This window comes from Streptomyces sp. NPDC050856 (genome assembly GCF_040653855.1).
In the GTDB taxonomy this organism is placed as follows: domain Bacteria; phylum Actinomycetota; class Actinomycetes; order Streptomycetales; family Streptomycetaceae; genus Streptomyces.
Window position 1 is genome coordinate 54,546 of the sequence record NZ_JBFAGV010000020.1, and the last position, 55,484, is coordinate 110,029.

The following is a 55,484-nucleotide window of genomic DNA, read 5'->3' on the forward strand; positions in this document are numbered from 1 at the left end:
CAGCAACAAGAAGCTCATCGACAACCACATGCTGGACGAGGCGATCGACCGCGTGGTCGCGGGCCCGCAGAAGCGGACCCGGATCATGTCGGACAAGGAGAAGAAGATCACCGCGTACCACGAGGGCGGTCACGCCCTGGTCGCGGCGGCGTCCCCGAACTCCGACCCGGTCCACAAGATCACGATCCTGTCCCGCGGCCGGGCCCTGGGTTACACCATGGTGCTCCCGGACGAGGACAAGTACTCGACCACGCGCAACGAGATGCTCGACCAGCTGGCGTACATGCTGGGCGGGCGCGCCGCCGAGGAACTGGTCTTCCACGACCCGACCACGGGCGCGGCCAACGACATCGAGAAGGCCACGGCCACGGCCCGCGCGATGGTCACGCAGTACGGCATGACCGAGCGGCTCGGGGCGATCAAGTTCGGCGGCGACAACACCGAGCCCTTCCTGGGCCGGGAGATGGCGCACCAGCGGGACTACTCCGAAGAGGTCGCCGCGCTGGTCGACGAAGAGGTCAAGAAGCTCATCGAGACCGCGCACAACGAGGCCTGGGAGATCCTGGTCGAGAACCGGGACGTCCTGGACAACCTGGTCCTGCGGCTGCTGGAGAAGGAGACCCTGGGCAAGGAGGAGATCGCCGAGATCTTCGCCCCGATCGTGAAGCGCCCGCCCCGTCCGGCCTGGACCGGCTCCTCGCGGCGTACGCCCTCCACGCGTCCGCCGGTGCTCTCCCCCAAGGAGCTGGCGCTGACCAACGGCGCGGCGAACGGCGCGGCGGGGGTCCATGCCTCCCCCTCGGTGGAAGCAGCCCCGTCCGGCCCGGTCAAGGAGATCGCTCCCGAGGAGCGACCCGAGGCCTGAGGGCGCCCCACCGGCCCCCTCGCCCCCGGAATGAACGCCGCGCCCCCCAGGTTCTAGCCTGTGGGGGCGCGGCTTTCGCGTGCGCGGACACGCGCGTACTCAAGGGACACGGAACGAGGCACACATGACCGACCCGGTGACGCTGGACGGCGAGGGCAGGATCGGCGAGTTCGACGAGAAGCGCGCCGAGAACGCCGTACGCGAACTCCTCATCGCGGTCGGCGAGGACCCGGACCGCGAGGGCCTGCGCGAGACGCCGGCCCGGGTGGCACGGGCGTACCGGGAGATATTCGCGGGCCTGTGGCAGGAGCCCGAGGACGTGCTGACGACCACGTTCGACCTCGGTCACGACGAGATGGTCCTGGTCAAGGACATCGAGGTGTTCTCGACCTGTGAGCACCACCTGGTTCCGTTCCGGGGTGTGGCCCACGTCGGCTACATTCCGTCGACCAGCGGCAAGATAACCGGACTGTCGAAGCTGGCCCGGCTGGTGGACGTCTACGCCCGCCGCCCGCAGGTGCAGGAGCGGCTGACGACCCAGGTCGCCGACTCGCTGATGCACATCCTGGAGCCGCGCGGGGTGATCGTGGTGATCGAGTGCGAGCACATGTGCATGTCGATGCGGGGCATCCGCAAGCCGGGCGCGAAGACCATCACCTCCGCCGTGCGCGGCCAGCTCCGGGACGCGGCGACCCGCGCCGAGGCGATGAGCCTGATCATGGCGAATTAGGCCGGGGTTTCCTCAGCCGTCCCGGCGACGGCGAACGGAGCGGGCCGCCCGGGCACCTGGTCACAGGTGTCCGGGCGGCCCGCTTCCGGTACGGGGGCTAGGCCGCCGGCGCGGTGCCCTCGTCGTCGTCCTCCGGGAGCTTGCAGACCCGCTCCAGGAAGAAGGCCGCCGCGATCACCGCGATGCCGGCCGCCACCGAGAGGCCCGCGTAGATGGCCTGGTCGCGGCGGGCCGGGACGTCGAGGGAGCCGAGCAGGAAGACGCCGGTGCCGCCGTACATGCCGCTCACCAGAGCGGTGACCAGGGCACTCGCCTGGCCGAAGACCACCGCGCGGGCGGCCATCAGCGGCTCGACGCCCTTCGCGCCGGGCCGCCGCTCGCGCTGGGCGCGCAGCCGGGCCCGCAGCGAGAGCGCCGTCGCGGTGAGCACGACGGCGATCACCGCGAGGACCACGGGCGCGGCCAGCGGCACGCTCGGCAGCGTGCCCAGGGACTCCCAGAGCCGGGCGCCGCCCCACGAGAGGATCGCGGCCACGGCGAACAGACCGGCCAGTACCTTGACCCGCAGTTGCTTCACCGGGTGCCCTTCGTGTCGTCGTACGGTTGCCGCGGGAACAACGCCTACTCGGGCAGCCGCAGTTCCAGGTCGGCGCGGGGCGCTACGCCCTCACGGCCGACGGAGCCCAGCAGCTCGGCGACCGGGCCGAGCCCGGGCAGCCGGGCCTCGGGGTCCACGTCGTGCCACGGGACCAGGACGAAGGCCCGCTGGTGCGCGCGGGGGTGGGGCAGGGTGAGGACGGGGTCGTCGGAGACCACGTCCGCGTACGACACGATGTCGACGTCGATGGTGCGCGAGCCCCAGCGCTCGTCGCGGACCCGGTGGAAGGCCTCCTCGACGGCGTGCGCCCGCTCCAGCAGGGAGTCGGGCGGCAGGGTCGTCTTCACCAGGACGACCGCGTTGAAGTAGGCCGGCTGGGAAGCGGGGTCGACGCCCCAGGGCTCCGTCTCGTACACGGGGGAGACGGCCTTGACCCGGACGCCGGGGGTGTCCTCCAGGGCGTCGATGGCGCCCTGGAGGGTCTCCAGCCGGTTGCCCAGGTTGGCACCGAGGGAGATGACGGCCCATTTGGGGTTGGACAGGGTGATGTCGGCGGCGTCGACCTGCTCCGTCACGGAGGCGGGCACCGGCTGTACCGTCGGGTCGCTGGGCGTGCTGTTCATGCGCGGCTCCGGGTGATGGTGATGGTCACGTCGTCGAACGGGACGGTGATCGGGGCGTCGGGCTTGTGCACGACCACCTCGACCTCCTGGACGCCGGTGTGCTTCAGGCACTGCTGGGCGATGCGCTCGGCGAGGGTCTCGATCAGGTCGACCGGCTCTCCCTGCACCACGTCCACGACCTCTTCCGCCACGACCCCGTAGTGCACGGTCTTCGCCAGGTCGTCGTCGGCCGCCGCGGGGCGGGTGTCGAGGCCGAGCACCAGGTCCACGATGAAGGTCTGACCCTCCTCGCGCTCCCGGGGGAAGACGCCATGGTGCCCGCGGGCCTTGAGGCCGCGCAGCGCGACACGATCCACGCGAATCACTCCTGCTGTCGTTGGTCTTGCGGGCCCGCGGCCGGGTGCGGCCGGCGCGGTGCCACCAGTCGAATCTACCTGCGGGTACCGACAGTGCCGGCTCATGGTCCCGCCTACCCGCTCAGGCGGCGTTCTCGTCGTCCTCGTCGTCATCGGATTCGGCGAGTACGGGTGAACCGTGGTGCGACCAGATCCGCCAGCCGTCGACCGTGCGGCGGAACACGTTGGTGGCGACGACGAGCTGTCCCACGAGCGGGCCCAGCTCGGCGCCGTCCTCGGGCGGGCCGCCGCTGAGGATGTTCTCGGTGCAGGTCACCAGAGCGGTGTCGGCGGCGACGGACACCTTCACATCGGTCAGGAAGAACTGGATGTACTCGGTGTTCGCCATGATCAGGGCGTACGAGCGGAGCACCTCGCCGCGGCCGGAGAGCACCGGCCACCCCGGGTGGACGCAGGAGATCTCGCCGTGGGCGTCGTCCAGCCACAGGTCGGAGACGGCGTCGAAGTCGCCGCGTTCCATCGCCTCGTAGAAGGCGGTGTTGGCCAGCTCCACGGCCTCGGTGTCGGTGCGGGCGTCGCTCACGAGGCGGCGCCCTCGACGGCGCGAGCCACCCGGACGGCGTCGGCCGTGGCCCGTACCTCGTGCACCCGGACCGCCCAGGCGCCCTCGTACGCGGCGATCGCGGAGACGGCGGCGGTGGCGGCGTCCCGTTCCCTGGCGGGCGGCGGGGCGGCGCCCTCGCCGGCCAGGACGTGGCCCAGGAACCGCTTGCGCGAGGCGGCGACCAGCAGCGGGCGGCCCAGGGCGCGCAGGTCGGCCAGGTGGGCCACCAGGGCCAGGTCGTGCGCGGCCTGCTTGGCGAATCCCAGGCCGGGGTCGACGACGATCCGCTCCGGGTCGACGCCGCCCCCGACCACCGCGTCCACGCGTGCGCGCAGCTCGGTGGCGACCTCGCGGACCACGTCGTCGTAGACGGCGAGACTGTTCATGTTCTCGCTGAAGCCGCGCCAGTGCATGACGACGAAGGGCACCTCGGCGGCGGCGACCGAGGGGACCATCGCGGGATCGGCCAGGCCGCCGCTGACGTCGTTGACCAGGACCGCGCCGGCCTCCACCGCCCGGCGGGCGACCGAGGCGCGCATGGTGTCCACGGAGACGGTGACCCCTTCGGCGGCGAGGCTGCGCACGACGGGCACGACCCGCCGCAGCTCCTCGTCCTCGTCCACCCGGGTGGCGCCCGGGCGGGTGGACTCGCCGCCGACGTCCACCAGGTCGGCGCCCTGGGCGACCAGCTCGATGCCGTGTTTGACGGCGGCCGTGGTGTCGAACCAGCGGCCGCCGTCGGAGAAGGAGTCGGGCGTCACATTGACGACCCCCATGACCGCGCAGCGGTCGAACGTGGGCAGCCCCCGGGCCGTGCCCCGTCCGCGCAAGGTACTCATGCGTCCAGCCTAGGGGGTGCCTTACGGATCTTGCCGGGCCCGCACGCCATGGGCGGGCCCGGCGGGAAGGGCGCGGGCCCGGCGGTCCGGGTGCACCCGGCGATCCGCGCGGGCCCGGCGATCCGCGCGGGCCCGGCGGGCTCCGGTCCCTTCCGCCGCCGGTCCCGGCCCGGTCGCCGCCCGCCCGGCCCGGGGAACACCGGGGGCCCGCCGGGCGGCCGCCCGGGGCGGCGGTCCGGCGGGCCCGGTCGCGCGGTCAGGCCGCGCGCACCTCGCGCTCGCTGGAGGACGGGGTGATGTGCGCGCAGGGGCGGGCCTGGCGCTGCGCGCCCCGGCGGGCGAACGGACGGGGCAGCGAGACGTTCACGAAGCCCTCCGCCTGCATCGCGGCGAAACCGATGCGGGGCAGGTCCCGGGCGTTGCGGTAGACGACGAAACGCGGCTCCCAGCGGGGCTGGAACTTGGCGTTGAACTTGTACAGGGACTCGATCTGGAACCAGCGGGAGAGGAAGACCAGCAGACCGCGCCAGACCCGCAGGACCGGCCCGGCGCCCAGCTTCTCGCCGCGCGCCAGCGCCGAGCGGAACATGGCGAAGTTCAGCGACACCCGCTCGATGCCCAGCTTGGGCGAGGCCTGGAGCGCGGCGACGATGAGCAGCTCGTTCATGCCCGGGTCGGCGGAGCGGTCGCGGCGCATCAGCTCCAGCGACATGCCGTCCTTGCCCCACGGAACGAAGTGGATGATCGCCTTCAGGTCCCCGTACGGGGAGTCGGCGTCCTCCTTGTGGGCGGTGGCGATGACGGCGTCACCGTCCGCCGGGTCACCGATCCGGCCCAGGGCCATGGAGAAGCCCCGCTCGGTGTCGGTGCCGCGCCAGTCCGCCGCGGCCTGCCGTATCCGCTCCAGCTCGCCGGCCGAGAGGTCACGGGCGCGCCGCACCCGGGTCTCGTAGCCATTGCGTTCGATGCGCTTGACCATCTGGCGCACATTGCGCATGGCCCGCCCGGCCAGCGAGAAATCCGCGACGTCCACCACCGCCTCGTCGCCCAGTTCCAGCGCGTCCAGGCCGGTCTCCCGGGTCCACACCTCGCCGCCCGTCTCCGAGCAGCCCATCACGGCGGGGGTCCAGGAGTGCGCCTTGGCCTCGTCCATGAAGCGCTCGATGGCGCCGGGCCAGGCCTCGACGTCACCGATCGGGTCGCCGCTGGCCAGCATCACGCCGGAGACGACCCGGTAGCAGACGGCGGCCTTGCCGCTGGGCGAGAAGACGACGGCCTTGTCGCGGCGGAGCGCGAAGTGGCCGAGCGAGTCCCGCCCGCCGTGCTTGGCGAGCAGTGCCCGCAGCCGCTCCTCGTCGTCCTCGGTGAGCCGGGCCACCGGGTGTTCGGGACGGAAGGCGAGGTAGGCCGTGGTGATGGCGGTCAGCCAGCCGAGCGCGCCGAGCGAGTAGCCGACGGTCCAGTCGACGCCGCCGCCGTAGGCGACGGGGCCCTCGACGCCGAAGAGTCCGAGCAGGACGTGCGACAGCCGGTCGCTGAGGCTGGGGCTGCCGATCACCCGGCCCGGGTGGGCGCTGACGATGACCAGGCCGAGCGCGATCGAACCGGCGCCCATCAGGACGAAGTTGGCCAGCGCCTTCCAGCGGCTGCGCGGGTCGGGCAGTGCGGCGAATTCGGCCCGATGACGCAGCAGCAGCGCCAGCAGGACGAGTGACAGGATTACGCCGACGACGGAGTGCCGGTAGACGAACTGCGCCACCGCACCCACCGGCAGCAGTATCACCGCGGCCCGCCAGGCGCGCCGCTTGTGGCGCTTGAGGCCGTGGGCGAGGAGCAGCAGCAGGATGCCGACGCTCAGGGACAGGGCGGCGGAGAGCGGCCCGAGGGTGCCGGGCAGCACCTCGGCGACGGCGTGCACTCTGCTGGCCCGGAAGCGCGGGAAGACCCCGGCAGCGATGTCGATCAGGCCGATGAGCGTGCAGGCCGTACCGACCAGGGTGGGTACCTTCTCCGCGCGCGGGCCCCGCAGGACCCGTCGTACGCGACTCGGAACCGATTCCGACTTATCGCCATCTACCGTGACAGACATCGCTTCCCGTAGCTCTGCGAGAGATGTGGTGTGTCCCCGTCGGCCGGAAGTGACTCGGCCCGGACAAGGTGCGCCCTCTAGGACGGCGCTTGTGGGACGCCGGTTCACTCGCTCCGGGGAAATTCTCTACGAAGAAGGCTAAACGACTGATGGGTCTCACCAGCAACAAAGTCCTGGCGCTGGCCACCCTGGTGGCCGTGGCGCTGTTCGCGGCCACCGTCTGGCTGTGGCCGCGGCTGTCCCGCCGCGGCTGGCGGCCGGTGCTGGGCAGGATCGGCCTGCTGCTGGCGACCCAGGTGACGCTGTTCGCCTCGGTCGGCCTGGCGGCCAACAACTACTTCCTGTTCTACGGCTCCTGGGCCGACCTGTTCGGACAGGAGCAGGACATGGGCGTGGTCGTCGACCACTCGGCGGGGAGCAAGGACGTCAAGGTCGTCGGCAAGCAGAAGCTGGAGGGGGTGCCCGGCGGCAGACCGGCGGTGGGCGGCCAGATCCAGAAGGTGGTAGTCGCCGGCGAGAAGTCGCGGATCGACAGCCCGGCGTACGTGTACCTCCCTCCGGAGTACTTCCAGCCCCAGTACGCCGGGAAGACCTTCCCCGCCGCGGTGGTGCTGACCGGCTACCCGGGCACCGCGGAGAACCTGCTCAAGGGGCTGAAGTACCCGCGTACCGCCTATGAGCAGGCCAAGAACAAGAAGATGCAGCCGATGGTCCTGGTGATGCTGCGGCCGACCGTCGCGCCGCCCAGGGACACCGAGTGCGTCGACGTCCCGGGCGGCCCGCAGAGCGAGACGTTCTTCGCCGAGGACCTGCCCAAGGCGATCTCGGAGACCTACCGGGTCGGCAGGGCGCCCCGCAACTGGGGCTTCATCGGCAACTCGACCGGCGGCTACTGCGCGCTGAAGATCGCCATGCACCACCCGGAGCGGTTCGCGGCGGGCGCCGGCCTCTCGGCGTACTACAAGGCCGCCGAGGACGTGACGACCGGTGACCTCTTCCACGGCGACCAGCGGTTGCGGAACCGGGCCGATCTGCTGTGGAGCCTGGACCACCTGCCGCGGGGGGCCTCGTCCTTCCTGGTCACCACCTCCAGGCAGGGCGAGGGGAACCTCGGGGCGACGCTCGCCTTCATCAAGAAGGTGAAGGCGCCCGCGCGTGTCTCCTCGATCACCCTCGACAGCGGCGGGCACAACTTCACCACCTGGAACCGTGAGATCCCGCCCGCGCTGGTGTGGATGAGCGGGCGGCTCAGTGCCGCCTGACGGGCGTCGCTAGCCCACCGTCTCCACGTCGACCTGGGCACGGGGGACGTCCTGGGCGTCCGCGTCGATCGAACGGCGCAGCGCCTCGTGCAGCCGGGCCGGCGTCAGTACACCGAGGAAACGGCCCCGCTGGGCCCGGTCGATGACGGCGATCCAGCCCGCGTCGTGCTGGAGCATCGTGGCGAACGCCTGTTTGAGGTCGGCGCCCAGCGGCAGCCACGCGTCCATGCGGCGGGCGTGGTCGCGCACCGTGCCGCCGGCGCGGGCGGCGTGTTCGGCGGAGATCCAGCCGTGCAGGTTGTCCTCCCGGTCCAGCACCACGGCCCAGCGCGCGCCCAGCTCACGGGGGAGCGGGTCGTCCAGGTGGACCACCGGCGGCTGCTCCAGGTCACCCTCCTGGACGGGCGTGACCGACAGCCGCTTCAGGCCGCGGTCCGCGCCGACGAAGTCGGCGACGTACGGGGTGGCGGGGGCGCCCAGCACGGTGGCCGGGGCGTCCAGTTGTTCGATCCGGCCCTGCCCGTAGACGGCGATGCGGTCCCCGAGCCGGACCGCCTCCTCGAGGTCGTGGGTGACGAACAGCACGGTCTTGCGGACCTCGGCCTGGAGTTTGAGGAACTCGCTCTGCAGGCGCTCGCGCACCACCGGGTCGACCGCGCCGAACGGTTCGTCCATCAGCAGCACCGGCGGGTCGGCGGCCAGGGCCCGGGCCACGCCGACGCGCTGGCGCTGGCCGCCGGAGAGCTGCTCGGGGTAGCGGTCGCCGTAGGTGGCCGGGTCGAGGCCGACCAGGTCCAGGAGTTCGGCGGCGCGCGCGCGGGCCCGGGCGCGTTTGACGCCCAGCAGGTGCGGGACGGTCGCGGTGTTCTCCAGCACCGTCCGGTGCGGGAAGAGGCCGACCTGCTGGATGACGTATCCGATGCGGCGGCGGAGCCGGACCGGGTCGACGGTGGAGACGTCCTGGCCGTCCACGAGGACCCGGCCCCCGGTGGGTTCGACGAGCCGGTTGACCATCTTCATGGTGGTGGTCTTGCCGCAGCCGGACGGCCCGACGAGCGTGACCAGCTCCCCCCGCGCCACCTCGAACGACAGGTCGTCGACGGCCGTGGTGCCGTCCGGGTACCGCTTCGTGACGTGCTCGAATCGGATCATGGTTCCCCATTGTGGCCGGAGGCGTGTGAAGGCCATGTTGCCGTGGTGTGGCCGTCCTCGGCGATCGTCGGTGGCGGGGGTTAGGGTCGTTCCCGAGCTCGAACGCGTAACCGGACAGGGGTTCGGCCGCGGCGCCGGAGACGGGAACGGGGGTGGCGGGTGAGCGCTCAAGGCTGTCTGGCGGCCAACGACTGGATCTGCGCGGAGTACGTCGCCTCCCGTGCCCGGGAACTGACGGACGCCACGGTCCAGCACGTCTGGATCACCACCGTCTCGGTCCTGCTCGGACTGGCCGTGGCCCTCCCGCTGGCGCTGCTGGTGCGTGCCCGGCCACGGCTGGCGGGCCCGGTCCTCGGGCTGACGACCGTGCTCTACGCGATTCCCTCGCTGGCGATGTTCTCGCTGCTGCTGCCGCTGTTCGGGCTGTCGGCCGCCCTGGTGGTGACCGGTCTGGTGCTGTACTCGCTGACCGTTCTGGTACGGAACATCCTGGCCGGACTGGCCGCGGTGCCCGCCGAGGCGCGGGAGGCGGCGCGCGGCATGGGGTACGGGCGGGGACGGCTGCTGTGGGAGGTCGAACTGCCGCTCGCGCTGCCCGCCGTGCTGGCCGGCGTGCGGATGGCCACGGTGTCCACGATCGCGCTGACGACCGTGGGCGCCCTGGTGGACCACGGCGGCCTGGGCACACTCATCACCTCCGGGCTCAAGAGCTTCTTCAAGGCGCAGGTGCTCACCGCCTCGGTGCTGTGCGTGCTGCTGGCGGTCGTCGCCGACGTGCTGCTGCTCGGGCTGCAGCGGCTGCTGACGCCCTGGACCCGCGCGGGCGCGGTGCGCGCGGGCGGGAAGGGGTGAGCGGTGGGTGAGGTGACCGGGGCGTGGACGTGGCTGACCACCGGGGCCAACTGGCAGGGCGAGAGCGGGGTGTGGGCCCGGCTCGGTGAGCACCTGTGGCTCAGCGGGGTGTGCCTGGTGCTGTCGTGCCTGATCGCACTGCCCCTGGCGCTGTGGCTCGGGCACATCGGCAGAGGCGGCGCGCTGGCCGTCAACATCTCCAACGCCGGGCGGGCCGTGCCCACGCTCGCGGTCCTGGTGCTGCTGACGCTCACACCCCTCGGCCGGCACGGTGACCTGCCGGCGATCGTGGCACTGGTGCTGTTCGCCGTACCGCCGCTGCTCACCAACGCGTACATCGGTATGCGCGGCGTGGACCGCGCGGTGGTGGAGGCGGCCCGGGGCATGGGCATGTCGGGCGGGCAGCTGTTCCTGCGGGTCGAACTGCCGCTCGCGCACCCGATGGTGATGGCCGGTCTGCGCACGGCCACCGTCCAGGTGATCGCCACGGCGACACTCGCCGCGATGGCCGGCCAGGGCGGCCTCGGCCGGATCATCACCGCCGGCTTCAACACGTACGACACCCCGCAGGTGGTCGCGGGGGCGCTGATCGTCGGAGCGCTGGCCCTGCTGGCCGAGGGCGCGCTGGCGCTGGCCGGCCGCGCCCTGGACCCGACGCGGCGACGGACCGAACCCTCTCTACCCGGACGGAGACCGTGATGAGCAGGACCTCGCGAATGGCGGGTGCGGCACTGGGCGCGCTGGTGCTGACCGGTGCTCTCGCCGCGTGCGGTGGTGAGAGCCTGGAGGAGCGCAGCGGCGACGGCGGCCGGACGCCGGCCGGCGGCAAGGGCGCGCTGGTCGTCGGCTCGGCCGGCTTCACCGAGGCCAATGTGCTGGCGGAGCTGTACGCGCAGGTGCTGAGGGACGCCGGACACACCACCTCCGTCAAGACGGTGGAGAACCGCGAACTGTACGCACCCTCCCTGGAGAAGGGCGAGATCGACGTCGTACCGGAATACGCGGCTACGCTTGCGGAATTCCTCAACGCGAAGGTGAACGGCGCCGAGCGCGCCGCCCGGCGGCCGGTCGCCTCCAGCGATGTCACGGCCACCGTCGCCGCCCTGGAGAAGCTCGCCGGACCGCGCGGACTGAAGGTGTTGCCGGCCGGTGCGGCGGTCGATCAGAACGCCTTCGCCGTGACCGCGGAATTCGCCGCGAAGAACAAGCTCAAGACGCTTTCCGATCTCGGTGCCGCGAAGCTGAGGGTACGGATCGCGGCGGGTGACGAGTGCGAGATCCGACCGTTCTGCGCGCCGGGTCTGAAGAAGACGTACGGGATCGATGTGGCGGGCATCGACCCCAAGGGAGTCGGTACGCCGCAGGCCAAGCAGGCCGTCAAGGACGGCGTCGACCAGCTCGTGCTGACCACGACGACCGACGCCACTCTCGGCAACTTCGGGCTGGTCCTGCTGGAGGACGACAAGAAGCTGCAGAACGCCGACAATGTGCTGCCGGTGGTCAATGCGAAGGACGCCGGTTCGGCGGAGATCGCCGCCGCGCTCGGCAAGGTCACCCGGGCCCTGACCACCGCCGATCTCGTCGAGTTGAACAGGAAGGTCGACGCCGAACGCGCAAAGCCGGCGGACGCGGCGAGGGCTTACCTGTTGAGCAAGGGCCTGATCGGGAAGTAACCGGCGAAGAGGCGGAGTTCGGCGCGGTTCGGCCCGGCCTTCCATCACAGGCGCAAAACATTGCCGGGCGGACACCCCATAACGTGTCCACGCACGGTAAATTTCAGGCCATGCCACGTGGACGCCACCGCCATTCCCCGCCCCTGCACAGGCTGCTGCCGCCCTCAGCGGTCGCCGGAGCGGCCGTGCTCTGTGCCGGAGGCGCCTGGCTCCTCGCGGACCCGCTGGTCCTGCGCCTCCTGGCCGCCGCCGCGGCGGCCTCGGCCGTCACCGGCGCGGTGCTGATGCGGAGTTGGGACCGCGCGGCCGGCCGGCGCGTCGCCGAGCTGACCCGTGCCCGGGCCGGCGACCAGTGGCGCACCGAGGAACGGATCGCCGAACTGGAGACCGACCTGGAGGAGTCCCGGGAGCTGCGCGCCAAGCTGGACGCCAAGCTGCGCGCCAAGCGGGTCGAACTGGCCGGGCTGCGCGGTGAACACGCGGCGCTCCTGCGGCGGTACGCCACTGCCGAGACCGAGCGCGCCAGCGCCCTGGAGGGCCGCCGGCAGCTCGCCCTGGAGGCGGCCCCGGCGGGGAGGCCCGGCCGCGCCGGCTCCGCGCCCACCCCGGCCGCCTACCTCGGGGCCGCCCGGGCGCTGGAGGAGCTGGCCCGCAACGCCGCCGCGCAGGAGGCTCGCCGCACCGCCGGGGCGGCGGCGCGACACGCCGGCGCGCCCGAGCCGGCCCGGGAGGCGGAGCAGCCGCGGGGGAAGCACGCGGCGGACGCCGGCCGTCCCCGGGAGAAGCCCGCGTCCGCCGCCTCCGCGATGCGGCACGTGCCGGCCGCCGCCGCGACCGGGCCGGCCACCGCCCGGCGCCGTCCGGTACGGCGCCAGGAGGGCGGCTTCGACTTCTTCGGCACGCAGCGCAGGAAGGCGGCGGCCGCCATCGAAGCCGTGCAGAACGAGGACCTGGCGGACGTCGTCGGCGAAGAGGCCCTGGCCGCGCACGACACCACCCGGCCGGCCGACGAGCGGCGAGGGGCGGTCGGCAAGGTCATCGACCTCACAGCGCACGACGAGACGGAGCGGCTCGACGTGGTGGAACTGCGCGACGCGGCCTCCTGACGCGAGCCGCGCCCCGGCCGGGCCACCGGTCTACTTGTCGATGTCCCCGACGACGAAGAAGAGCGAGCCCAGGATCGCCACCATGTCCGCGACCAGGGTGCCCGGCAGCAGCTCGATCAGGGCCTGGATGTTGTTGTACGACGCCGAGCGGAGCTTGAGCCGGTAGGGCGTCTTGTCGCCCTTGGAGACCAGGTAGTAACCGTTGATGCCGAGCGGGTTCTCGGTCCAGGCGTAGGTGTGCCCCTCCGGCGCCTTGAGCACCTTCGGCAGCCGCTGGTTGATCGGGCCGGGCGGCAGCTCCGCGAGCCGGTCCAGACAGGCGTCGGCGAGCTCCAGCGCGTTGTGCGTCTGCTCCAGCAGCACCTCGAAGCGGGCCAGGCAGTCACCCTCCTCGCGGGTCACCACCCGCAGGGTGTCCCCGAGCTCCCCGTACGCCAGGTACGGCTCGTCGCGGCGCAGGTCGAAGTCGACCCCCGAGGCGCGGGCGACCGGGCCGCTGACCCCGTACGCGTGGACCGTCTCGGGCGCCAGGACGCCGACGCCGCGCGTCCGGCCGCGGAAGATCTCGTTGCCGAGGACCAGCCGGTCGTACACGTCCATCCGGGAGCGGACCTCGGACACGGCGTGCCGGGCCCGGCCGGGCCAGCCGGCCGGCAGGTCCTCCTTGAGGCCGCCCACCCGGTTGAACATGTAGTGGATCCGGCCGCCGGAGACCTCCTCCATCACGGCCTGGAGCTCCTCGCGCTCCCGGAAGGCGTGGAAGACGGGGGTGATGCCGCCCAGCTCCAGCGGGTACGAGCCGAGGAACATCAGGTGGTTGAGGACCCGGTTCAGCTCGGCGAGCAGCGTGCGGGTCCACACCGCGCGCTGGGGGACCTCCATGCCGAGCATCCGCTCGACGGCCATGACGACGCCCAGCTCGTTGGAGAAGGCGGACAGCCAGTCGTGGCGGTTGGCCAGCATGATGATCTGGCGGTAGTCACGGGCCTCGAACAGCTTCTCGGCGCCCCGGTGCATGTAGCCGATGACCGGTTCGGCGTGCTGGATGACCTCGCCGTCCAGCACCAGGCGGAGACGGAGCACACCGTGCGTGGACGGGTGCTGGGGGCCGATGTTCAGCACCATGTCGGTGCTCTCCGCGGCCCCGCCGACGCCGACCGTGGTCTCCATGGGCTGCCTCGTCTCCGTCATGCCGGACAGTATCCCCCGGTGGGGACCCGCTGGAGCAGCCAGGTGAAGTCCCCCAGGCCGCCCCGCGCGGTCAGCTCGGCGGCCTCTCCGGCGGCGGCGAGCGCCCGGAGGTACCCGGCGGCGTCCCGGGACGCCAGCGAGAGCGGGGGCCGCTGCCCGGACACCCCGAGCCGGCGCAGCGCCTCCCGCTGCGCGACCAGCTCCGCCCCGGCCGGCCCATCGGCCGGCGAGCACCCGGCACCCGTACCCCCGCCGGCCGCGCCGCCGCCCACCCCGCCGGGCCCTGGCACGGGCCCGCCCGTACCCGTCCCCGCCCCGGCCGCCGCGGCGCCCGACCGGGCACAGGCGTCCAGGGCCACGTGCGCCGTGATGTCGCAGGTCCCGTCCGGCACCGGGGGCACCTCGCGCCCCGCCCGGAAGCCGGTCAGCGTGCCGAACGGCGGCCGGGCGCCCGCCAGGTGGGCGTAGTCCACCGCCACCGCCAGGCCGGCCGACAGGGTGCCGACCGCCCGAGCCCACGCCTCGTCCCGGGGGCGCCCGATCTCACCCCGCTCACCCGGCTCCCGCAGCGGCCACCAGCGGGCCAGCCACCGGGCGTCGGCCCCGGTCACCGGGGCGCCCAGCCGCTCCGTGCCGTCCGGCGCCACCTCCACGTACCGGGCGGTGCCCGACTCGTCGGCCTCGGCGACGTCCACCGGGACGTTGTCCAGCCACTCGTTGGCGAACAGCAGCCCGCGCACCCCGGCCGGGGGCCGCCCGGTCCACACCACGCGCGGGTCTTGGCCGGCGGGCCGGGGGGCGCGCTCGACGGCGTACGCCCGTACCCGGAGCCCGGCGGGCGCCGCGTCCAGTACGCCGGTCACCAGTTCGCCCCGGCCCGCGCCCATGTCGACCAGGGTGACCTCGTCCGTCCCCAGTTCCTCCGCGACCCGCTCCAGCAGCCGGGCCACGGCGGAGGCGAAGAGCGGCGAGGCGTGCACGGACGTCCGGAAGTGCCCGGCCGGGCCCTCCGGCCGCAGGTAGAAGCCGTCCGGCCCGTACAGGGCGGCCTCGGTCGCCGCCCGCCAGCCCCGCCAGCCCCGCCGGTCCTCCATGGCCTCCCGGCCCCGGGGGTCCGGCGCGACCCATGAGTCCCGTGAGTCCGGCCAGCCCCGCTCGTCACCCGTGTCCGCGTCCGTCACGGGCACCAGTCTCCACCGTCTCTCCACCTTCGGGAGTAGGGCCGGGGCCACCGGATCGCACCTCCGGTTGACCCATGCACCTATCCGGTGTCCCTACGCTGGTTCACGTGCAGCGTCTCTACGACTTCATCCGCAGGCACCCCACGGGTGTCGACAGCTTCTGGGCACTGATGCTGCTCGGCTTCTCCCTGCTGTGGGTGGTGTCGCTCCCGAACAGCGGAGTGGGGCGTGCGCCGGCCGCCGCGATCGTCGTCCTGCTCTGCCTGGCGCTGGCGCTGCGCCGCCGCGCGCCGGAGAAGACGCTGCTGCTGGTCGCCGCCCTCGGGGTCGCCCAGCTCGTACTGGACGTCGAGCCCAACCCGGCGGACTTCACGATGCTCGTCGCCATCTACACCATCGCGGTCCACGACGGCTCCCGCTGGGCGTCCCGCTTCGCGCTGGCCGGCGGGGTGTGCGCGGCGCCGCTGGCCCAGCTGCGCTGGCCGGAGGAGTACGTCTCGGTGCCGGGCAGACTCTTCATCACCGTGGTGATGACCGTGCCGTTCGTCCTGGCGTGGGTCCTCGGCGACTCGATGCGCACCCGGCGCGCGTACTTCGCCCAGCTCGAGGAGCGCGCCTCCCGGCTGGAGCGGGAACGCGAGGCGCAGGCCAAGGTCGCCGTCGCCGCCGAACGCGCCCGGATCGCCCGTGAGCTGCACGACGTGGTGGCCCACAACGTCTCCGTCATGGTCGTGCAGGCCGACGGCGCGGCGTACGTGCTCGACAGCTCGCCCGAGCAGGCCCGGACGGCGCTGGAGACCATCTCCAGCACCGGCCGCCAGGCACTCGCCGAGATGCGCCGGCTGCTGGGCATCCTGCGGACCGGCGAACCGCAGGAGTCGGAGGACTACGTGCCGCAGCCCGACGTCCAGCAGATCGAGGACCTGGTCGAGCAGGTGCGCGCGGCCGGCCTGACCGTCGACTTCAGGATCGAGGGCACTCCCCGCCCGCTGCCCAGTGGCGTCGAGCTCACCGCGTACCGCATCGTCCAGGAGGCCCTGACCAACACCCGCAAGCACGGCGGCCCGGACGTCGGGGCGAGCGTGCGGCTGGTGTACTTCGACGACGGGCTCGGCCTGCTGGTCGAGGACGACGGCCGTGGCGCGGCGCACGAGCTGTACGAGGACGGCGGCGCCGACGGCCGGGGCCACGGACTCATCGGCATGCGGGAGCGGGTCGGAATGGTCGGTGGCACCCTGGACGCCGGCCCGCGGCCGGGCGGCGGATTCCGGATCAGCGCGCTGCTCCCGCTCAAGCCCGCTCACTAGCCTTCCAGACCGGACCCACGGACCCCCTCCTCTTAAGGACCCCGACACATGTCCATCCGCGTGATGCTCGTCGACGACCAGGCGCTGCTGCGCACCGGTTTCCGCATGGTGCTGGCCGCCCAGCCCGACATGGAGGTCGTGGCGGAGGCGGGCGACGGGGCCGAGGCCGTCGAGAGGCTGCGGTCCACCGCCGTGGACGTGGTGCTGATGGACGTACGGATGCCCAGGCTGGACGGTGTCGAGGCGACCCGGCGGATCTGTACCGGGCCCGACGCCCCCAAGGTGCTCATCCTGACCACGTTCGACCTGGACGAGTACGCGTTCTCGGGGCTGAAGGCGGGGGCGAGCGGCTTCATGCTCAAGGACGTGCCGCCCGGTGAGCTGCTCAGCGCCATCCGCTCGGTGCACAGCGGTGACGCGGTCGTCGCCCCCTCCACCACCCGCCGCCTGCTGGACCGCTTCTCCCCGATGCTGCCCGCCACCGGCGGCGAGCCGCGGCACAGGGAGCTGGAGCGGCTCACCGAACGCGAGCGCGAGGTGATGATGCTGGTCGCCCAGGGCCTGTCGAACGGCGAGATCGCCGCCCGCCTGGTCCTGTCCGAGGCCACGGTCAAGACCCATGTGGGCCGCATCCTGACCAAGCTCGGCCTGCGCGACCGGGTGCAGGTGGTCGTCCTGGCCTATGAGACGGGCCTGGTGCGGGCCGGGGGCGGCGGCGTCGGCGGTACGGCGGGCTGATCCGGTGCTGCTGTGGATCAACGGCCCGTTCGGGGGCGGCAAGACCCAGACCGCCTACGAGATCCGGCGGCGGCTGCCGGGCGCGGTGGTGTGCGATCCCGAACACGTCGGCTTCGGACTGCACCGGATGACACCGCGTGCGCTGCGGGGCGACTTCCAGGACCTGGCGGCCTGGCGGCAGGGCGTGTACGAGGTGCTGGACCTGGTGCTGCGGCGGTACCGGGGCGGTCCGGTCATCGCGCCGATGACGCTGACCGACCCCGGGTACTTCGCGGAGACCGTCGGCCGGCTGCGCGACGCGGGCCACGCCGTCCACCACGTGGCGCTGCTGGCCGAGCGGGAGACGGTCCTGCGGCGACTGGCCGAGCGGGGCCTCGGCCGGGGCCCGCGGCGGGAGAGCTTCGCGGTGCGCAGGCTGGACGAGTGCCTGGAACGGCTGGGCTCGCCGCTGTTCGCCGAGCACATCCGTACGGACGGCCTGACCGTCCCCGAGGTGGCCGACCGGGTCGCCGGGAGCGCCGGGCTGCGGCTCGCGCCGAACACGGACGGGCCGCTGCGCCACCGGCTGCGGCGGATCCGGATCGGCCTCGCCCACATCCGCCGCGACTGACCGGGCGCGGGCCGCCCGGCGGGCGCGGCATCCGCCGGGGCCCGCCGAGCGGGAGCCCGCCGGGACGCCGGCCGGCCAGGACCTAGCGCAGCACCGTCTCCAGGAAGTCGCTGCCGATCCGGGCGACCGCGGCCACGTCGAGCTGGTGCAGTACGTACCGGCCGCGGCGCCGGGTGGTGACCAGCTCGGCCTTCTTCAGCACCGACAGGTGCCGGGAGACCTCCGGCGAGGTGATGCCGTAGGTGTCGGCCAGCTCGCCCGTCGTGTACGCGGCCCGCGCCAGTTGCCGGCACAGCCGCATGCGCATCGGGTGCGCCAGCGCCTCCATGCGCAGGTGCAGCAGCTCGACCGAGGCCGGGCCGGGCAGCTCCGGGGCGCCTACCGGGTAGTGCACGACCGGGCGCCAGCCCGGGGCGTGCAGCACCATCAGGTGCGGCCAGCCGAAGCTGGACGGCACGAAGGACACCCCGGGGCCCACGGCCGGGTCGACCGCGGTGGTCCGGCCGTCCGCCAGCTTGTCCACCTCGATGCGCCGGGTACCGCCCTCCTCGGTGAGCGTCACCGCGGGCGAGACGGCGCGCAGCATCTCGGCCAGGCCCTTGTGGCGCAGTACCTCCGCCTTGTGCCGGGCGTCGGCGGCGAGCCGGGGCCGGACCCGGCGCCAGGTGTCGGCGAAGAACGCCGTGTCGCAGTCCTCCAGGAGCCGGCGCAGCCAGGCCCGTACGCCGGAGGGGTCGTCCAGCAGGCGGCGGGTGAAGTCGAGCTGCTGGGGGCCGCGGTTGGCGGCCAGTTCCAGTGCCCGCCCGGGGCGGACCGGGCCGCCGTTCGCGTACGACGCCGAACAGGTGAACTCCAGGGCGGCGGCCAGGAACCGCTCGTCGTCCAGCCGGTCCATCATGTCGAGCTCGTCGGCGAGGGTGGCACCGGTGCGGCCGTCGCCGCCGCGGATACCGGCGTACGGCAGGAACACGTCCGAGAAGGTCGTCGTCCACAGGAAGTTCGCCTCGTGCAGCCGGTCGGCGAGGTCCGGCTTGAGCCCGGCGGCGGTCGCCGTCGCCCAGCCGTGCAGCCCCGGGTGGTGCGCCGGCTCGGTCAGCGCGTGCAGCGCCACTCCCAGTTCGGCGAGGGGCGAGATGTCGAAGACGACGCGCTCGGGCGGCAGGCCGGTGATGTCAATGGTCACGCTCACGGGTCCCATGGTGGGGGCTGGCGGGGCGGGTCTCGCGCCGATTGACGCCCCTCGTCAATCGGCGTCCGCCCACCGGCCCCCCTGACGGAGCCTGAGGTCATGAACGCGATGCAGCAGCACATGATCGACACCTACCGCGCGGCCCAGCACGGTGAGCCGGCCCCGCCGCCGCCCGGGCGCGACGACTGGGCGGTGCTGCGGGCGGCCCGCGAGCGCCGCCGCTTCACCGCGGTGCTCGCCGGCCGGCCTGCGCGCCACGGACGGCTCCGGCGGCTGTGGTCGCACGGCCTGCTGGGCACCGCCCGCCGCTGACCGCGGCCGGGGCCGGTCGCGGAGCGTCGCGGGGGGTGGCGGACGGTCGGGAAACCTCCCGAAACGCTGGCGTAGCATGACGGGAAATCGTCCGGTACCCCCCGCGGACTGGAACGGGAAGGCCGTCGTCGCGTGAACGCATCAGAACCCCGCCCCGCCCGGCTCACCGTCGGCGTCGTCGGCGCCGGCCGGGTGGGTCCCGCCCTGGCCGCGGCCCTGGCACTGGCCGGGCACCGCCCGGTCGCCGTGTCGGGTGTGTCCGACGCGTCCCGCCGCCGGGCCGCCGAGCTGCTCCCCGACGTACCGCTGGTCGCGCCCGCCCAGGTCCTCGAACGGGCCGAGCTGGTCCTGCTGACCGTCCCCGACGACGCCCTGCCCGGCCTGGTCCAGGGCCTGGCCGGGACCGGAGCGGTACGCCCCGGCCAGCTCCTGGTCCACACCTCCGGCCGGTACGGCACGCAGGTGCTCGACCCGGCCCGCCGCGCCGGCGCGCTCCCGCTCGCCCTGCACCCCGCCATGACGTTCACCGGCACCGCCGTGGACGTCCAGCGGCTGGCCGGCTGCTCCTTCGGGGTCACCGCGCCCGACGAGCTGCGGCTGGCCGCCGAGGCGCTGGTCATCGAGATGGGCGGCGAGCCCGAGTGGATCGAGGAGGAGGCCCGCCCGCTCTACCACGCGGCCCTGGCCCTCGGCGCGAACCACCTGGTCACCCTGGTGGCCCAGTCGATGGAGCTGCTGCGCGCGGCGGGCGTGGCCGCCCCCGACCGGATGCTCGGCCCGCTGCTCGGGGCCGCCCTGGACAACGCGCTCCGCTCGGGTGACGCCGCCCTCACCGGCCCGGTGGCGCGCGGGGACGCCGGCACGGTCGCCGCGCACGTCGCCGAGCTGCGCAAGCACTCCCCGGGCACCGTCGCCGGGTACCTGGCCATGGCCCGGACGACCGCCGACCGGGCCCTCGCGCACGGCCTGCTCAAGCCGGAGCTGGCCGAGGAGCTGCTCGGCGTCCTCGCGGAGGGCGCGCAGAGCGGCCCCAGGGAGCCGGGCGGGCCCGGCACGCCCGCACCGCCGGACGGCACCCCCGCACCGCCGGACAGCACCCCCGGACCGCCGGACGGCACCCCCGGACCGCCCGACGCACCCGGCGGGCCGGGCCCGGAAGGAGACAGCAGCCGATGAGCCGCGACTTCGCCCTGGTCCACACCCGCCAGGAGCTGCGCCGGGCGCTCGGCCGAGCCCCCGGCCGCACCGCCGTCGTCATGACCATGGGCGCCCTCCACGACGGGCACGCCACCCTGGTCCGCACCGCCCGCGAGCAGGTGGGCCGGGACGGCTTCGTCGTGGTCACCGTCTTCGTCAACCCCCTCCAGTTCGGTGCGGGCGAGGACCTCGACCGCTACCCGCGCACCCTGGAGGCCGACCTGACGACCGCCCGGCGGGCGGGCGCCGACGCGGTGTTCGCCCCGTCCGTCGACGAGGTGTACCCGGGCGGCGAGCCGCAGGTCCGGATCAGCGCGGGCCCCATGGGGGAGCGCCTGGAAGGGGCGTCCCGCCCCGGCCACTTCGACGGCATGCTCACCGTGGTCGCCAAGCTGCTCCACCTGACCGGCCCGGACCTGGCGTTCTTCGGGCAGAAGGACGCCCAGCAGCTCGCCCTGATCCGCCGGATGGCCCGCGACCTGAACTTCCCGGCCGAGATCGTCGGCGTACCGACCGTGCGGGAGCCCGACGGGCTGGCGCTCTCCAGCCGCAACCGCTACCTGTCGCCGCCCGAGCGCCGTACCGCCCTGGCGCTGTCCGCCGCGCTGTTCGCCGCCCGGGACCGGCTCGCCGCCCAGCAGGCGCTGCGCGCGCGTGCCCGTACGCTGCCCGCCTCCGAGAGCCGCGCCGAGGCCCTGTCCAAGCTGGGCGAGGCCCGCGCGGCGGCCGACGCGCACGCCGTCGCCCGGGCCGCCGCCCGCCCGGGGCCGGGCGGCGCGGACGCGGTTCGCGCCGCCGCCCGCGCGGTACTCGACGAGGCGGCGAATGCCCGTCCGCCGCTCGTGCTGGACTACCTGGCCCTGGTCGACCCGGCCGACTTCACCGAGGTCCCCGACGACCACACCGGCGAGGCGGTCCTGGCCGTCGCCGCCAAGGTCGGCACGACCCGCCTGATCGACAACCTCCCTCTCACCTTCGGAGCCCCCGCATGACCGGCATACGACTCCAGGCGCCCGCCCCCGGCTGGGCCATCGACGCCGACGTGGTCGTGGTGGGTTCGGGGGTCGCGGGCCTGACCGCCGCCCTGCGCTGCACCGCCGCCGGGCTGCGCACGGTCGTCGTCACCAAGGCCAGGCTGGACGACGGCTCGACCCGCTGGGCCCAGGGCGGTATCGCCGCCGCGCTCGGCGACGGCGACACACCGGAGCAGCACGAGGACGACACGCTCGTCGCGGGCGCCGGCCTGTGCGACGAGGAGGCGGTGCGCACCCTGGTCACCGAGGGCCCCGACGCGGTACGCCGCCTGATCGAGACCGGCGCCCGGTTCGACACCGACGACGCCGGCACCATCGAGCTCACCCGCGAGGGCGGCCACCACCGCCGCCGGATCGCGCACGCCGGCGGCGACGCCACGGGCGCCGAGATCTCCCGGGCGCTGGTCGACGCGGTCCGTGGGCGCGCGGTGCGCACCATCGAGAACGCCCTGGTGCTGGACCTCCTCACGGACGCCGACGGCCGTACCGCGGGCGTCACCCTGCATGTGATGGGCGAGGGCCAGCACGACGGCGTCGGCGCGGTGCACGCCCCGGCGGTGGTCCTGGCCACCGGCGGCATGGGCCAGGTCTTCTCCGCCACCACCAACCCGGCGGTCTCCACCGGTGACGGGGTCGCCCTGGCGCTGCGGGCCGGCGCCGAGGTCAGCGACCTGGAGTTCGTCCAGTTCCACCCGACGGTGCTCTTCCTGGGCCCCGACGCGGAGGGCCAGCAGCCGCTGGTCTCCGAGGCGGTACGCGGCGAGGGCGCCCACCTGGTCGACGCCGCCGGCACCCGTTTCATGGTCGGGCAGCACGAGCTGGCCGAGCTCGCCCCCCGCGACATCGTCGCCAAGGGCATCATGCGCCGGATGCGGGAGCAGGGCGCCCGGCACATGTACCTGGACGCCCGGCACTTCGGCGCCGAGATGTGGGCGGCCCGCTTCCCGACGATCCTGGCCGCCTGCCGCGCGCACGGCATCGACCCGGTGACCGAGCCGATCCCGGTCGCCCCCGCGGCGCACTACGCCTCCGGCGGCGTCCGCACCGACCTGCACGGCCGGACCACCGTCCCGGGCCTGTACGCCTGCGGGGAGGTCGCCTGCACGGGCGTGCACGGCGCCAACCGGCTGGCGTCCAACTCCCTCCTGGAGGGCCTGGTCTTCGCCGAGCGCATCGCCGACGACATCGCGGCCTCCGCCGCGCGGGCCGGCGCCCCCGTACCGCACCCCGCCCCCAGCGACCTGCCGCTGATGGACCCGGCCGCCCGCGCCCGCATCCAGCACGTCATGACCACCGGAGCCGGGGTGCTGCGCTCCGCCGCCAGTCTGGCGGAGGCCGCCGGGCGGCTGGAGGAGGTGCACGCCGAGGCGCTGAACGACGGCAGCAAGGCCGCCGAGCCCGGCGTCGAGTCGTGGGAGACCACCAACCTGCTGTGCGTCGCCCGTGTCCTGGTCGCCGCCGCCCGCCGCCGCGAGGAGACCCGCGGCTGCCACTGGCGCGAGGACCACCCCGACCGCGACGACGCCGCCTGGCGCCGCCACCTGGTGGTGCGCCTCGGCCCCGGTCGGGCCCTGGACGTGCGCCCCACCGACACCCAAGACTTCCCCCCGACCACCGCCGACGCCCCCAGGGAGCCGTAACCGTGAGCACGCCCGAAGAACGTCCGCAGCCCGTGGACGTACCCCTGATCAGCATCGGCGCCCCGTCCGACCCGGCGGGCGGCTGCGGTGACGCCTGCGGATGCGGGGCCGGCGAAGGCGAGGAGCTGTACGAGTGCGGGCTCGACCCCGCGCTCGCCGCGCTCCTGGTCAACGCGGGCCTGGACCCGGTCCTCGTCGAGGACGTGGCCTACCGCGCCATCGAGGAGGACCTGGACGGCGGCGTGGACGTCACCACCGCCGCCACCGTCCCGGCCGACGCCGTCGCCACCGGAGACTTCACCGCGCGCGAGGCGGGCGTGGTGGCCGGCCTGCACATCGCCGAGGCGGTGCTCTCCATCGTGTGCACCGAGGAGTTCCAGGTCGAGCGGCACGCCGAGGACGGCGACCGGGTCGCCGCGGGGCAGAAGCTGCTGTCGGTCACCACCCGCACCCGCGACCTGCTCACCGCCGAGCGCAGCGCCCTGAACATCATGTGCCGGCTCTCCGGCATCGCCACCGCCACGCGTGCCTGGGCGGACGCGCTGGAGGGCTACAAGGCCGAGGTCCGCGACACCCGCAAGACCACGCCGGGCCTGCGGGCCCTGGAGAAGTACGCGGTGCGCTGCGGCGGCGGCGTCAACCACCGGATGTCCCTGTCCGACGCCGCCCTGGTCAAGGACAACCACGTGGTCGCCGCGGGTGGCGTGGCGCAGGCGTTCCAGGCGGTACGGGAGGCCTTCCCCGAGCTGCCGATCGAGGTGGAGGTGGACACCCTGCACCAGGTCCGCGAGGTGCTGGACGCGGGCGCCGACCTGATCCTGCTGGACAACTTCACCCCGGCCGAGACCGCCGAGGCCGTCACGCTCACCGCCGGGCGCGCGGCCCTGGAGTCGTCGGGCCGGCTGACCCTGGAGAACGCCGCCGCGTACGCCGCCACCGGCGTCGACTACCTCGCGGTGGGCGCCCTCACCCACTCCTCGCCGATCCTGGACATCGGCCTGGACCTGCGCGAGGCCGGCTGACCATGCTGCTCACCATCGACGTCGGCAACACCCACACGGTCCTCGGCCTGTTCGACGGCGAGGACATCGTCGAGCACTGGCGGATCTCGACCGATCCCCGCCGCACCGCCGACGAGCTCGCCGTGCTCCTCCAGGGCCTGATGGGCATGCACCCGCTGCTCGGTGACGACCTGGGCGACGGCATCGAGGGGATCGCGATCTGCTCGACCGTCCCCTCGGTCCTGCACGAGCTGCGCGAGGTGACCCGCCGCTACTACGGCGACGTCCCCGCCGTCCTGGTCGAACCGGGCATCAAGACCGGCGTGCCCATCCTGATGGACAACCCCAAGGAGGTCGGCGCCGACCGCATCATCAACGCGGTGGCGGCGGTCGAGCTCTACGGCGGCCCGGCGATCGTCGTGGACTTCGGCACGGCGACGACCTTCGACGCGGTCAGCGCGCGCGGCGAGTACGCGGGCGGGGTCATCGCACCGGGCATCGAGATCTCGGTGGAGGCACTGGGGGTGCGCGGCGCCCAGCTCCGCAAGATCGAGCTGGCCCGGCCGCGCAGTGTGATCGGCAAGAACACGGTGGAGGCCATGCAGGCGGGCATCGTGTACGGGTTCGCGGGCCAGGTCGACGGTGTCGTGCGGCGGATGAGGCACGAACTGGTCGGCCCGGGCGGCGACCCCGCCGATGTGACGGTCATCGCCACCGGCGGCCTGGCCCCCATGGTGCTGGGCGAGGCGTCGGTGATCGACGAGCACGAGCCCTGGCTGACCCTGATCGGCCTGCGCCTGGTGTACGAGCGCAACGTCTCGCGCATGTAGCCGCCGGGTGCCGTCCGGTGCTCCCGGGAGCCGTCGCGCCCCGGGGCCGGACCACCGCCGGGCAACGCGCCCGGACGGCACCCGGTGAACGAAATTTGTCCGATTAGCGCGTATTGTCGGCCCATGCCCACGCCCTACGGATCCCGCGGCGGCCTGGCGTTCGGAGCGGACGAGCTGCGTGTGCTCCGACGCGCCCTTGGCCATGCCCTCCACCCGACCCCGCTCGAAGACGAGGACATCCGCGACTGCCTGCGCCTGGCCGACTCGGTGGACGAGGCGGTGCGCGAGGCCGGTCGCCTCCGGGCGTTCCTCCTCGCCGACCTCGCCCGCTACCGCGACGCGCTGCCCGGATCCGCCCCGGGCTACCTGGAACTGCTCCAGGACGCCCTGGCCGGCGGCTACGACCCGCGCCCGGAGGACCTGGCCGCGCTGCGCGCGCTGCGGGCCCGGCCCGTCGCCGCCGCCCTCCTGGAGCGCTGCCGGGTCCTCGCGGAGCGCTCCGTCCGGGCCCGCCTGGCCGGCCGCCGCCCCGTGGCGGCCTCGTTCCCGCCGGCCCCGCGCACCCGGCTGCTCGCCCTGCCCGGTGGCCGGGGCGGCGAGGGCGACCGGGCCGACGAGCCCAGGCCGAGGCCCCGGCCGGCGCCCACGCCTGCGGGCCCGCCCCCGGCCGAGCGCCCGGTGCCCAAGCCCTCCGAGGTCTTCCCACCCCGCCGCCGCCCCGCCGTGCCCCCGCCCGACGAGCGGGCGGCCGGCTAGCTACTCTGGAGCCATGGAATACGTATCCGCGCTCCTGCCCCCCGTGGTGATGGCCGCCTTCTTCATCGGCCTCGTGGTGACGATCGTCAAGAGCCAGGGCGGGCCGAACAAGGCCAAGGAGGACGCGGCCGTGGACGCCGCGCTCGCCGAGGCGGCCCGCCCGGCGGACCGCTCCGCCACCCCCGGCCGGGCCTGAGGCCCGCTGCCGGGGGGCGGCACCGAGGACGTACGACGACTCGCGCGTCGTACGTCCTTTTTGTTGGTAAATAGCCGGTACTCCTGACATCTCCCACTATGGTGGCAATGTGCCCCGTCAATTGGGAGAGCTCGAAGACGCCGTCATGACGCGCGTCTGGCAATGGAACCGCCCGGTCACGGTCCGTGAAGTCCTCGAAGACCTTCAGCGGGAACGCTCCATCGCCTACACGACCGTCATGACGGTAATGGACAATCTCCATCAGAAGGGCTGGGTGCGCAGGGAAGTCTCCGGCCGCGCCTATCGCTATACCGCGGTCTCCACCCGTGCCGCCTACTCGGCCGCACTGATGAACGAGGCCTGGTCGAAGAGCGACAACCCCGCCGCCGCCCTTGTGGCCTTCTTCGGCATGATGTCGCAGGAGCAGCGCGAGGCGCTCCAGGACGCCATCCGCGTCGTACAACGGGACACCCCCGAAGAGGTTCCGGCGCAGGCCCCCGAAGTGCTTCCGGAAGGCGGCGCGGAACGTGCCCGGGGTGCCGGTGGCGGAGCCGACGCGGGGCGATAGCGTCCAGGCATGTCCTCCACCAATGCCGCCGCAAAAGCCGTGACCGTACGGCGGGCCCGGACCAGTGATGTGGCCGCCGTCCGCAGGCTCGTGGATCCGTACGTCTCGAGAGGCATCCTGCTCGACAAAGCGACCGTCACGCTTTACGAGGACATCCAGGAGTTCTGGGTGGCGGAACGCGCCGAGGACGCGGCCGTGGTCGGCTGCGGCGCACTCCATGTGATGTGGGAAGACCTCGCCGAAGTGCGCACTCTCGCGGTCGACCCCGCGATGAAGGGCGCCGGCGTCGGCCACCACGTGCTGGACAAGTTGCTGGAGACCGCACGCTGGCTCGGGGTGCGGCGGGTATTCTGCCTGACCTTCGAAGTCGACTTCTTCGCGAAGCACGGCTTCGTCGAGATCGGTGAGACGCCGATCGACGGAGATGTCTACAGCGAGCTCCTGCGTTCCTATGACGAGGGTGTCGCCGAGTTCCTCGGTCTCGAACGAGTGAAGCCGAACACCTTGGGCAACAGCCGGATGCTTCTGCACCTGTGAGCGGACAAGCCGACGGCATCCCCAAGAGGATGCCCAAGATGCCCCGCCGGATGCCGAACGCGATCCTCCGTCGGATCCCTATGTCCGAATCGCGTACGTTTCCCGCGTTCTCGAGGATCTGAACCTCTCCCAAGGGTTTGTGTTTTCCAGAGAAAAGCGGTTTCCTTTCCGCGTACTGCATTTTCGATGAAAGGAAATCCGGTGGCACAGAAGGTTCAGGTCCTTCTTGTCGACGACCTCGACGGTGGCGAGGCGGACGAGACGGTGACGTTCGCTCTGGACGGCAAGACGTACGAGATCGACCTCACCACCGCCAACGCGGACAAGCTCCGCGGCCTGCTCGAGCCCTACACCAAGAGCGGCCGGCGCACCGGTGGCCGTACCTCCACCAGCCGCGGCAAGGCCCGCGCGACCTCCGGCGGCAGCCCGGACACCGCGAAGATCCGCGCGTGGGCCAAGGAGAACGGTTACAACGTGAACGACCGCGGTCGGGTGCCGGCCGACATCAAGCAGGCCTACGAGGACGCCAACCGCTGAGTGGTGTGGCCGCGCCGGCCGCACCCAGCAGCCGGACCCGGTGGCATTCCGATGCCGCCGTGTCCACCAGCCGCACCAGGCCGGGGGCACCGGCACCGCTGCCCCCGGTGGCCAGCAGGGCCGGAAGCGTCGGCTCGACCTCGCGCCCGGGCCGGGGAGGGCGCAGCCACACGGCGGTGCCGGGCACGCCGGGTCCGCTCCGCCCCGGGGGAACGGGAGCGGTCGTCCGGCCACCGGTGCCCAGCGCCGTCAGGTCGAGGGCGACACCACCCCACTCCAGCCAGTCGAGCAGCCCCGGCAGCTCGTCCGCGCTGCCGGCGGCCACCAGCATGCGCATCCGGTGGCCCTCCAGGGCGACCGGCCACTCCCCGCCCAGCCGCCGCAGCGCGGCGGTCCCGGCGGCGGCCGGCAGCTCCAGCACGTCGAAGCGCAGCCCGGTCAGCAACTGGACCGGCGGCCCGTCGGCCGTGGCCCAGCCCAGCTCATGCTCGTACCACCGCGCACTGCCGCCGTCGAGCGGCAGGCGGGGGAGCGGGACGGTGAAGGCCATACCCCGGGAACGGCCCGGGCGGCCCCGAGGTTACGAACGGTCGCCGACCGACTGCGCCGAGTGCCCGAAGAGGGGGCGTGCGGGCGCGCGGCGAAGCGCAAGGGTGTTCGCCCGTAGCTGAGGGAACCGGGGTGCGCCGCATGGAGTGTCGGTCGTTACGGGTAGGACATCCCTAGTGGGAGGGGCGATTTCACGGCTGCGGACGTCTCACGTTCGCCATCGGCGTACTGCCGTTGAGGGTAAGTGCCTGGCCTGCGGGAACATCGTCTCGCACCATCGGGTTGGAGCATTTGTCGGCGTTCGGGTCAGGAGGCCATCCACGGGTGTCGGCAGTTGGAATGAGCGGTCCCCGCTTGCGGGACTAAGCTGCGGAAGGACAGGGAGGGGACCGACCCCTTACTGCCTGACCGCTCTGAGGAGCGATTAACGATGTTCGAGAGGTTCACCGACCGCGCGCGGCGGGTTGTCGTCCTGGCTCAGGAAGAAGCCCGGATGCTCAACCACAACTACATCGGCACCGAGCACATCCTCCTGGGCCTGATCCACGAGGGTGAGGGTGTCGCCGCTAAGGCCCTGGAGAGCCTCGGGATTTCGCTCGAGGCGGTCCGCCAGCAGGTGGAGGAGATCATCGGCCAGGGCCAGCAGGCCCCGTCCGGCCACATCCCCTTCACGCCCCGTGCCAAGAAGGTCCTGGAGCTGTCGCTCCGCGAGGCCCTCCAGCTCGGCCACAACTACATCGGCACCGAGCACATCCTGCTCGGCCTGATCCGCGAGGGCGAGGGCGTCGCCGCCCAGGTCCTCGTGAAGCTGGGCGCCGATCTCAACCGGGTGCGGCAGCAGGTCATCCAGCTGCTCTCCGGCTACCAGGGCAAGGAAGCCGCCACGGCCGGCGGTCCTGCCGAGGGCACCCCCTCGACGTCCCTGGTCCTCGACCAGTTCGGCCGGAACCTCACCCAGGCCGCTCGTGAGTCCAAGCTCGACCCGGTCATCGGGCGCGAGAAGGAGATCGAGCGGGTCATGCAGGTGCTGTCCCGCCGTACGAAGAACAACCCGGTCCTCATCGGCGAGCCCGGCGTCGGCAAGACGGCGGTCGTCGAGGGCCTGGCGCAGGCCATCGTCAAGGGCGAGGTGCCCGAGACCCTCAAGGACAAGCACCTCTACACCCTCGACCTGGGCGCGCTGGTCGCCGGCTCCCGGTACCGCGGTGACTTCGAGGAGCGCCTGAAGAAGGTGCTCAAGGAGATCCGCACCCGCGGCGACATCATCCTGTTCATCGACGAGCTCCACACCCTGGTGGGTGCGGGCGCCGCCGAGGGCGCGATCGACGCGGCCTCCATCCTGAAGCCGATGCTCGCCCGCGGTGAGCTCCAGACCATCGGTGCCACCACGCTGGACGAGTACCGCAAGTACCTGGAGAAGGACGCCGCGCTGGAGCGCCGCTTCCAGCCCATCCAGGTCGCGGAGCCGTCGCTGCCGCACACGATCGAGATCCTCAAGGGCCTGCGGGACCGCTACGAGGCCCACCACCGGGTCTCCATCACGGACGAGGCGCTGGTCCAAGCCGCCACCCTGGCCGACCGGTACATCTCCGACCGCTTCCTGCCGGACAAGGCGATCGACCTGATCGACGAAGCCGGTTCCCGGATGCGCATCCGCCGGATGACCGCGCCGCCGGACCTCCGCGAGTTCGACGAGAAGATCGCCGGTGTCCGCCGGGACAAGGAGTCCGCGATCGACTCCCAGGACTTCGAGAAGGCGGCCTCCCTCCGCGACAAGGAGAAGCAGCTCCTGGCGGCGAAGGCCAAGCGGGAGAAGGAGTGGAAGGCCGGCGACATGGACGTCGTCGCCGAGGTCGACGGCGAGCTGATCGCCGAGGTCCTCGCGACCGCCACCGGCATCCCGGTCTTCAAGCTGACCGAGGAGGAGTCCTCGCGTCTGCTGCGCATGGAGGACGAGCTCCACAAGCGCGTCATCGGGCAGAAGGACGCCATCAAGGCCCTGTCGCAGGCGATCCGCCGTACGCGCGCCGGTCTGAAGGACCCCAAGCGCCCGGGTGGCTCGTTCATCTTCGCCGGCCCGTCCGGTGTCGGTAAGACCGAGCTGTCCAAGACGCTCGCCGAATTCCTCTTCGGCGACGAGGACGCGATGATCTCCCTCGACATGTCGGAGTTCAGCGAGAAGCACACGGTTTCCCGTCTCTTCGGTTCCCCGCCCGGATACGTGGGTTACGAGGAGGGCGGCCAGCTCACCGAGAAGGTGCGCCGGAAGCCGTTCTCCGTCGTCCTCTTCGACGAGGTCGAGAAGGCCCACCCCGATATCTTCAATTCCCTTCTCCAGATCCTGGAGGACGGTCGCCTGACCGACTCCCAGGGCCGGGTCGTGGACTTCAAGAACACGGTCATCATCATGACGACCAACCTCGGGACCCGGGACATCTCGAAGGGCTTCAACCTGGGCTTCGCGGCTCAGGGCGACGTCAAGACCGGTTACGACCGGATGAAGGCGAAGGTCAACGAAGAGCTCAAGCAGCACTTCCGGCCCGAGTTCCTCAACCGTGTCGACGACACGGTGGTCTTCCACCAGCTCAGCCAGGAAGACATCATCCAGATCGTCGACCTGATGATCGCCAAGGTGGACGAGCGCCTGAAGGACCGCGACATGGGCCTTGAGCTCAGCGGCTCCGCCAAGCAGCTCCTCGCCAAGCACGGGTACGACCCGGTGATGGGCGCCCGGCCGCTGCGCCGGACGATCCAGCGCGAGATCGAGGACATCCTGTCGGAGAAGATCCTCTTCGGTGAGCTGCGCCCCGGTCACATCGTGGTCGTCGACACCGAGGGTGAGGGTGAGGAGAAGAAGTTCACCTTCCGCGGTGAGGAGAAGTCCGCACTGCCGGACGTCCCCCCGATCGAGCAGGCCGCCGGCGGCGCCGGCCCCAACCTCTCGAAGGACGCGTAAGCGGTCGCGGGACCGCTGACGGGCTGCCCCGGACCGTACGGAGACGTACGGTCCGGGGCAGTCCCGTTTCTCAGCACAGGGCGGGCTTGCGCCAGGAGCATTCGAGGTCGGTGGCCCCTTCGGCGCCGCGGGCGCGCCCCGGTGCCGCCGGGGTGATCAGACCCTCGGCCGTGTCGGACCGGGCCAGGGTCACCACGATCGCGTCCTCGACGCTCTTCACCGAGGGGGCGAGGTAGTTGTTGAGGACGACGGAGTACACCAGCCGCCGGCCGCCGGCGTCCGTGACATAGCCCGACAGGGCCGACGCCCCGGTCAGCGAGCCGGTCTTGGCGTGGGTGTTGAGCGCGGCGGGCGTGCCGCACATGCGGGTGCGCAGGGTCCCGCCGACGGCCCGGTCGGGGGCGCAGGCGACGGGCAGGGACGCGTACCAGTCGGCGTACCAGGGGGCGTCCTGGACCGCGAGCAGGAGGCGGGCGAGCTGCTCGGCGGGGAAGAGGTTCATCCGGGACAGCCCGGATCCGTCGGCCTGGCGGACCGTGGCGGTCCGTACGCCCTCCTCGCGCAGGTAGGCCTCGATCGCGGCCAGCCCCGCGCTCCAGGTGCCGCGCCCGGTCGCCCGGTGGCCGATGGCCTTGGTCAGGGCCTCGGCGTGGGCGTTGTTGGACAGCTTCATGAAGGGGTGCATCAGCTCCTTGAGCGGCATGGAGCTGTGCGCGGCGAGCACCTTCGCGGCGGCTGGGGTGGGCGCGCCGAGGCGGGTGGGACCGGCGACGCGTACGCCTCGGGCGGCGAGGGCGTCGGCGAAGACGGCGGCGGCGTAGCCGGTCGGCTCCCAGACGCTGACCCACTCCTTGGTGGCGGTGGCCCCCAGGGGGATCCCGCCGGTGACGGTGATGGTGTTGGTGCCGTGCTCCCGTTCGACGCTCAGGGTGCCGGGCCGGCCGGCCGGGACGGTGGTGGCGCGGTTGTCGATCCGTACGTAGTCGGTGCGGGGTGTGAGGGTGACGCGCGGCGCGGCGCCGGCCCGGGGACCGGGGGCCGCCTCGACGACGACCGTGCCGGCGTCGTAGTCGGTGTCCGGGGCCAGGGTCAGCGGGGAGATCTGCGCCGAGTAGTACGACGACTCGTCGTCCGCGGCCCAGGAGCGGCCCAGGCGCTGGGTGTCGAACCGGGTGTCGTCGGCGACCAACCGGCCGGTGACGCGCCTGACGCCGGCGGCGGCGACCCGGGCGGCCAGCGCCTGGTAGTCGCGGGCGAGGGTGGTGGGGTCGCCGCCGCCGCGCAGGTAGAGGTCGCCGTGGAGGACGCCGCCGCGCTGCCGCCCGGCGGACAGCACCTCCGTGCGGAAGCGGTGCTCCGGCCCGAGCAGGGCCATCGCCGCGGCGGAGGTGGCCAGCTTGGTGTTGGAGGCGGGCATGAGCCGGTCACCGCTGTGGCGCTGGTAGAGCGGCTCCCCGGTGGCGGCGTCGGCGACGGTGACGCTGACCGCGCCACCCTCCAGCCGGGGGTCGGCCAGGATGGTGTCGATGGCGCCCTTGAGGCCGGTGTCGGACGGGCCCGCACCGGCGGGCAGGGCGCCCAGTCCGACCAGGGCGGCCAGGCCGGCGGCGACGGCGGCCATACGGGTCAGGGGACGGCGAGCCGCGGGTCCCCGGGTCATGGGTCTGCTCGGTCCAGTCATGGCACAGCAGGATCCCGGACGGCGGCCGGGCCGGGAAGAAGGCGTGCGCGGCAGTCGTGGACGGAGTGCGCCGAGGGCCCCACGTGACGGCCGCGGGCCCGGAGGGTCGGTTGCGGGACCCCGGAGCCGTGACAAGCCGCACAGGCGAATCGGGCGGTACTAGGTGGAATAGTGCCCTTTGGGTGATCGGTTCGGCGATGTGGTCGTCGGTGGGGGTCCGTACCGCCGGCGGGGGTCGCTGTGAAACCGCAGGTCGTCCCCGGGTGCTGAGGCTCCTGTGCGGGACAAACCTTGCTTTTAAAGGACATTTCGGTCGGACGCACCGGGGTTCCGTGGTCCGTCAAGAGCGCGCGTCACACCCGGCTGACTACGGTCTTATGTCGTAGATGGGCGGTTTGGGGCGGGATGGGAGTGCGGGTTACCAAGGATGAGCAACCCGCCCGGTGCGCCGCTCGCACCGGGTCCGCTCTTGCCCGGAGGTCTTACCCGTATGTCGCAGCGCGCCAAGCACCCCGCCCGTAACGCCGCCGTCGCCCTCGCCGCCGCCGGCATGGGAGCGTCGATGGTGTTCGGAGCCGGTGCCGCCTTCGCGGCCGAGGGCAAGGCGGCCCCCGTCACCGGCACCGCCGCGGCCGTCGCCGCCCAGGCCGACGCGCAGGCCCAGGTCGCCCAGCAGGTGGCGGCCGCCAAGCAGGCCGCGGCCGCCAAGCAGGCCGCCGCGAAGAAGGCGATCGCCGCCAAGCAGGCAGCCGCCAAGCGGGCCGCGGCCGCCAAGCAGGCCGCCGCGAAGAAGGCGATCGCCGCCAAGCAGGCAGCCGCCAAGCGGGCCGCGGTCAAGAAGGCGGCCGCCAACAACCCCGCCTCCTGGGTGAAGCCGGTCACCGGTTACCACCTGACCGCCTCCTTCAACCAGGGCGGCAACATGTGGTCCCACAAGCACTCCGGCCAGGACTTCGCCGTACCCGTCGGCACCGCCGTCAAGGCCACCCACAGCGGCGTCGTCGTGAAGGCCGGCCCCAACGGCGGCGGCGACGGCCCCGCGTACGGCAACGCCGTCGTGATCAAGCACGCCAACGGCACGTACTCGCAGTACGCCCACCTGTCCAAGGTCAACGTCGGGATCGGCCAGTCGGTGAAGACCGGTCAGCTCATCGCCCGCTCCGGCAACACCGGCAACTCCTCCGGGCCGCACCTGCACTTCGAGATCCGCACCACCCCGAACTACGGCTCCGCGGTGAACCCCATGGCCTTCCTGCGCGCCGAGGGCGTCTCCCTCTGACCCGACGAGCACATCCCCCGCGCGTGCCCCTGGTGCGCCCGCGTCACCGGACCGACGGCGACCCGAGGACGGCCCTCCGCCTCCTCCGGGTCGCCTTCGGCGTTCCACGGGACGCGGCGCGCGGCGGCGGCGCCGCCCGGCCACCGCATCCGACCCGGCCGGAGGGGCGAGCCCGGCGCGGCCGCCCGGCCCCGCCCCCGACGCGTACCGGGCGGCCATGACCGCCGGAACACGGTGCCGGGCGCCGGCGGGTCCGTCAGGGGGTGTCCGGGAAGCGGAGGACGGGGAAGCTGCCCGTCGTGGTCGGGGCGTGGTCCGGCAGCCACAGGACGGCGATCGCGCCGCCCGCCCCCGGGGCGGTGCCCACCGGGGCGGCGTTGCGGAAGGTGAGGCGCGCGCCCAGCACACGGGCCTGGCCCGCCGCGATGGTCAGCCCCAGTCCGTGACCGTGGCCGGCGCGGTCGGTCGACCCGGTCCGGAACCGGCTCGGGCCCTCGCGCAGCAGCGCCTCGGGGAAGCCCGGACCGTGGTCGCGCACCCGCAGCACCCGGCCCTCGACGGTGACCTCGACCGGCGGCTTGCCGTGCTTGGCGGCGTTGGCGAGGAGGTTGCCCAGGATCCGCTCCAGCCGGCGCGGATCGGTGTTCACCCACGACTCGTGCACCACCCGCACCACCGCGTCCGGGTCCAGCGCGGTGACCCGGCGGCTGACGAACTCGCCGAGCGCGATCTCCTGCAACTCCGCCCGCTCCGACGCGCTGTCCAGCCGGGCCACCTCCAGGACGTCCTCGACCAGCGTGCGCATCGCCTGGGCCCGGTCCCGCACCAGCTCGGTGGGGCGCCCCGGCGGCAGCAGCTCGGCCGCGGTGAGCAGCCCGGTGACCGGAGTGCGCAGCTCGTGCGCGATGTCCGCGGTGACCCGGCGCTCGGCCTCGATCCGCTCGTTGAGGGCGTCGGTCAGGGCGTCCACGGCCCGGGCGAGCTCGTCGGTCTCATCGCGAACGACGCCGCCGATGGCGTCCCGGACCCGTACCTCGGTGTTGCCCTGGGCGACCTTCCCGGCCGCGGTGGCGGCCTTGCGCAGCCGGCGCGAGAGCTGCCCGCCGATCAGCACGCCCAGCGCGCACCCGCCGAACACCACCGAGACCGAGCCGGCGATCAGGGCCTGGTCCAGCGCCTTCATGATCGCGGTGCTGTCGACGGCCTGGGTGTGCAGGGACAGCACGTCGCCGTTGGCCAGCGGCACGGCCGCCCACACGTCGGGCGGGCCCTCCGGGTGCTCCTCCACATAGGTCCCGCGCCGCTTCTCCCGCATCAGCCGGTCGAGCTGGGAGGGAAGCGTGGGGTCGTTCAGCTTGGCGCCGAAGCGGGGCTCCTTGGGCTTGGTGGAGGACTCGTACATCCGCTGCGCGAACAGCACCCGCTCCATCTGCACCTCGCGCGAGTTCTCCAGCATCGCGACGCGGGCGGCGTTGTGGACGACCAGGCTCAGCGCGATCGCGACCAGGGCGCCCACGGCGGCGATGGCGATCGAGATCTTCCAGCGGACCCCGGTGCGCAGGGCGAAGCGCTTCATGCCTTGAGCTTGTAGCCGAAGCCGCGGACCGTTTCGATCCGGTCCTGGCCGATCTTGGTGCGCAGCCGCTGCACATGTACGTCGACCACCCGGGTGTCGCCGCCCCAGCCGTAGTCCCAGACCCGTTCCAGCAGCTTGTCGCGGGACAGGACGGTGCCCGGCGCCGATGAGAACTCCAGCAGCAGGCGCATCTCCGTCGGCGTCAGCCCGACCGGGGTGCCGCCCCTGCGCACCTCCATGCCCTCGGTGTCGACCTCCAGGTCACCGAAGACCAGCACGCCCTGCTGCTGCCCGGCGCCGTCCGCGTCGGCCCCGGCCGCCGCCCCGCCCGCGTGCCCGAAGCGGCGCAGCACGGCCCGGATCCGGGCCATCAGCACCGCCCCGTCGAACGGCTTGGTCACGTAGTCGTCGGCACCGGCCTCCAGGCCCAGCACCACGTCGATGGAGTCGGCACGCGCGGACAGCATGATCACCGGCACGGTGGACTCGTCCCGGATGCGCCGGCACAGGCTGACGCCGTCCATGCCCGGCAGCATCACGTCCAGCAGGGCGATGTCGGGCTGCCGCTCGCGGAACGCCTCCAGGCCGGACAGCCCGTCCGGCATCGCGGTCACGACGAAACCGTCCCGCTCCAGCGCCAGCTGGGTGGCCTCGCGGATGACGTCGTCGTCCTCGACGAACAGGACATGGGTCTCGGCCATCCCGCGCTCTCAGTCCTCGGTCGCTTCTCGGTCGGTGTTCGGTCGGTATGTGGTGTTCGGTCGTGCGCCGGTTCGCCGCCGGGCGCACCCCGGCCGGCTCCCGGCGCGCCCGGCGGTCAGTTCTCGCTGGGACCGCTCTGCGTGGGGTTGTCGATGCCCCCGCCGCCGACCGCCTTGCTGTACTCGTTGCGCACCTGGTCGTGCACGGTGAACTTGGTGCCCACCCACCGGTAGGTGATCACGTCCTCGCCCGAGGGGTAGGTCACCGGGTCTCCCTTGGCGTACACCTGCTTGGTGACGACGAGATCGCCCCGGTCGATCGCGGAGTACACCGCGGGCTCCTCGACCGCGAAGACATTCTCGTACCGCGCGTCGCGCATCCGGTACACGTACGTCCCGATGCCCACCGCGTCACCGCACGTCATCACGTTCACCACGACGTCCGCCGTGCCGGCGCCGGTGAGGTTCCCGTACGAGGTGTCCACCGGGTACACGTCCTCGCCGCACGGCTTGAGGTCGTCCTTGACCCGGTCGCTGACCTTCGGGTCGGCCCTGAGCAGCGCCACCGCGTCGACCTTCCGGAACGGCGAGGAGGACGAGGCCGCCGGGGCGGGCGCGGCCGACGGGGTCGCCAGGTCGGTACGGGCGGCGCCCTCGTCCCGCGTCCCCGTACCGCCGGTGGAGCAGGCGGCCGTGAACAGGCCGACGGCGGCGAGCACGGCTGTCGCCGTGGTGCTCGCCGCCCAGGACCTTCCGGTGCCGCTCTCGTCGTCCCTGGCGCTCAGGCCGCGCACCGCTCCCGCCCCCGTTCGTGACGCCGTCCGTCCGTACCCTGCCCGTCCGCGCGCTCCAGGGCACGGGCGTCGGTGTCGACGGCCCGGCTCTCCAGCTCCTGGCGGAGGCGGGCGAGCGCCCGGTGAAGCGTGCTCTTCACCGTACCGGTCGACATGCCCAGCGCGGCGGCGGTCTCCTCGGTCGACATCTGCTCCCAGTGCCGCAGCACGACCACGCTGCGCTGCTTGGGCGCCAGCACCTTCAGGACGTCCATCAGCAGGGCCCGGTCGGCGTGCTGCTCGGTGGCGTCGTCGACGGACGCGTCGGGCAGCTGCTCGGTGGGCACCTCCTCCAGCTTGCGGGCGCGCCACCACTCCGTGCGGGTATTGATCATCACGCGCCGCAGGTACGCGTCGGCGAGGGTCTTGTCCGCTATGCCGTCCCAGCGGCCGTACGTACGGGCCAGCGCCGTCTGCAGCAGGTCCTGGGCGTCGACCGGGTCGGGGACGAGACGGCGGGCGCTGCGCAGCAGGGCGTCCTGCCTGGTGCGTACGTACTCCTCGAATTCGAGCACCTCGCCGTGCGACATCCCGAACCCCTCCATCCCCGTGACAAGCAGTGCAATCGCTGACGTCGCAGACGCTACGGAGCGGTTGTCACGGGGCTGTGCGGAGCAGCCGTCGGCGGACGCACGGCTGGCCATCGGTTGTGTAACAGCGACCTCGTTACGGCCGGCGGGCCCGCGGGAGAAGCCCGCAGGGGCCCGGCCGGAGCGCGGGCGCGCGGTGCGCGGTCAGGTGGCGGGCAGCCGGTACAGCCCGCCGTCCAGCGGTTCCACCAGCCCGTCGGCGACCAGCCCGTCCAGCGCCCGGGCCCGCTGCACCGGCTCGTCCCAGACCGCGTCCAGCGCGGCCTGCGGCACCGGCCCCACCGCCTCGCGCAGGACGGCCAGCAGCTTGCCGCGCACCTGGCGGTCCGTCCCGGCGTAGGTCTGGCCGCGCCGCGCCGGCCCGTCGTGCGCCGGCTTCCCGGCCAGCCGCCAGGCGCACCGCCGGGCGATCGGACAGCGCGAGCAGTCCTCGTTCCTCGCGGTGCACACCAGCGCGCCCAGCTCCATGGAGGCCGCCGCCCACCGTGCCGCGGTCCGCTCGTCGGCGGGCAGCAGCGCGCGGGCCAGCCTGCGCTCGGCGGCCGTGGTGGCGTTCGGCGGGTACCGCACCCCGGTCACCGACCGGGCGAACACCCGGCGGACGTTGGTGTCGAGCACGGCGTGCCGCTGCCCGAACGCGAAGGAGGCCACCGCCGCGGCCGTGTACTCGCCGATGCCCGGCAGCGCGAGCAACCGCGCGTGATCGCTCGGTACGTCACCGCCGTGCCGCTCCGTTATGGCGAGCGCCGCCGCGTGCAGGCGCAGCGCGCGGCGGGGGTAGCCCAGCCGGCCCCAGGCGCGGACCGCCTCGCCGGCCGGTTCGGCGGCCAGGTCGGCGGGGCGCGGCCAGCGGGCCAGCCACTGCTCGTACACCGGAAGCACCCGGCTGACCGGGGTCTGCTGGAGCATGAACTCGCTGACCATCACGCCCCACGCGCCCGCTTCGGGGCGGCGCCAGGGCAGGTCGCGGGCGTGCTGCTCGAACCACGCGAGGACGGGGGCGTGCAGCTCGGTCGGGGTGGGAATCTCGGTCGCAGTCATGGCACCCCGATCCTGGCACGTTCCTCAGACGCGGCGGTGCATCGCCTCCCGGCGCCGCCCTCGCGTGGCGGCCTCCGGGACGGCCGGGCCGGGCCCGGCGAGCCAGGTCACGGCCCCCGACCTGCTCAGGCGCATGGTCCGCACCAGGGCGCCGGTGGGCCGGGTGAGCAGCGTCACGAAGAGCACGGCGGCCACCGCGCCCAGCACCAGGCCGGTCGCCACGTCGTGCGGGTAGTGCACACCGACGAAGACCCGGGAGAACGCCATCAGCAGCGCCATCGGCACCGTCAGCCAGGCGATCCGCCGCCAGGCCAGCGCCAGGGCGAGCGCCGCGGCGCCGGCGATGGCCGAGTGGTTGCTCGGGAAGGACCAGTCCCCGTACGGCGGGCAGGTCACCAGCGACGGTGCCGCACCCAGGACCGCGCGGCACGGCCGCTCCTCGTCCACCACCGACTTCAGCAACTCGCTGACGACATAGCCGAAGGCGGTGCCGAGCGGCGCCAGGACGGCCAGCGCCATGGCCCGGGATCCGGCGGGCCTGGCCCGCCACCAGCCGACGATGAACAGCACGCCGAACAGCAGCAGCCCGGCCTCCGTCCACAGCTCGGCGATGTGCTGGAACCAGCCCGGGGTGGTGTGGGCGAAGTCGGTGATGTCGCGATAGAGGTCCTGGCTCATGATGACGGAACGGTACCTGGCGCCCGGAGACGGCCACACGGCGCCATCGCGAACGGGTTCCCCCGGTGCCTCCGGGGAAACCGCGGAGCGAGCGGATGTGATCATCCGCAAAACTTGACGCACGGGCGGCGGGTGGGGCGGGAGTTGGCGTCGATCTCTCGTACAGTTTGCGCCGTGGGATCTCTGCGCAATCCGGTCGGGCCGCTCCCCTCCTCCATCTACTGGCGACGGAGGGCAGTCGCGGCGAGCCTGGTCGCGCTGCTCGCGCTGGTGATCGTGTGGATCGTCGGTTCCGGGGGCGGGAACGGCGGCAAGGGCAGCGACGGCTCCAACGGCGCGTCTCCCGCGCCCTCGATCACCCCCGGGCCCTCGCAGTCGGGACCCGCGATCAGCGAACAGCCCGGCGGACGTGACGAGTCGGGCGGTACGGGCACGGGAGGCTCCGGCGGGTCGGGCTCCGGTTCGAGCGCGGGTTCCGGTTCCGGTTCCGCCGACGGCGGGGAGCAGGGCGGCACGGGCACGGACGCGGGAGGGGGCGCGGACGGCGGGAAGAACGGCGACACCGCCACGGCGACCGGCGGCGGCACCGGCGGCGCGAACGCCGCCGGCCGGGTCCCGGCGACCTCGCCGCTCCCCAACTGCGCCCCGGGAAGCCTGCGGTGGACGCTGCGCAGTGTGAAGGTCGGCTACGAGCAGGGCGAGAAGCCGCGCTTCCAGCTCGTGGCCAAGAACGCCTCGGGCACCACCTGCAAGACCGACTTCGGGCCCCGGGCCGCCGTGCTGACCATCAAGAACGACGAGGACGACCCGGTCTGGTCGTCCAAGGACTGCCCGCGTGACCCGGGCGCCGTGCTGCTGCGCGTCCCGGCGAACGGCACCGTCACCTACCTCGTCGAGTGGGACCGCCGGCCGAGCGCGCCCCGGTGCGCCACGCCGCCCGCGACGGCGGCCGCGCCCGGCACCTACCTGGTGGAGGCGGCGGTCCCGGGCGCCAAGGTGCTGCCCGCGTCGTTCACGCTGGCCAAGGACTGACGCCGCAGGCCGAGGGCCGGTGGCCCGGGCCGAGGACCGCCGCAGGCCGAGGGCCGTCGGGCGCCCGGTGGCTTCGGCGGCCGTCCGCCGGGAAAACGCGCTGGACAGCCCGACCGGTCCGGGCCGATAGTGCGCCGCATGGCTTCTTCCGTGCGGCACCTCACCATCGACTGCTCCGACGCCTACCGCCTGGGGCGGTTCTGGGCGGACGTCCTGGACGGCTCACTCGCCGACGACGACTTCCCCGGGGACCCGGAGGCGACCGTCACGGCGCCGGGCGCGGCCCTGCTGTTCGTGACGGTGCCGGAGCCCAAGACCGGCAAGAACCGGGTGCACCTGGACCTCCAGCCGCGGGACCGGTCGCGGGACGAGGAGGTGGAGCGCGTCCTCGCCCTGGGCGCCACCGTGGCCGGCGACCACCGGAAGCCCGACGGGACCGGCTGGGTGACCCTGGCCGATCCCGAGGGGAACGAGTTCTGCGTCGAGCGCAGCGCCGCCGAGCGGCGGGGCTGACGGCCACGGCCCGGCGCGCCGGGCCGGGAGGCGTACCGCTCCCGGGACGTTGTCCTAGACGTACCGCTCCAGGATGGAGGACTCGGCGAGCCGCGACAGGCCCTCGCGGACACTGCGGGCCCGCGCCTCGCCGACCCCGTCGACGGTCTGGAGGTCGTCGACGCTGGCCGCGAGCAGCTTCTGCAGGCCGCCGAAGTGCTCCACCAGCCGCTCGATGATGGCCCCGGGCAGCCTGGGCACCTTGGCCAGCAGCCGGTAACCGCGCGGCGAGACCGCCGAGTCCAGCGTCTCGGGCGAGCCGCTGTAACCCAGGGCGCGGGCCACGATGGGCAGTTCGAGCAGCTCGGCGTGGGTGAGCGCGTCGAGTTCGGTGAGCGCCTCGGCGACCGTGCGGGACCGCTTCGCCGTGGGCTCGGGAACGTAGTCCCGGATCACCAGCTCCCGCTCGGGCTCGACACCCGCGATCAGCTCGTCGAGCTGAAGGGTGAGCAGCCGGCCGTCGGTGCCGAGCTCCACCACGTACTCGGCGATCTCGGTGGCGATACGGCGCACCATCTCCAGCCGCTGGGCCACCGCCGTCACGTCCCGGACCGTCACCAGGTCCTCGATCTCCAGCGCGGAGAGCGTGCCGGACACCTCGTCCAGCCGGAGCTTGTACCGCTCCAAAGTGGCCAGCGCCTGATTGGCGCGGGAGAGGATCGCGGCGGACTCCTCCAGCACGCGCCGCTCCCCGTCCACGTACAGCGCGATCAGCCGCATCGACTGCGAGACCGAGACGACGGGGAAGCCGCACTGCTTGGAGACCCGGTCCGCGGTGCGGTGGCGGGTGCCGGTCTCCTCGGTGGGGATGGACGCGTCCGGTACCAGCTGGACGCCGGCCCGCAGGATCTTGGTGATGTCCTTGTCCAGGATGAGCGCGCCGTCGAGCTTGCACAGCTCGCGCAGCCGGGTCGCGGTGAACTCCACGTCCAGCACGAACCCGCCGGTGCACATCGATTCGACGGTCTTGTCCATGCCGAGGACGATGAGACCGCCGGTGTTGCCGCGGAGGATGCGCTCCAGACCGTCGCGCAGGGACGTTCCTGGAGCGACCGCGCTCAGGGAAGCGCGCATCAGTGCTTCGTTGCCGGAGCCTCCGCCGGACTTTCCGGGTGCTGCTGCCCGGTCGTTGGCTGCCACTGCACTCCTCCGGCTCGTACGGATGGGCGAGACCAGGGCAAAGTCTAGCGACCCCGCCCACCGCCGGTCGGCCTCCCGGCCACCCGGACCGTGCTCACCGCCGCCCGACCCGGTCCCGGTGGCTCCGGCCGACGGGCGGGAGAGGGCCCCTTCCGGCCGGGGACATCGCGCTCGGCGGCCCGCCGGCCGGCGGGCGGACCCCCGCTCCCGGCCTTCCGGCGGCGTTCCCGGTACGGCCGCCCCCAGCCCCCGGGGGACGGCCCCCGCCGACCGCTCCCGGGAGGACGACCCCGCCGGGCCGGCCGCCCCGGGCGGCCGGTCACCGGACCTCCGGTGCCTCCTCGGGGGCCGGACGCGCCCGCCGGCTGCGCGGCAGGACGCGCAGGGCCTCGCCCATGTCGGCGACCTCCGTCACCCGCATGCCCGGCGGGATCTTCCCCGGGTCGCCGGGGACCAGGGCGTGGGTGAAGCCCAGCCGGTGCGCCTCGGCGAGGCGGCGCTGGACGCCGGTGACCCGGCGCACCTCGCCCGCCAGACCCACCTCGCCGATCGCGACCAGGTTCTTGGGCAGCGGGGTGTCACTGGCGGCCGAGGCCAGGGCCAGGGCGATCGCCAGGTCGGCGGCCGGTTCGGAGAGCTTCACCCCGCCGACCGTCGCGCTGTAGATGTCGCGCTTGCCCAGGGCGCTGATCCGCCCGCGCTGCTCCAGCACGGCCAGCATCATCGACACCCGGGACGTCTCCAGGCCGGACGTGGTGCGCCGGGGGGAGGGGATCTGCGAGTCGACCGTGAGCGCCTGCACCTCGGCGACCAGCGGCCGGCGGCCCTCCAGGGTCACCGTCAGGCAGGTGCCCGGCACGGGCTCGGCGCGCCGGGTCAGGAACAGGCCGCTGGGGTCGGCCAGCCCCACGATGCCCTCGTCGTGCAGCTCGAAGCAGCCGACCTCGTCCGTGGCCCCGTACCGGTTCTTCACGCCCCGCACCAGGCGCAGCCGGGCGTGCCGGTCGCCCTCGAACGACAGCACCACGTCGACCAGGTGCTCCAGCAGGCGAGGGCCGGCGATGGCGCCGTCCTTGGTGACGTGGCCGACCAGCAGGGTGGCCATGCCGCGCTCCTTGGACGCCCGGATCAGCGCCCCGGCCACCTCCCGCACCTGGGCCATGCCACCGGGCGCGCCGTCGATCTCGGGGGAGGCCACGGTCTGGACGGAGTCGAGGACGAGCAGCGACGGCTTGACCGCGTCGAGGTGGCCCAGGACGGCGGAGAGGTCCGTCTCGGCGGCCAGGTACAGATGGTCGTGGATCGCGCCGATCCGGTCGGCCCGCAGCCGGACCTGGCTGGCGGACTCCTCGCCCGTGACGTACAGCGTGCGGTGCTCGTCCCCGGCCGCCTTCGCCGCCACGTCCAGCAGCAGGGTGGACTTGCCGACACCGGGCTCGCCGGCGAGCAGCACCACGGCCCCGGGCACCAGCCCACCGCCCAGCACCCGGTCGAGCTCGTCGACGCCGGTCGAGCGGGCGGTGGCCTGCCGGCCGTCGACCTGGCCGATGGGCAGCGCGGCGGTGGAGCCCCGGCCGGCGGCGGTGGTGCGGACCGCGGGCGCGCCATACTCCTCGACCGTCCCCCAGGCCTGGCACTCGGGGCAGCGACCGAGCCATTTGGCGGTCGTCCAACCGCATTCGGTGCAGCGGTAGGACGGCCGGTCCTTGGCGGATTTCGTACGGGCAGCCATGCGCCAAACGTAGCGGTGCCCACTGACAACGCCGTCCCCCCTCCCCTCCGGGCCGGCGCCACCGTGCGAAATCGGGGCCGCCTGTCCCCTTTTGAGGGATACATTCACCCGTAAGGAGTAAAAGCGCTGAAGCGGGACGGAGGGTGTGCCCTCCACTGCCTACGGTCGCCGCGTGACGAGCAGCAGCCTGGAACCCCCCACGTACACCACCGGCGCACACCGGGCGTCGCGCCGCGCGCCCCGCAGCGGGCCGCGGACCCTGACCCGGACCATGTCGCAGTGCCCGCCGGCGCGCTACGAGCCTTACCTGGACGGGCTGTTCACGTACTGCCTCTCGGTGCTGGGCGACCACGACGTGGCGACCGCCGTGCTCGGCGACGTACTGGCGATCGCCGAGCGGCAGTTCGGGCGGTGCCCCGCCGATGAGCCCGGGCGCAGGGCCTGGCTGTACGCCCTCGCCCGCTGGGGCTGCCTGCGGGAGCTCGGCGAACGGCGGCGCGGGCGGCAGCGGACCGGCGCCGGCGGGCCGGGAACGCCCGCCGGAAGGCCGGGGGCGCACACCGGCAGGCCGGGGACCCGCGGCGGGGGACCGGCCGACGCCCCGGAGGAGGAGGCCCCGGGCGGCGTCACCCGGGAGACCGCCGAGCGCCGCCGCGGCGACCTGGTCCGGCTCGCCTGGCCCGAGGCCGCCGGCACCACGCCCGAGCAGCGCGAGGCGCTGGAGCTGGCGGTGCGCCACCAACTGGGCGCCCAGCAGGTCGCCGCCGTCCTCGGCCTGCCGGCGACGGCCGCCCGCGAACTGCTGTCCGCCGCGGCCTGCGAGGTGGAACGCACCCGCGCGGCGCTCTCGGTCGTCGAGACCGGCTCCTGCCCGTCGGTGGCCCGGCTCGCCGGCGACCACCAGGTGCTGCTCTCCGCGACGCTGCGCCGGGAACTGGTCCGGCACGTCGACGACTGCCCCCGCTGCCGGCGCGCCGCCGAACGCGCCGGCGCGGGCGGGCCCTGGCCCGGCTCGGCGGTCACGCCCGCCCGGCTGCCGCTGGTCGAGGCGCCGAGGGCGGCCACGTACGTGGCGATGCTGCACGTGCCCCGCACACGTGCGGGCGGCCCCCGGTTCGGCCGCGACGGCTTCCCGCTGGACCCGAAGGGCGACGCGGCGCGGCGCGACCGGCTGCGGGCCCGGGCGCTCACCACGACCGTCGTGGCCGCCGTGGTCGCCGCGCCGGTGCTCGCCCTGTGGGCCACCCACCGGGGGGCGCCCGTGACGGGGGAGGGCCGGGGCGGCCCGGCGATCAGCGTCGGCGAGGAGGACCGGGCGGGCGGGGCGACGGCCGAGCGCCGCGCCGACCACTACGAGAACGCGGGCAGCGCCGCCCGTACCGGCGCCACCCCGGGCGCCCCCGCGGCGGGCGGCCCGCCGGCCGTGTCCGTGGAGGTCATCACCCCCACCGGTGCGCGGGGCCCTGGCCGGCTCACCGTGCGGGCGCGGGCGGCCGGCGGCGACATCACCGCGCTCACGCTCACCGCGTCGGGGGACGCGCCGGTGGAGTGGTCCCTGTGGTCCGACGCCCCCTGGCTGCACGCGAGCGGTTCGTCGGGCACGCTCGCGCCCGGCCGGTCGGTGACCGTGTACGTCTCGGTGGACCGCGACAGGGAGCCGCACGGGCCCTGGACCGCGCGGGTGGGCGTCGAGCCGACGGGCGTGGTGGTGGAGATCCACGGCCGGGGGGCGGACCGGCCGCCGTCCCAGGACCCCGGTCCGGGGCCCGTCACCCCGCCGGCGACGGCCCCGCCGTCGCAGGACCCGTCCCCGACCGCGCCGCCGTCCTCCCAGGACCCGTCCCCGGCGCCGCCCACGAGCCCGCCGCCCTCCCCGGACCCGGCCACGTCCGACACCCCGCCCCCGGTGGACCCCTCCGCGTCCTCGCCCGCACCGCCGTCATGACCGGGCGGGCACGCGGGCACGCGGCCGGCGGGCTCAGCGGATCGCGGGACCCGGCGGGTCCGCGGGGTGCGGGGCCAGCAGCGGCAGCTCGGAGGCCAGCCGGGCCTCGCAGAGCCCCACGAGCACGTCGTAGGCCTCCTTGCCCATCAGCTCCGTCAGCTCCGGGCGGTACGTCACGTACACCGGCTCCCCGGCGCCGTGCGCCGAGGTGGCCGACGTGCACCACCAGTGCAGGTCGTGGCCGCCCGGGCCCCAGCCCCTGCGGTCGTACTCGCCGATCGAGATCTGCAGCACCCGGGTGTCGTCGGGGCGGTCGATCCAGTCGTAGGTCCGCCGCACCGGGAGCTGCCAGCAGACGTCCGGCTTGGTCTCCAGGGGCTCCCGGCCCTCCCGCAGCGCCAGGATGTGCAGCGAGCAGCCCATGCCGCCCTTGAACCCGGGGCGGTTCTGGAAGATGCAGGAGCCCTCCCAGCGCCGGGTCTGCCGCTCGCCGTCCTCGTCGAGCTGCACCCAGCCCGTCTCCGCGCCCACGTCGTGGAACTGCCACAGGTCGGGGGTGAGCCGGGCCACGTGCCCCGCCACGCGCTTCTCGTCGTCCTCGTCCGAGAAGTGCGCGCCCAGCGTGCAGCAGCCGTCGTCCGCGCGACCCGCCTGGATGCCCTGGCAGCCGCTGCCGAAGACGCAGGTCCAGCGGGACGTCAGCCACGTCAGGTCGCAGCGGAAGACCTGCTCGTCGTCGGCCGGGTCCGGGAACTCCACCCAGGCGCGGGCGAAGTCCAGGCCCTTCTCGTCCGATACGACGGGAACACCCGGCTTGGGCCCACCGGGCTTCGCCTTCTTCGCCTTCTTCGTCTTTGGCACACTCCAAGCGTATGCGCCGCGCACAGTAGCGTTCCGCCCATGAGACTGGGAGTCCTCGACGTCGGTTCGAACACGGTGCACCTGCTGGTGATGGACGCGCACCCCGGTGCCCGCCCGCTGCCCGCCCACTCGCACAAGGCGGAGCTGCGCCTGGCCGAGCTGCTGGACGCGGACGGGGCCATCGGGGCCCGGGGGATCGAGCGGCTCGTCACCATCACGCGCAACGCCCTGCACACCGCGGAGGACAAGGGCTGCGAGGAGGTCCTGCCGTTCGCCACCTCAGCCATCCGCGACGCGTCCAACGCCGACGCCGTACTGAAGCGGGTCAAGGACGAGACCGGTGTCGACCTCCAGGTCCTCTCCGGCGAGGAGGAGGCCCGGCTGACCTTCCTGGCCGCCCGCCGCTGGTACGGCTGGTCCGCCGGCAAGCTGCTGCTCCTGGACATCGGGGGCGGTTCACTGGAGATCGCCTACGGGATGGACGAGGAGCCCGACGCGGCCGTCTCCCTGCCGCTGGGCGCCGGCCGGCTCACCGCCGGCTGGCTGCCCGGCGACCCGCCGGACCCGGCCGACGTGAAGGCGCTGCGCCGCCACGTCCGGGCGGAGATAGCGCGGACGGTCGGTGAGTTCAACCGCTTCGGCCGGCCCGACCACGTCGTGGCCACGTCCAAGACGTTCAAGCAGCTCGCCCGGCTGGCCGGCGCACCGGGCTCCGGCGAGGGCCAGTACGTCCAGCGCGTGCTGAGCCGTACGTCACTGGAGAAGTGGCTGCCCGAGCTCGCCGCGATGACCGCCGAGCAGCGCTGCGCCCTGCCCGGGGTCTCCGAGGGCCGGGCGCCGCAGCTGCTGGCGGGGGCGCTGGTGGCGGAGGGGGCGATGGACCTGTTCGGCATCGGGAGGCTGGAGATCTGCCCCTGGGCGCTGCGCGAGGGTGTCATCCTGCGCCGTCTGGACCACCTCCCGCCCGGCTGACCGGCTGACCGGCTGACCGGCTGACCGGCGGCCCGGCGGAGTGTGCCCGGCGCCACGTGCCCGGGCTCCCGGCCGGACGGCCGGGCCCCGTACCCTGTCCCTCGTGGCTGAACCGTCCCGACCAGTGGTGCGAATCCCGGAAGCGAAGGTCGCCCTGTCGACGGCGTCGGTCTACCCGGAGTCGACGGCGACGGCCTTCGAGGTCGCCGCGCGCCTCGGCTACGACGGTGTCGAGGTCATGGTGTGGACCGACCCCGTCAGCCAGGACATCGAGGCGCTGCGCCGACTGTCCGACTACCACCAGGTGCCGGTGCTGGCCGTCCACGCGCCCTGCCTGCTGATCACCCAGCGGGTCTGGTCGACCGACCCGTGGGTCAAGCTGGAGCGTGCCCGGGCGGCGGCCGAGAAGCTCGGCGCGTCGACGGTCGTGGTCCACCCGCCGTTCCGCTGGCAGCGCCAGTACGCGCGCGACTTCGTCTCCGGCATCTGGCGGATGGCCGACGAGACGGACGTCCGCTTCGCCGTGGAGAACATGTACCCGTGGCGCTACCGGGACCGCGAGATGCTCGCCTACGCCCCCGAGTGGGACGTCACCAAGGACGACTACCGGCACTACACCGTCGACCTGTCGCACACCGCCACCGCCCGCACCGACGCCATGGACATGGTCAAGCGGATGGGTGACCGGCTCGGCCACGTCCACCTCGCCGACGGGCGCGGCTCCGCCAAGGACGAGCACCTGGTGCCGGGGCGCGGGACGCAGCCGTGCGCCGAGGTGCTGGAGCACCTGGCCCGCTCCGGTTTCGACGGGCACGTCGTCATCGAGGTCAACACCCGGCGCGCGATGTCCGCCGCCGAGCGCGAGGCCGACCTCGCCGAGGCGCTGGCCTTCACCCGGCTGCACCTGGCGTCGGCCGCCCGTATCCCGTGACCGGTGGCGCGCCCGGCGGCACGCCGGCCCGCCGGGGCGACCGCCGGGGGCTCCGGCGCCCGGGCACGGATCCTGCGGGCCGCCCGCGCCGCGTTCGCCGAGCGGGGGCGCGACAGGACCTCCGCGCGCGGCATCGCCCGGCCGCCGGTGCCGACGCCGCGCTCGTCCACCACTGCTTCGGTACCAGGGGCGAGGTCCTCGGGGTGCCGCCGCCGCGGTCTCCTTCGAGCCGGCCCTGTCCGTCGGAGGCGTTCGCCGGCGGGTGCCCGGAGGGCGACCGAGGGGTGATTCCGGCGTCCCGGAATACGGACACTCTGTCCAGATCTTGGAGTCGCGGCGTACGCTCGAAGAGTCACACCCGTACGAAGGAGCGAGCACGATGCCCGAGCTCAGGTCCCGCACTGTCACCCACGGCCGCAACATGGCGGGCGCCCGCGCCCTCATGCGCGCCTCCGGGGTAGCGAGCGAGGACATCGGCAAGCCCATCATCGCCGTCGCCAACTCCTTCACCGAGTTCGTCCCCGGCCACACCCACCTCCAGCCGGTGGGCCGGATCGTCAGTGAGGCGATCAAGGCGGCGGGCGCGGTGCCGCGCGAGTTCAACACCATCGCCGTGGACGACGGCATCGCCATGGGCCACGGCGGCATGCTCTACTCGCTGCCCTCCCGCGACCTGATCGCCGACTCCGTCGAGTACATGGTCGAGGCGCACTGCGCCGACGCGCTGATCTGCATCTCCAACTGCGACAAGATCACGCCGGGCATGCTGATGGCCGCCCTGCGGCTCGACATCCCCACGGTCTTCGTCTCCGGCGGCCCCATGGAGGCCGGCAAGGCGACGCTGGTGGACGGCACCGTCCGCACGCTCGACCTGGTCGACGCCATCTCCGACGCCGTCAACGACAAGATCTCCGACGCGGACATCCTCCGCATCGAGGAGAACGCCTGTCCCACCTGCGGCTCGTGCTCCGGCATGTTCACCGCCAACTCGATGAACTGCCTGACCGAGGCCATCGGCCTGTCGCTGCCCGGCAACGGCTCGGTGCTGGCCACCCACACCTCCCGCCGCGCCCTGTACGAGACCGCCGGGCGCACGGTCGTCGAGATCACCCGGCGGTACTACGAGCAGGACGACGAGAGCGTCCTGCCCCGCAACATCGCCACCACGGCGGCCTTCGAGAACGCCATGGCCCTCGACATCGCCATGGGCGGCTCCACCAACACGATCCTGCACCTGCTGGCCGCCGCCCAGGAGGCGGGCGTCCCCTTCGGCCTGGCGGAGATCGACGCCGTCTCACGCCGCGTCCCCTGCCTGGCCAAGGTCGCGCCGAACGTCGCCGGGAGCCGCACGTACTACATGGAGGACGTGCACCGCGCGGGCGGCATCCCCGCCCTGCTGGGCGAGCTGCACCGCGCCGGGCTGCTCAACGAGGACGTGCACTCCGTCCACAGCACCTCGCTCACCGACTGGCTGAAGACCTGGGACGTGCGCGGCGGCTCGCCCTCGCCGGAGGCCGTCGAACTGTGGCACGCGGCGCCCGGCTGCGTCCGCTCCGCCACCGCCTTCTCGCAGTCCGAGCGGTGGGACACCCTCGACCTGGACGCCGCCGACGGCTGCATCCGCTCGGCCGAGAACGCCTACTCCAAGGACGGCGGCCTGGCCGTCCTGCGCGGCAACCTCGCCGTCGACGGCTGCGTGGTCAAGACCGCGGGCGTGGACGAGTCGATCTGGACCTTCGAGGGCCCCGCGGTCGTCTGCGAGTCGCAGGAGGAGGCCGTCGACAAGATCCTCCGCAAGGAGATCACCCACGGCGACGTGGTCGTCATCCGCTACGAGGGCCCCAAGGGCGGCCCCGGCATGCAGGAGATGCTCTACCCGACGTCCTTCCTCAAGGGCCGGGGCCTGGGCAAGACCTGCGCGCTGATCACCGACGGCCGCTTCTCCGGCGGCACCTCCGGCCTGTCGATCGGCCACGCCTCGCCGGAGGCGGCGAGCGGGGGCACGATCGCGCTGGTCGAGGACGGCGACCGGATCCGTATCGACATCCCCGGACGCTCCATCGAGCTGCTGGTGCCCGAGGGGGAACTGGCGGCCAGGCGCGCCGCCCTGAACGGCGTCTACGCGCCCAAGGCCCGCGAGCGGAAGGTCTCGGCGGCGCTGCGGGCGTACGCGGCGATGGCCACGAGCGCGGACAAGGGAGCCGTCCGCGACATCGGCGGACTGGGCTGACCGCTCACCACCGCGCGGGGTCGCGCGCGTCCACGGCGAACACCGAGCCGTCGGGCGCGCTCGCGAACACCCTGCCGCCGGCCACGACGGGCGCGGGCAGGGAGGCGGCGTAACCCAGCCTCCCCCCGCGCAGCCGGGGCGCGGTCTGACCGAGCAGCGCCCCCCGGCGGGTGTCGACGGCCAGCAGCCGGCCGTCCGCGGCGGAGAAGTACAGCCGGTCGCCCCCGGCCGCCACCGGCCGCGAGACCCGCCCGGCGGCTGTCTCCAGCCGCCACAGCTCCCGCCCGCCCGCGGTGTCCACGGCGACCAGCGTCCCGCTGCGGGCCAGCAGGTACGCGGTGTCCCCGCGCAGCGCCACCCGGGGCTCCGCCATCGGGAAGGGCAGGGCGACGCGGCGCGCCGCACGCGCCCCGGAGTCGTAGCGCACCAGGGCGTCCGTCTGCGAGTCGCGGTCCCGGGAGGTGAGCAGGACGACCCCGTCCCGCGCGCCGACCGGCGTCAGGTCACCGGCCAGCCGCCGCTGCCAGGCGACGCCGCCGTCGGCCACCCGCACCGCGGTGACGGTGGTGGTGCCCGTACCGGAGCTCTCGAAGGCGTGCACCGAACCGGTACCGGCGTCGTACGGGCCGAAGACCGGGTGGTGGTGCCCGGGCAGGCGCTGGCGCCAGCGGGTCTCCCCGGTGGCCCCGTCCACGCCCTTGACCTCGCCGGACGCCGCCGTCAGGAGCACCGTGCCGCCGGCGTGCTGGACCTTCCCGTGGTAGGCGGAGACATCGGCGCCCCAGCCGCCGGCCCCGTTCCCCGGCGCGTAGGTGCGGATCCGGCCCCGTACGACGGTGTGCAGCAGGCCACCGGAGGCGACCGGCTCGGACACCTCGCCGCCGGTGGCGGACCGCGCCGACCAGAGCACCCGTCCGTCGCGCGGATCGAGCCGCGCCAGCCCGACGCCGCGCGCCGAGCAGTACAGGGCCCCGCCCGTGTACCCGCACGCCGGCGCCGCGTCGCCCGAGGCACCCAGCGGGGTGTGCCAGGGGGTCACGGCCACCGAGCCGGCGGTCCGCGCGGCCGCGGCGGAGCGGTCCGTACCGCCGCCGTCCGCGGACCACACCGCGACACCGCCGCCCACGGCCAGCCCCAGCGCCGCCGCCACCGCGACGGCCACGGCCAGGGGACGGCGCAGGCGGCCGGGCGGCCGGCGCCAGGCGACCGCGGGCACCGGCGTGCCGTCCCCGGGCGGCCCGCCCTCCGCCGCGCCCGCCGGGCCGGACCCCGGCGCGCCGTCCGCACCGGGGCCGGTCCGCTCCGCGCCGCCGGACCGCGGCGTGCCGTCCGCCGGACGCGTCCCCTCCCGGCGCGGCTGAACCGGCAGGAACGCGGTCGCCTCGTACGAGGGCGGGCGCAGCGCGGCCATGATCTCGTCCGGGGTCGGCCGGCCGGCCGGGTCCTTCGCCAGGCAGCGGGCGACCAGGCCGAGCAGTTCGTCGGGCACGCCCGTCAGGTCCGGCTCGTCGTGCACCACCTGGTACGCCACGATGTACGGGCTGCCCGAGTCGAACGGGCCCCGCCCGGTGGCGGCGTGCACCAGGACCGAGCCCAGTGCGAAGACGTCCGCCGCGGGGCCGACCTCCCGGGGCCGCTGGAACTGCTCCGGCGCCATGTAGGGAGGGGAGCCGATCAGCTTCCCGGTCTCCGTCCGCAGGTCACTGTCCAGGGGCCGGGAGATCCCGAAGTCGATCACCCTCGGTCCGGTGTCCGTGAGGAGGACGTTGGAGGGCTTCAGGTCGCGGTGCACCACACCGGCCCGGTGGATGTCGCGCAGCGCCTCCGCCAGCCCGGCCGTCAGCCTGCGCAGCTCCGCCGGGGCCATCGGGCCGTTCCGCCTCACCTGCTCGGCGAGGGTGGGGCCCGGCACGTACAGGGTGGCCATCCAGGGCCGGGCGGCATCCGGGTCGGCGTCCACCACGGGCGCGGTGAACGCGCCGCTCACGCGCCGGGCGGCGGCCACCTCCTGCCGGAAACGGGCCCGGAACTCGGGGTCGGCGGCGTACTGTTCGTGCACCACCTTCACCGCGAGGCGCAGCCCCGACGCCGACCGGGCGAGGTGCACGACCCCCATTCCGCCCGAGCCGAGCCGTGCTTCGAGACGGTACTGACCGGCGTATCCCGGCAACGGTGGCATGGCCCACCCCCGTAGGTCCCCGTCGAGTCTCGGCCGCGCGCGCGACGACGCACGGAGCCTAGTCGATGCTGCCGCCGATGTCGGAGGGGCTTGTTAGCCTGCGCGTGCCGAACAGTGAGGCAGCGGGGCCGTGCGGCTCCGCGCAACGGGGGGAGGGCCACATGGCCGTCGAGGACATCGCCAGGACCGAGGACGACACCGCCGCCACGGCGGCCGCAACCGCGGCGGCCGCCACCGACGTCGCGCGCTACCCGGTCGCACCGGGCCACCGGGTCAACGTCCGCTCGGGCCCGGGCACGCAGTACCGGCTGGTGCGGACACTGCCGTACGACGTGAGGGTCCCGGTCTACTGCCAGAAGCCGGGCGAGCGGATCACCGGTCCGTACGGCACGACGGCCCTGTGGGACAACATCGCCGACGGTGAGTTCGTCTCCGACGCGTATGTGCGCACGGGCAGCGACGGCTACGTGGCGCCGCGCTGCTCCTGACCGGCCCCGCCGCCGCCCCGGGGATAATCGAACCCGTGAGCAGCGACGAGACCGACAGCGGGACCAGCACCGGCGGGCCGCGGCCCGAGCCCATCCGTTTCTTCGGCACGACCTGGGTCGGCCACGACGGGGGCTACGGGCTGCGGCGCGCCGGCGTCGCGGCGGGCTCGCTCGCCGCGGCCCTCGCCGGGGCGTTCGTACTGCGCTTCGCCTACCAGGGCCTGGCCATCGCCGACGTCGGCGGGTTCGTGGGCGCCCTGGTCGTCGTGATGTTCGCGGTGTGCACCGCGATCGCCTTCCGCAAGACCTGGGAGGGCTTCACCCGCCGCCCCGCCGACCCCGCCCGCGAGGACGCCCTGCGCGGCCTGAAGGCCATCGGGTTCATCGGCTCCCTCCTCGCGTACTTCGTCCGCTCCCTCACCGAGGCCCCGGGCGAGGGACTGCACCGCGCCGAGTACGAGGAGGCCCGCGCCCAGTACGCCAGGCGCCGCGCCACCCGCGCGGGCAACCCGGCCGCCCGCGCGCGCCGGAAGCCACCGAAGCGCGGCTAGCGGCCCGGGTGGTACCGGTCGGTACCCGCCCGCTCCCGCTCGGCGACCCGGCAAGCCCGCTCCGCCACACCCCGCGGATCCCTTGACCCCGACCGCCCCCACGCCCACTGTTCAGCGCATGACGCATTACTCGGGCGCCGCCGTCGAGGCGAGGGACCTCACCGTCGTACGAGGCACCCGCACCGTCCTGCGCGGCCTGGACTTCGCCGTACCGGCCGGGCGGATCACCGGCCTCCTCGGCCCCTCCGGCTGCGGCAAGTCCACCCTGATGCGCGCGGTCGCCGGCACCCAGGCCAAGGTCACCGGCGCCCTGCACGTCCTCGGCCGCCCCGCCGGCCACCCCGCCCTGCGCTCCCGGATCGGCTACGTCACCCAGGCCCCCTCCGTCTACGACGACCTCACCGTCCGGCAGAACCTCGACTACTTCGCCGCCGTCCTCCACCCCGGCCGCGCCCACCGCGCCGCCCGCGCCGAGGCCGTCACCCGAGCCATCGCCGACGTCGACCTCACCTCGCACGCCGACGCCCTCGCCGGCAACCTCTCCGGCGGCCAGCGTGGCCGCGCGTCCCTCGCCGTCGCCCTGCTCGGCGCCCCCGAACTGCTCGTCCTCGACGAACCGACCGTCGGCCTCGACCCGGTCCTGCGCCGCGACCTGTGGGAGCTGTTCCACCGCATCGCCGCCGAGCGCGGCACCACCCTGCTGATCTCCTCCCACGCCATGGACGAGGCGGAGCGCTGCCACCGGCTCCTGCTGATGCGGGACGGCCGGATCCTCGCCGACGGCACCCCCCAGGAGCTGCGCCGCCGCAGCGGCACCGGCACCGTCGAAGACGCCTTCCTGCACCTGGTCGACACGGCCGGCGGCCCCCGGGAGGCCCACCGGTGAACGGCGCCCGCACCCTCGCCACCACCGCCCGCGTCCTGCGCCAACTGCGTCACGACCCGCGCACCATCGGGCTGATGCTGCTCGTACCGGTCGTGATGATCACCCTCCTCCGGTACGTGTTCGACGGGAGCCCCCGCACCTTCGACACCGTCGGCGCCTCGCTGCTCGGCATCTTCCCGCTGATCACCATGTTCCTGGTGACCTCGATCGCCACCCTGCGCGAACGCACCTCCGGCACCCTGGAGCGCCTCCTCGCCATGCCGCTCGGCAAGGCCGACCTCATCGCCGGGTACGCCCTGGCCTTCGGCCTGCTCGCCGTCGTCCAGTCGGCCCTCGCCACCGCGACCGCCCTCTGGCTCCTCGGCCTGGACGTCACCGGCTCCCCCTGGCTGCTGCTCCTGGTCGCCCTGCTGGACGCACTGCTGGGCACCGCGCTGGGCCTGTTCGTCTCGGCGTTCGCGGCCTCGGAATTCCAGGCCGTCCAGTTCATGCCGGCCGTGATCTTCCCGCAGCTGCTGCTGTGCGGCC

At 73.7% G+C, this 55,484-nt stretch carries 55 protein-coding genes and 1 pseudogene (2 of these 56 cut by a window edge); 34 read left to right on the forward strand and 22 right to left on the reverse strand.

What is annotated here, in order from left to right:
- Together ftsH and folE are read left to right on the forward strand one after the other, a co-directional pair.
- Positions 1-865 carry the 3' end of an ATP-dependent zinc metalloprotease FtsH gene (ftsH, locus tag AB0H53_RS19120; protein ID WP_362114249.1) on the forward strand. The gene continues 1,178 nt to the left of window position 1, outside the view, so 865 of the gene's 2,043 nt are visible here — the last part of the coding sequence; its start codon lies beyond the left edge, outside the window; its stop codon occupies positions 863-865.
- 124 nt (positions 866-989) lie between these two features.
- On the forward strand, positions 990-1,595 hold the full coding sequence (gene folE, locus AB0H53_RS19125) for a GTP cyclohydrolase I FolE (protein ID WP_362114252.1): 606 nt from the start codon (positions 990-992) through the stop codon (positions 1,593-1,595).
- Positions 1,596-1,692: 97 nt separating this feature from the next.
- Here folE and AB0H53_RS19130 read toward each other — a convergent pair whose 3' ends face one another.
- The 6 genes from AB0H53_RS19130 to AB0H53_RS19155 form a co-directional block, all read right to left on the reverse strand.
- On the reverse strand, positions 1,693-2,172 hold the full coding sequence (locus AB0H53_RS19130; protein WP_362114255.1) for a DUF3180 domain-containing protein: 480 nt from the start codon (positions 2,170-2,172) through the stop codon (positions 1,693-1,695).
- A gap of 44 nt (positions 2,173-2,216) precedes the next feature.
- Positions 2,217-2,816, reverse strand: a complete 600-nt coding sequence (gene folK, locus AB0H53_RS19135; RefSeq protein WP_362114258.1) for a 2-amino-4-hydroxy-6-hydroxymethyldihydropteridine diphosphokinase — start codon at positions 2,814-2,816, stop codon at positions 2,217-2,219.
- Positions 2,813-3,172, reverse strand: coding sequence for a dihydroneopterin aldolase (gene folB, locus AB0H53_RS19140; RefSeq protein ID WP_362114261.1), 360 nt, complete (start codon positions 3,170-3,172; stop codon positions 2,813-2,815). The genes folK and folB overlap by 4 nt, the downstream gene beginning before the upstream one ends.
- Positions 3,173-3,293: 121 nt before the next feature.
- A complete protein-coding gene (locus AB0H53_RS19145; protein WP_362114264.1) occupies positions 3,294-3,755 on the reverse strand; it encodes a nuclear transport factor 2 family protein in 462 nt (153 codons plus the stop codon).
- The gene (folP, locus tag AB0H53_RS19150; RefSeq protein WP_362114408.1) at positions 3,752-4,552 is read right to left on the reverse strand and encodes a dihydropteroate synthase; all 801 of its coding nucleotides are present in this window, start codon (positions 4,550-4,552) and stop codon (positions 3,752-3,754) included. Before folP ends, AB0H53_RS19145 begins: the two co-directional genes overlap by 4 nt.
- A gap of 319 nt (positions 4,553-4,871) precedes the next feature.
- Positions 4,872-6,704 carry a phosphatidylglycerol lysyltransferase domain-containing protein gene (locus tag AB0H53_RS19155; protein WP_362114267.1) on the reverse strand — a complete coding sequence of 611 codons (1,833 nt, stop codon included), beginning with the start codon at positions 6,702-6,704 and terminating at the stop codon, positions 4,872-4,874.
- 149 nt (positions 6,705-6,853) lie between these two features.
- Between AB0H53_RS19155 and AB0H53_RS19160 the strand changes: the two genes are divergently transcribed.
- Entirely contained in the window at positions 6,854-7,966 is a 1,113-nt protein-coding gene (locus AB0H53_RS19160) for an alpha/beta hydrolase-fold protein (protein WP_362114270.1), read from the forward strand.
- 9 nt (positions 7,967-7,975) lie between these two features.
- On the opposite strand, the gene AB0H53_RS19165 is transcribed toward AB0H53_RS19160, so the two are convergent.
- Positions 7,976-9,118 carry an ATP-binding cassette domain-containing protein gene (locus AB0H53_RS19165; RefSeq protein ID WP_362114273.1) on the reverse strand — a complete coding sequence of 381 codons (1,143 nt, stop codon included), beginning with the start codon at positions 9,116-9,118 and terminating at the stop codon, positions 7,976-7,978.
- A 159-nt stretch (positions 9,119-9,277) separates the two neighbouring features.
- Here AB0H53_RS19165 and AB0H53_RS19170 point away from each other — a divergent pair, with 159 nt between their 5' ends.
- The 4 genes from AB0H53_RS19170 (at position 9,278) to AB0H53_RS19185 (ending at position 12,749) form a co-directional block, all read left to right on the forward strand.
- Positions 9,278-9,970 carry an ABC transporter permease gene (locus tag AB0H53_RS19170; RefSeq protein ID WP_362114276.1) on the forward strand — a complete coding sequence of 231 codons (693 nt, stop codon included), beginning with the start codon at positions 9,278-9,280 and terminating at the stop codon, positions 9,968-9,970.
- Positions 9,971-9,973: 3 nt separating this feature from the next.
- Positions 9,974-10,669: an ABC transporter permease gene (locus tag AB0H53_RS19175; RefSeq protein ID WP_362114279.1), complete on the forward strand. Its 696-nt coding sequence runs from the start codon at positions 9,974-9,976 to the stop codon at positions 10,667-10,669.
- The gene (locus tag AB0H53_RS19180; RefSeq protein WP_362114282.1) at positions 10,669-11,643 is read left to right on the forward strand and encodes an ABC transporter substrate-binding protein; all 975 of its coding nucleotides are present in this window, start codon (positions 10,669-10,671) and stop codon (positions 11,641-11,643) included. Before AB0H53_RS19175 ends, AB0H53_RS19180 begins: the two co-directional genes overlap by 1 nt.
- 110 nt (positions 11,644-11,753) lie before the next feature.
- Positions 11,754-12,749, forward strand: coding sequence for a hypothetical protein (locus AB0H53_RS19185; RefSeq protein WP_362114285.1), 996 nt, complete (start codon positions 11,754-11,756; stop codon positions 12,747-12,749).
- Positions 12,750-12,779: 30 nt separating this feature from the next.
- Here the strand turns inward: AB0H53_RS19185 and AB0H53_RS19190 are convergent, their stop codons facing one another.
- Both AB0H53_RS19190 and AB0H53_RS19195 read right to left on the reverse strand, forming a co-directional pair.
- Positions 12,780-13,940, reverse strand: coding sequence for an NADH-quinone oxidoreductase subunit D (locus AB0H53_RS19190; RefSeq protein WP_362114288.1), 1,161 nt, complete (start codon positions 13,938-13,940; stop codon positions 12,780-12,782).
- Complete coding sequence (locus AB0H53_RS19195; protein ID WP_362114411.1) at positions 13,937-15,034, reverse strand: SAM-dependent methyltransferase; 1,098 nt, start codon at positions 15,032-15,034, stop codon at positions 13,937-13,939. Before AB0H53_RS19195 ends, AB0H53_RS19190 begins: the two co-directional genes overlap by 4 nt.
- A gap of 194 nt (positions 15,035-15,228) precedes the next feature.
- On the opposite strand from AB0H53_RS19195, the gene AB0H53_RS19200 reads away from it, so the two are divergent.
- Genes AB0H53_RS19200 through AB0H53_RS19210 form a run of 3 tightly spaced genes read left to right on the forward strand, consistent with a single transcriptional unit; the run spans position 15,229 to position 17,776 of the window.
- Entirely contained in the window at positions 15,229-16,428 is a 1,200-nt protein-coding gene (locus tag AB0H53_RS19200) for a sensor histidine kinase (RefSeq protein ID WP_362114291.1), read from the forward strand.
- 48 nt (positions 16,429-16,476) lie between these two features.
- Positions 16,477-17,166 (forward strand): response regulator transcription factor, encoded by a 690-nt coding sequence (locus AB0H53_RS19205; RefSeq protein ID WP_362114294.1) that lies wholly within the window; start codon positions 16,477-16,479, stop codon positions 17,164-17,166.
- Between the two features lie 4 nt (positions 17,167-17,170).
- Positions 17,171-17,776 carry an AAA family ATPase gene (locus tag AB0H53_RS19210; protein WP_362114297.1) on the forward strand — a complete coding sequence of 202 codons (606 nt, stop codon included), beginning with the start codon at positions 17,171-17,173 and terminating at the stop codon, positions 17,774-17,776.
- A gap of 82 nt (positions 17,777-17,858) precedes the next feature.
- Here AB0H53_RS19210 and AB0H53_RS19215 read toward each other — a convergent pair whose 3' ends face one another.
- On the reverse strand, positions 17,859-18,959 hold the full coding sequence (locus AB0H53_RS19215; RefSeq protein ID WP_362114414.1) for a DUF5937 family protein: 1,101 nt from the start codon (positions 18,957-18,959) through the stop codon (positions 17,859-17,861).
- 105 nt (positions 18,960-19,064) lie between these two features.
- On the opposite strand from AB0H53_RS19215, the gene AB0H53_RS19220 reads away from it, so the two are divergent.
- The 11 genes from AB0H53_RS19220 to AB0H53_RS19270 all read left to right on the forward strand — a co-directional run bounded on the left by AB0H53_RS19220 (position 19,065) and on the right by AB0H53_RS19270 (position 27,573).
- A complete protein-coding gene (locus AB0H53_RS19220) occupies positions 19,065-19,277 on the forward strand; it encodes a hypothetical protein (protein ID WP_362114300.1) in 213 nt (70 codons plus the stop codon).
- Positions 19,278-19,409: 132 nt separating this feature from the next.
- Positions 19,410-20,453: a DUF2520 domain-containing protein gene (locus AB0H53_RS19225; protein WP_362114303.1), complete on the forward strand. Its 1,044-nt coding sequence runs from the start codon at positions 19,410-19,412 to the stop codon at positions 20,451-20,453.
- Positions 20,450-21,466 (forward strand): pantoate--beta-alanine ligase, encoded by a 1,017-nt coding sequence (gene panC / locus AB0H53_RS19230; RefSeq protein ID WP_362114306.1) that lies wholly within the window; start codon positions 20,450-20,452, stop codon positions 21,464-21,466. Before AB0H53_RS19225 ends, panC begins: the two co-directional genes overlap by 4 nt.
- A complete protein-coding gene (locus AB0H53_RS19235; RefSeq protein ID WP_362114309.1) occupies positions 21,463-23,148 on the forward strand; it encodes an L-aspartate oxidase in 1,686 nt (561 codons plus the stop codon). The genes panC and AB0H53_RS19235 overlap by 4 nt, the downstream gene beginning before the upstream one ends.
- 2 nt (positions 23,149-23,150) lie before the next feature.
- On the forward strand, positions 23,151-24,170 hold the full coding sequence (nadC, locus tag AB0H53_RS19240; RefSeq protein ID WP_362114312.1) for a carboxylating nicotinate-nucleotide diphosphorylase: 1,020 nt from the start codon (positions 23,151-23,153) through the stop codon (positions 24,168-24,170).
- 2 nt (positions 24,171-24,172) lie between these two features.
- Positions 24,173-24,979 carry a type III pantothenate kinase gene (locus AB0H53_RS19245; RefSeq protein WP_362114315.1) on the forward strand — a complete coding sequence of 269 codons (807 nt, stop codon included), beginning with the start codon at positions 24,173-24,175 and terminating at the stop codon, positions 24,977-24,979.
- A 153-nt stretch (positions 24,980-25,132) separates the two neighbouring features.
- Positions 25,133-25,735: a hypothetical protein gene (locus tag AB0H53_RS19250; protein ID WP_362114417.1), complete on the forward strand. Its 603-nt coding sequence runs from the start codon at positions 25,133-25,135 to the stop codon at positions 25,733-25,735.
- A gap of 13 nt (positions 25,736-25,748) precedes the next feature.
- Positions 25,749-25,931 (forward strand): hypothetical protein, encoded by a 183-nt coding sequence (locus AB0H53_RS19255; RefSeq protein WP_362114318.1) that lies wholly within the window; start codon positions 25,749-25,751, stop codon positions 25,929-25,931.
- Positions 25,932-26,040: 109 nt separating this feature from the next.
- On the forward strand, positions 26,041-26,499 hold the full coding sequence (locus AB0H53_RS19260; RefSeq protein WP_362114321.1) for a BlaI/MecI/CopY family transcriptional regulator: 459 nt from the start codon (positions 26,041-26,043) through the stop codon (positions 26,497-26,499).
- Positions 26,500-26,508: 9 nt separating this feature from the next.
- Positions 26,509-27,036, forward strand: coding sequence for an amino-acid N-acetyltransferase (locus tag AB0H53_RS19265; RefSeq protein WP_362114324.1), 528 nt, complete (start codon positions 26,509-26,511; stop codon positions 27,034-27,036).
- Positions 27,037-27,237: 201 nt separating this feature from the next.
- Positions 27,238-27,573: an Lsr2 family protein gene (locus tag AB0H53_RS19270; RefSeq protein ID WP_362114327.1), complete on the forward strand. Its 336-nt coding sequence runs from the start codon at positions 27,238-27,240 to the stop codon at positions 27,571-27,573.
- Here AB0H53_RS19270 and AB0H53_RS19275 read toward each other — a convergent pair.
- Entirely contained in the window at positions 27,542-28,123 is a 582-nt protein-coding gene (locus tag AB0H53_RS19275) for an SCO3374 family protein (RefSeq protein ID WP_362114330.1), read from the reverse strand. The genes AB0H53_RS19270 and AB0H53_RS19275 overlap by 32 nt on opposite strands.
- A 429-nt stretch (positions 28,124-28,552) precedes the next feature.
- Between AB0H53_RS19275 and AB0H53_RS19280 the strand changes: the two genes are divergently transcribed.
- Positions 28,553-31,078, forward strand: a complete 2,526-nt coding sequence (locus AB0H53_RS19280) for an ATP-dependent Clp protease ATP-binding subunit (protein ID WP_362114333.1) — start codon at positions 28,553-28,555, stop codon at positions 31,076-31,078.
- Positions 31,079-31,148: 70 nt separating this feature from the next.
- On the opposite strand, the gene dacB is transcribed toward AB0H53_RS19280, so the two are convergent.
- Entirely contained in the window at positions 31,149-32,699 is a 1,551-nt protein-coding gene (gene dacB / locus AB0H53_RS19285) for a D-alanyl-D-alanine carboxypeptidase/D-alanyl-D-alanine-endopeptidase (RefSeq protein ID WP_362114336.1), read from the reverse strand.
- Between the two features lie 550 nt (positions 32,700-33,249).
- Between dacB and AB0H53_RS19290 the strand changes: the two genes are divergently transcribed.
- Entirely contained in the window at positions 33,250-34,038 is a 789-nt protein-coding gene (locus AB0H53_RS19290; protein ID WP_362114339.1) for a M23 family metallopeptidase, read from the forward strand.
- Between the two features lie 256 nt (positions 34,039-34,294).
- On the opposite strand, the gene cseC is transcribed toward AB0H53_RS19290, so the two are convergent.
- The 6 genes from cseC to AB0H53_RS19320 form a co-directional block, all read right to left on the reverse strand.
- Positions 34,295-35,614: a two-component system sensor histidine kinase CseC gene (cseC, locus tag AB0H53_RS19295; RefSeq protein WP_362114342.1), complete on the reverse strand. Its 1,320-nt coding sequence runs from the start codon at positions 35,612-35,614 to the stop codon at positions 34,295-34,297.
- Positions 35,611-36,315, reverse strand: coding sequence for a two-component system response regulator CseB (gene cseB, locus AB0H53_RS19300; RefSeq protein ID WP_362114345.1), 705 nt, complete (start codon positions 36,313-36,315; stop codon positions 35,611-35,613). Before cseB ends, cseC begins: the two co-directional genes overlap by 4 nt.
- Before the next feature lie 116 nt (positions 36,316-36,431).
- Entirely contained in the window at positions 36,432-37,109 is a 678-nt protein-coding gene (locus tag AB0H53_RS19305) for a hypothetical protein (RefSeq protein WP_362114348.1), read from the reverse strand.
- Positions 37,097-37,678, reverse strand: a complete 582-nt coding sequence (locus AB0H53_RS19310; RefSeq protein WP_362114351.1) for a SigE family RNA polymerase sigma factor — start codon at positions 37,676-37,678, stop codon at positions 37,097-37,099. The genes AB0H53_RS19305 and AB0H53_RS19310 overlap by 13 nt, the downstream gene beginning before the upstream one ends.
- Positions 37,679-37,882: 204 nt before the next feature.
- On the reverse strand, positions 37,883-38,779 hold the full coding sequence (locus tag AB0H53_RS19315; protein ID WP_362114354.1) for an A/G-specific adenine glycosylase: 897 nt from the start codon (positions 38,777-38,779) through the stop codon (positions 37,883-37,885).
- Positions 38,780-38,803: 24 nt separating this feature from the next.
- Positions 38,804-39,457, reverse strand: coding sequence for a phosphatase PAP2 family protein (locus AB0H53_RS19320; protein WP_362114357.1), 654 nt, complete (start codon positions 39,455-39,457; stop codon positions 38,804-38,806).
- A gap of 174 nt (positions 39,458-39,631) precedes the next feature.
- On the opposite strand from AB0H53_RS19320, the gene AB0H53_RS19325 reads away from it, so the two are divergent.
- Both AB0H53_RS19325 and AB0H53_RS19330 read left to right on the forward strand, forming a co-directional pair.
- Positions 39,632-40,489: a hypothetical protein gene (locus AB0H53_RS19325; protein ID WP_362114360.1), complete on the forward strand. Its 858-nt coding sequence runs from the start codon at positions 39,632-39,634 to the stop codon at positions 40,487-40,489.
- Between the two features lie 138 nt (positions 40,490-40,627).
- Positions 40,628-41,002 carry a VOC family protein gene (locus AB0H53_RS19330; protein WP_362114363.1) on the forward strand — a complete coding sequence of 125 codons (375 nt, stop codon included), beginning with the start codon at positions 40,628-40,630 and terminating at the stop codon, positions 41,000-41,002.
- Positions 41,003-41,056: 54 nt separating this feature from the next.
- Here AB0H53_RS19330 and disA read toward each other — a convergent pair whose 3' ends face one another.
- Positions 41,057-42,181 carry a DNA integrity scanning diadenylate cyclase DisA gene (gene disA / locus AB0H53_RS19335; RefSeq protein ID WP_362114366.1) on the reverse strand — a complete coding sequence of 375 codons (1,125 nt, stop codon included), beginning with the start codon at positions 42,179-42,181 and terminating at the stop codon, positions 41,057-41,059.
- Positions 42,182-42,500: 319 nt separating this feature from the next.
- A complete protein-coding gene (radA, locus tag AB0H53_RS19340) occupies positions 42,501-43,913 on the reverse strand; it encodes a DNA repair protein RadA (RefSeq protein WP_362114369.1) in 1,413 nt (470 codons plus the stop codon).
- A gap of 172 nt (positions 43,914-44,085) precedes the next feature.
- On the opposite strand from radA, the gene AB0H53_RS19345 reads away from it, so the two are divergent.
- The gene (locus AB0H53_RS19345; RefSeq protein ID WP_362114372.1) at positions 44,086-45,858 is read left to right on the forward strand and encodes a hypothetical protein; all 1,773 of its coding nucleotides are present in this window, start codon (positions 44,086-44,088) and stop codon (positions 45,856-45,858) included.
- A 33-nt stretch (positions 45,859-45,891) separates the two neighbouring features.
- Here the strand turns inward: AB0H53_RS19345 and AB0H53_RS19350 are convergent, their stop codons facing one another.
- Entirely contained in the window at positions 45,892-46,638 is a 747-nt protein-coding gene (locus AB0H53_RS19350) for a hypothetical protein (protein ID WP_362114420.1), read from the reverse strand.
- A gap of 120 nt (positions 46,639-46,758) precedes the next feature.
- On the opposite strand from AB0H53_RS19350, the gene AB0H53_RS19355 reads away from it, so the two are divergent.
- The 4 genes and pseudogenes from AB0H53_RS19355 (at position 46,759) to ilvD (ending at position 50,852) form a co-directional block, all read left to right on the forward strand.
- Positions 46,759-47,691, forward strand: a complete 933-nt coding sequence (locus AB0H53_RS19355; RefSeq protein ID WP_362114375.1) for a Ppx/GppA phosphatase family protein — start codon at positions 46,759-46,761, stop codon at positions 47,689-47,691.
- A gap of 127 nt (positions 47,692-47,818) precedes the next feature.
- Positions 47,819-48,622: a sugar phosphate isomerase/epimerase gene (locus tag AB0H53_RS19360; protein ID WP_362114423.1), complete on the forward strand. Its 804-nt coding sequence runs from the start codon at positions 47,819-47,821 to the stop codon at positions 48,620-48,622.
- Positions 48,619-48,860 (forward strand): annotated as a pseudogene (locus tag AB0H53_RS19365) (TetR family transcriptional regulator); the annotation flags it as partial. The gene AB0H53_RS19360 and the pseudogene AB0H53_RS19365, both read left to right, overlap by 4 nt.
- Positions 48,861-49,001: 141 nt before the next feature.
- Positions 49,002-50,852, forward strand: a complete 1,851-nt coding sequence (gene ilvD, locus AB0H53_RS19370; RefSeq protein WP_362114426.1) for a dihydroxy-acid dehydratase — start codon at positions 49,002-49,004, stop codon at positions 50,850-50,852.
- Positions 50,853-50,856: 4 nt separating this feature from the next.
- Here the strand turns inward: ilvD and AB0H53_RS19375 are convergent, their stop codons facing one another.
- Positions 50,857-53,031 (reverse strand): PQQ-binding-like beta-propeller repeat protein, encoded by a 2,175-nt coding sequence (locus tag AB0H53_RS19375; RefSeq protein WP_362114378.1) that lies wholly within the window; start codon positions 53,029-53,031, stop codon positions 50,857-50,859.
- 161 nt (positions 53,032-53,192) lie between these two features.
- Between AB0H53_RS19375 and AB0H53_RS19380 the strand changes: the two genes are divergently transcribed.
- The 4 genes from AB0H53_RS19380 to AB0H53_RS19395 form a co-directional block, all read left to right on the forward strand.
- Positions 53,193-53,519, forward strand: coding sequence for an SH3 domain-containing protein (locus tag AB0H53_RS19380; RefSeq protein ID WP_362114381.1), 327 nt, complete (start codon positions 53,193-53,195; stop codon positions 53,517-53,519).
- A gap of 26 nt (positions 53,520-53,545) precedes the next feature.
- On the forward strand, positions 53,546-54,070 hold the full coding sequence (locus AB0H53_RS19385) for a hypothetical protein (protein WP_362114429.1): 525 nt from the start codon (positions 53,546-53,548) through the stop codon (positions 54,068-54,070).
- 118 nt (positions 54,071-54,188) lie between these two features.
- Positions 54,189-54,956 carry an ABC transporter ATP-binding protein gene (locus tag AB0H53_RS19390; RefSeq protein WP_362114384.1) on the forward strand — a complete coding sequence of 256 codons (768 nt, stop codon included), beginning with the start codon at positions 54,189-54,191 and terminating at the stop codon, positions 54,954-54,956.
- Positions 54,953-55,484: the 5' portion of an ABC transporter permease gene (locus AB0H53_RS19395; protein WP_362114387.1), read on the forward strand. It continues 206 nt past the right edge of the window; the window shows 532 of its 738 coding nt (coding positions 1-532); the start codon lies at positions 54,953-54,955; its stop codon lies beyond the right edge, outside the window. Before AB0H53_RS19390 ends, AB0H53_RS19395 begins: the two co-directional genes overlap by 4 nt.

Bases quoted from the DNA above. Each gene is read 5' to 3' on its own strand.
- AB0H53_RS19275 (WP_362114330.1), bottom strand. From the start codon at position 28,123: ATGGCCTTCACCGTCCCGCTCCCCCGCCTGCCGCTCGACGGCGGCAGT.
- AB0H53_RS19265 (WP_362114324.1), top strand. From the start codon at position 26,509: ATGTCCTCCACCAATGCCGCCGCAAAAGCCGTGACCGTACGGCGGGCC.
- AB0H53_RS19235 (WP_362114309.1), top strand. From the start codon at position 21,463: ATGACCGGCATACGACTCCAGGCGCCCGCCCCCGGCTGGGCCATCGAC.
- AB0H53_RS19310 (WP_362114351.1), bottom strand. From the start codon at position 37,678: ATGTCGCACGGCGAGGTGCTCGAATTCGAGGAGTACGTACGCACCAGG.
- AB0H53_RS19290 (WP_362114339.1), top strand. From the start codon at position 33,250: ATGTCGCAGCGCGCCAAGCACCCCGCCCGTAACGCCGCCGTCGCCCTC.
- AB0H53_RS19195 (WP_362114411.1), bottom strand. From the start codon at position 15,034: ATGGAGGACCGGCGGGGCTGGCGGGGCTGGCGGGCGGCGACCGAGGCC.
- panC (WP_362114306.1), top strand. From the start codon at position 20,450: ATGAGCCGCGACTTCGCCCTGGTCCACACCCGCCAGGAGCTGCGCCGG.
- AB0H53_RS19380 (WP_362114381.1), top strand. From the start codon at position 53,193: ATGGCCGTCGAGGACATCGCCAGGACCGAGGACGACACCGCCGCCACG.
- AB0H53_RS19180 (WP_362114282.1), top strand. From the start codon at position 10,669: ATGAGCAGGACCTCGCGAATGGCGGGTGCGGCACTGGGCGCGCTGGTG.
- folP (WP_362114408.1), bottom strand. From the start codon at position 4,552: ATGGGGGTCGTCAATGTGACGCCCGACTCCTTCTCCGACGGCGGCCGC.
- AB0H53_RS19245 (WP_362114315.1), top strand. From the start codon at position 24,173: ATGCTGCTCACCATCGACGTCGGCAACACCCACACGGTCCTCGGCCTG.
- folE (WP_362114252.1), top strand. From the start codon at position 990: ATGACCGACCCGGTGACGCTGGACGGCGAGGGCAGGATCGGCGAGTTC.
- AB0H53_RS19280 (WP_362114333.1), top strand. From the start codon at position 28,553: ATGTTCGAGAGGTTCACCGACCGCGCGCGGCGGGTTGTCGTCCTGGCT.
- AB0H53_RS19155 (WP_362114267.1), bottom strand. From the start codon at position 6,704: ATGTCTGTCACGGTAGATGGCGATAAGTCGGAATCGGTTCCGAGTCGC.
- AB0H53_RS19160 (WP_362114270.1), top strand. From the start codon at position 6,854: ATGGGTCTCACCAGCAACAAAGTCCTGGCGCTGGCCACCCTGGTGGCC.
- AB0H53_RS19320 (WP_362114357.1), bottom strand. From the start codon at position 39,457: ATGAGCCAGGACCTCTATCGCGACATCACCGACTTCGCCCACACCACC.
- AB0H53_RS19190 (WP_362114288.1), bottom strand. From the start codon at position 13,940: ATGACGGAGACGAGGCAGCCCATGGAGACCACGGTCGGCGTCGGCGGG.
- AB0H53_RS19330 (WP_362114363.1), top strand. From the start codon at position 40,628: ATGGCTTCTTCCGTGCGGCACCTCACCATCGACTGCTCCGACGCCTAC.
- folK (WP_362114258.1), bottom strand. From the start codon at position 2,816: ATGAACAGCACGCCCAGCGACCCGACGGTACAGCCGGTGCCCGCCTCC.
- AB0H53_RS19315 (WP_362114354.1), bottom strand. From the start codon at position 38,779: ATGACTGCGACCGAGATTCCCACCCCGACCGAGCTGCACGCCCCCGTC.
- cseC (WP_362114342.1), bottom strand. From the start codon at position 35,614: ATGAAGCGCTTCGCCCTGCGCACCGGGGTCCGCTGGAAGATCTCGATC.
- AB0H53_RS19355 (WP_362114375.1), top strand. From the start codon at position 46,759: ATGAGACTGGGAGTCCTCGACGTCGGTTCGAACACGGTGCACCTGCTG.
- AB0H53_RS19165 (WP_362114273.1), bottom strand. From the start codon at position 9,118: ATGATCCGATTCGAGCACGTCACGAAGCGGTACCCGGACGGCACCACG.
- radA (WP_362114369.1), bottom strand. From the start codon at position 43,913: ATGGCTGCCCGTACGAAATCCGCCAAGGACCGGCCGTCCTACCGCTGC.
- AB0H53_RS19220 (WP_362114300.1), top strand. From the start codon at position 19,065: ATGAACGCGATGCAGCAGCACATGATCGACACCTACCGCGCGGCCCAG.
- dacB (WP_362114336.1), bottom strand. From the start codon at position 32,699: ATGGCCGCCGTCGCCGCCGGCCTGGCCGCCCTGGTCGGACTGGGCGCC.
- AB0H53_RS19255 (WP_362114318.1), top strand. From the start codon at position 25,749: ATGGAATACGTATCCGCGCTCCTGCCCCCCGTGGTGATGGCCGCCTTC.
- cseB (WP_362114345.1), bottom strand. From the start codon at position 36,315: ATGGCCGAGACCCATGTCCTGTTCGTCGAGGACGACGACGTCATCCGC.
- AB0H53_RS19205 (WP_362114294.1), top strand. From the start codon at position 16,477: ATGTCCATCCGCGTGATGCTCGTCGACGACCAGGCGCTGCTGCGCACC.
- AB0H53_RS19375 (WP_362114378.1), bottom strand. From the start codon at position 53,031: ATGCCACCGTTGCCGGGATACGCCGGTCAGTACCGTCTCGAAGCACGG.
- ilvD (WP_362114426.1), top strand. From the start codon at position 49,002: ATGCCCGAGCTCAGGTCCCGCACTGTCACCCACGGCCGCAACATGGCG.
- AB0H53_RS19185 (WP_362114285.1), top strand. From the start codon at position 11,754: ATGCCACGTGGACGCCACCGCCATTCCCCGCCCCTGCACAGGCTGCTG.
- AB0H53_RS19390 (WP_362114384.1), top strand. From the start codon at position 54,189: ATGACGCATTACTCGGGCGCCGCCGTCGAGGCGAGGGACCTCACCGTC.